Below are 56,467 nucleotides of genomic sequence, written 5' to 3' on the forward strand. Positions count from 1 at the left end.
AACCCCATCAGCAACGAGGAAACCATTGCGCCGAGCAGCAGGCGCGGCGTGGCGATCAGTCGCCGGGCAAGTCGGGTGACGAGTCCCCATTCCTTTGCCGCCCACATGAACACCGTCATGCAGGGCATCGTCAGCAGCATGCGCCAACCGAAGATTTCCACGCCAGTCAATGGCGCGAGTAGCGAAGTGTAGTAGTACATGACGGCAAACAGCGCGGAGGCTGTGACCGATAGAGCGATGCCTTTGGACACTTGGATTCTCTTGGGGCCGAGCAATCAGCACGTTGTGGCGAGGGGATTTAGCGAAACGTCGCACCGCCCCGCTGGGCTGCGAAGCAGCCCCTCGCCACAGAGGTTCAGTTCATATTGGCTTATGACGAACGCGGCACACGTCCCGACACGAAATGCCCCACATCATTGAACCCGGGTGTCGAGGCATGTCCCGGTGTGACCAGTGAATCGATAAAGGCTTCATCTTCCGCCGTGATCGTTACCGCCTGCGCCTTGGTGTACGCATCCCACTGTTCCTCGGTGCGTGGCCCGACAATGGCCGAAGTGACGGCGCGGTTGTTCAGCACCCAGGCGATGGCGAACTCGACGATGCCCACGCCGCGGTCCTGGGTGTATTGCTGGATCTGCTGGGCAATGCGCAGGGATTCGACCCGCCATTCGGTTTCCAGGATGCGCTTGTCCTGGCGACCGGCGCGGCTGTTGGCGTCCGGTGCTACATCCGGTGCGTACTTGCCGCTGAGGACGCCACGGGCGAGGGGACTGAAAGGCACCACGCCCAGCCCGTAGTTCTGCGCGGCGGTGATCTGCTCGGTTTCCGCCTGGCGGTTGACGATGTTGTACAAAGGCTGGCTGATCACCGGGCGATCGATGCCCAGGCTGTCGGCGATCCGGATCACCTCGGCGATGCGCCAGCCACGGTAGTTCGACAGGCCCCAATAACGAATCTTGCCTTGGCGAATCAGGTCGCCAATGGCCGACACGGTGACGTGCAACGGCGTGTTGTGGTCTTCGCGGTGCAGGTAATAGATGTCCAGGTAATCGGTGCCCAGGCGGGTCAGGCTGGCGTCGATGCCATTGAAGATGTGCTTGCGGCTCAGGCCGCTGCGGTTGGGCACGCCGTCCGCCGGGCCGAAGCCGACCTTGGTGGCGAGTACCCATTCCTGGCGGCGACTGGCAATCGCCTCGCCAACGATCTCTTCGGAGCGACCGTTGGTGTAGACGTCCGCGGTGTCAATGAAATTGACGCCCTGGTCCCAGGCCTTGTCGATGATCCGCAGCGAATCCTCGGTGCTGGTCTGTTCGCCGAACATCATGGTGCCCAAGGTCAGGGTCGAGACTTGCAACCCGGAGTGGCCAAGCGTGCGGTAGCTCATGACAAGATCCTTTTCATCGATGGGAAAGGCCCAATCAAACCCCAGAACCACCGCGTGGATCAAACGGATTTATCAAACGCCGCAAATCACTTTGTGGGAGCGAGCCTGCTCGCGATAGCGGTGGAGCCAATATCAAGGTCGACTGAGTCGGTGCCATCGCGAGCAGGTTCGCTCCACAGGGGCGTTGCGTCAGGTCCGCAGGGTACGGGTCATGCGTAACGCCAGCACGCTGCCGCAGACAATCACCCCTGCCAGCAAATACAACGCCGCATCGGTCGAACCGGTGGCGTCCTTCACCCAGCCCACCAGGTACGGGCTGAGGAAGCCCGCCATCTGCCCCATGGAGTTGATCAGCGCCAGTCCGCCGGCCGCCGCGCCCGCGCTGAGCAGGGCGGTGGGCACCGGCCAGAACATCGGCAGGCCGGTGAGGGCGCCCATGGTGGCGATGGACAGGCCGACAATGGCAATGGCCGGGGTGCTGGCGAAATTGACCGCGATCAGCAGCCCGGCCGCACCCATCAGCATCGGCACCACCAAGTGCCAGCGGCGCTCCTTGCGCAGGTCTGCCGAGCGACCCACCAGCAACATGAAAAGCGCCGCCAGTAGATAAGGAATCGCACTCAGCCAGCCGATCACCAGGTTATCGCTGAAGCCCAGGTTCTTGATGATTGACGGCAGCCAGAAGTTGATCGCATAGACCCCGCTCTGGATGCAGAAGTAGACCAGGCCGAACGCCCAGATCGCCGGGTTCCTGAACACGGCCAGCAAGGAGTCGCTGGTGGTTTTCGGTTTGTTCGCCAGGTCTTCGGCGTGGTCGGCGGTGAGCACGGCGCGCTCCTCGGCGGTCAGCCATTTGGCGTTGGCGAAGGTGTCGCTGAGCAGGAAGAATGCCAGTGCGCCGAGGACGACCGTCGGGATACCCTGCAGCAGGAACATCCATTGCCAGCCCGCGAGGCCACCCTGGCCGGCAGCGAAGTGGTTGAGGATCCAGCCGGAGAACGGGCTGCCCAGCAGACCGGACACCGGGATGGCTGACATGAACAACGCCATGATGCGGCCACGCCGGAACGTCGGGAACCATTGCGAGAGGTACAGCACCACGCCCGGGAAGAAGCCGGCTTCAGCCGCGCCGGTGAACAGTCGCAAGGTATAGAACTGGGTGGGCGTCGTGACGAACAACAGGCAGGTGGACAGCGTGCCCCAGGTGATCATCATCAGCGCGATCCAGCGCCGCGGGCCGAACCGGGTCAGGGCCAGGTTGCTCGGCACACCGCACAGCACGTAGCCGATGAAAAAGATGCCGGCGCCGAGGCCATATACGCTTTCGCTGAACTTCAGCGCGTCGAGCATCTGCAGCTTGGCGAAGCCGACGTTGACCCGGTCGAGGTAATTGAACAGGTAGCAGATGAAGATGAAGGGAATCAAACGCAGGGTAATGCGTTTGTAGACGATGTTCTTTTCGTCTGGAGTAGCCAGGACGGCTGCTGCGCTCTGGGACATGGCGAGTCTCTCTTTATTATGATTTTTGCGAGCCAAGGGGGTAACGTTGGCCGCCCCTTGAGTCTCGGCCAGCCCAAGGCCCCGTGTCTTTGTGCCTGAGCACAGGGTTTGAGCGTGGACCCTGTGCGCCTGACCAATCACCTTGCAAGGAACACCGTGCATGTTCGAACTCGATCACGACCTGGCGCAAGACATCGTCGACCGGGCGATGGCGATCCTGCCTTACAACGTCAATGTCATGGACAACCAGGGCCTGATCCTGGGCAGTGGCGAGCGCGAGCGGATCAATACCCGTCACGAGGGCGCGCAACTGGTATTGGCCAATGGACGGGTGGTGGAAATCGACGCCCATACGGCGAAGCATCTTAAGGGCGTACAGCCGGGAATCAACCTGCCGCTGATGCTCGACCAGCGGCTCATCGGTGTGCTGGGGATCACCGGCGAGCCGGAGCAGTTGCGCACCTACGCCGAACTGGTACGCATGACGGCCGAAATGCTGCTGGGCCAGCGCAACCAGCAGGCCGAACAGCAATGGCGCCGCCAGCGTTGTGATGACCTGTTGGCGTTGCTCCTGGGGGACAGCGGGGATTCGCCACGCTTGCTGGATGAGGCACAGCAGATGGACCTCAAGCCGCACTTGTCGCGGGTGCCTTATCTGTTCGAGTTGGGTCTCGAGCATGGGCCGGGGCAGACCGTCGAGGCGCTGAGTGCCTGGCTGATGTCCCGCTATCCCGACAGTTGGTGCCTCACCTCGTCCAAATCGTCGTTGCTCTGGTGCCGGCCGGTCAGTGCGTCGGTGGACAACGAGCGGCTGCTGGGCAAGCTGGACGGATTGGGCTGGAACATCCTGCGGGTGGCGGTGGGTGGCCAGGCCGAAGGGCTGGCGGGCCTGCGTCGCTGCTACCGGCGGGTCGGGGATTTGCTGGCCTACGGGCGGGATGTGTTGCCGCACCATCGCCTGCTTGTCCTCAACCGCTATCGCCTGCCCGTCATGCTCTGGCGCCATCGCAGCGACGATGCCCTGGACGAGTTGCTGACCCCGTTGCGCAAGGTCATCGCCAAGGACAGCAACGGCCAACTGCTCGCCACGCTGCGCTGCTGGTGCGAACACGACGGCCAGAGCCAGGCCTGCGCCGACGCTCTGGGCATTCACCGCAACAGCCTGCGCTATCGCATGGAGCGCATCGCCGAACTCAGTGGCGTGGACCCGCTGCGGCTGGATGGGATGCTGGCGTTGTACCTGGGCGTGCAGCTATTGCCCCAAGCAGAGGGATAACCCTGTGGGAGCGAGCAGGCTCGCTCCCACATTTTGGATTTGCCGTGAGCATGAATTTTTTCGCCTGCTCGCGATGAGCCCCAACCCAATCCCTGCCAAACCCATCTTTGTGAAATTGAACAATAATGCCCGGTGTCTTTTGTGCGGCGGACCGGCGTCACGGCTGCGGTCAGCTGGCAGCATGCTGGGCATCGGAACCGGAGAACACTATGAAAATAATCATCGCCCCCGACTCGTTCAAGGACAGCCTCAGCGCCCAGGGCGTGGCCGATGCCATTGCGCTCGGGCTGGCCCAGGTCTGGCCGGATGCCCAATTGGTCAAGTGTCCGATGGCCGATGGCGGGGAGGGGACGGTGGAGTCGGTGCTGGCTGCCTGCAACGGCGAGTGGCGCCGTAGCCGGGTCCGCGGTCCCTTGGGCGCTGCCGTCGAGGCGCGTTGGGGCTGGTTGGCCGACAGCCGCACCGCGATCATCGAGATGGCCGAGGCCAGTGGTTTGCAACTGGTGCCGCCGGGGCAGCGCGATGCCTGTTCCAGCAGTACCTATGGCACCGGCGAGCTGATCCGCGCGGCGCTGGATGAAGGGGCCATACGGGTCATCCTGGCGATCGGCGGCAGTGCCACCAATGATGGCGGTGCCGGTGCGATGCAAGCCCTGGGCGTGGCGTTGCTGGACGAACAAGACCAACCACTGGCCCCTGGAGGCCTGGCTTTGGCGAACCTGTCGCGCATCGACCTTGGCGGCCTGGACCCGCGCCTGGCCCGGGTCAGTTTCGAAATCGCCGCCGATGTCGATAATCCACTGTGCGGACCCCACGGCGCTTCAGCGATTTTCGGACCGCAGAAGGGTGCCTCCCCCGAGCAAGTGCATGCACTGGACCGAGCCCTGGCGCACTACGCCGGGCACTGCGCCCAAGCGTTGAAAAAAGATGTGCGCGATGAACCGGGTAGCGGCGCCGCCGGAGGCCTGGGCTTCGCGGCCAAGGCCTTCCTGGGGGCACAATTTCGCACGGGCGTGGACGTCGTTGCCCAGTTGACCGGACTGGCCGAGGCGATCGAAGGTGCCGATCTGGTAATCACCGGCGAAGGCCGTTTCGACGCCCAGACCCTGCGTGGCAAGACCCCGTTTGGCGTGGCGCGTATCGCCCGCCGGCACGGCGTACCGGTGGTGGTCATCGCCGGTACGCTGGGAGAGGGATACCCGGCGTTGTACGAGCATGGCATCGATGCAGCCTTTGCGCTGGTCAACGGGCCGATGACGCTGCAAGAGGCCTGCGCCGACGCGTCGCGTCTGCTGGGCGAGCGTGCCCGGGATATCGCACGGCTCTGGCGAGTAGCCGCGCAATAACGACCTTGCTGTCACAGTGACCAGGGATCTTCTACGGAAATTTTTTTGCGCTCCCCTGTAAAGAGACTCAACCCCGGCCGATAACGGATTAAGCGCATTTACAAAACCTGCTAACCAATGCGTTTTCCGGCATGGACGCTCGACCCAACCCCGAGGTCTTCCCATGTCCTTACGTCGCCTGAATATCGCGCCCCGTGCTTTCCTCGGCTTTGCTTTCATTGCATTGCTGGTGGTGTGCCTCGGCGTATTCGCCGCCAGTCGCATGTCCGTGATCCGCCAGGCCTCGCTGGACATGGAGCAGACCCAAGTTCCCAGCGTCGCCCACCTCGCCAGTGTGCTGGAAAGCGCCCTGCGCATGCGCATCCTCTCGTTTCGAATTCTGGTGAACCGGGACCCGGCCAGCCTGGCAGAAGCCGAGACCCGCATTGGCGTGCTGGTGGATAAACTGCACAAGGCTAACAACAGCTACGCCGCGTTGCCGGCCACGCCGGAGGAAACCGAGCTGTACAAGACCTTTTCCGCGACGCTGGAAAAGTACCTGCAAGCGCAGAAAGAGATGCTCGACCTCTCGCGGCAAAACAAAATGGATGAGCTGCGCGCCCACATCAACACGCGGATCAAGGAAGGCACCGATCTGATGGGCGAACAACTCAACAAACTCATCGCGATCAACGTGGCGGGCGCCAGCGAGGCGTCGGCCAGGGCCGGCGAGCACTATGACAGCGCCCTGATGGGCATCATCGTGGTCTCTATCGTTGCGGCGCTGGCGACCGTGGTGCTGGCGCTGTTGTTGACCCGCAGCATCGTCGCGCCGATCAACCGTGCACTGGAAGCCGCCCGGACCATTGCCGGCGGGAATCTGGTGCAGGTCATCTCGGACGATGGCAAGGATGAACCCGCCCGGTTGCTCAAGGCCCTGGCGGACATGCAGAGCAGCTTGCGCAAGACGATCGAGCAGATCGCCGGCTCAGCCACCCAACTGGGGACGGCGGCCGAAGAGCTGAGCGCGGTGACCCAGGAGTCTTCCCGTGGCCTGCAACGCCAGCACAACGAAATCGAACAAGCCGCCACGGCGGTCAACGAAATGACCGCCGCCGTGGAGGAGGTTGCCCGCAACGCCGTGTCCACCTCCGAGGCCTCGAACCAGTCGACCCAGGCCGCCCAGGAAGGACGCAGCCGGGTGGTGGAAACGGTCGAGGCAATCCAGACCATGACCCACGACGTGCAAGCCACCGCCTCGATGATCGAAGGCCTGGCGGTCCAGGGCCGTGACATCGGCAAGGTACTGGACGTGATCCGCGCCATTGCCGAGCAGACCAACCTGCTGGCCCTCAACGCCGCCATCGAAGCCGCCCGCGCCGGGGAAGCCGGACGCGGTTTCGCGGTGGTGGCCGATGAAGTCCGGGCCCTGGCCCATCGCACCGCGCAATCGACCCAGGAAATCGAAAAAATGGTTGCCGGCATCCAGAACGGTACCGGCGAGGCCGTGCACTCGATGCAACAGAGCAATCAACGTACCCAAAGCACCCTGGAAATGGCCCGCGCCGCCGGCGTCGCCCTGGAGCAGATCACCCAGTCGATCCACCAGATCAACGAGCGCAACCTGGTGATCGCCAGCGCTTCGGAAGAACAGGCCCAGGTGTCCCGTGAAGTGGATCGCAACCTGGTGAACATCCGCGACCTTGCCACCCAATCGGCATCGGGCGCGCAGCAGACCAGCGACGCCACCCATGAACTGTCGCGCCTGGCGGTGGCGTTGAATGCGATGGTGGCGCGGTTTGTGATTTGAGATAGGGTTGAGGTTGGACACCGCGCAATCAGGAGACATGCATGCGCTATTCAGCCTTGACCCAACGCATCACCGGCGACGGTGCCGCTGCCTGGGGAATACACGACCGGGCGCTAGCCATGCGAGAGCAGGGCAAGGAGGTGTTGCTGTTGTCGGTGGGCGATCCGGACTTCGACACGCCGCGCACTATTGTCGACGCCGCCGTGGATAGCCTGCGGGCCGGAGACACGCATTATTCCGACATTCGCGGGCTGCATGGGCTGCGCCAGAGCATTGCCCGGCGCCATCGCCAGCGTAGCGGTCAAGCCGTGGAGGCCGCCCACGTCACGGTGCTACCGGGGGCGCAGTGCGGCGTGTATGCGGTCGCGCAATGCTTGCTCGATCCCGGTGACGAGGTGATCGTCGCAGAGCCGATGTACGTCACCTACGAAGCGGTATTCGGCGCTTGTGGGGCGAAGGTCGTGCCCGTGCCGGTGCGTCCGGAAAACGGCTTTCGGGTCGATCCGGCCGATGTGGCCCGGCGGGTCAATTCTCGGACCCGCGCGCTGCTGCTCAACAGTCCCAACAACCCTTCCGGCGTCAGCTTGCCGCTGCGCATTTGGCAAGAACTGACGCAGTTGTGCATCGCGCATGATCTGTGGCTGATCAGCGATGAGGTCTACAGCGACCTGTTGTACGAAGGCACGCACATCAGCCCGGCCAGCCTGCCGGGCATGGCCGAACGCACCGCGACCATCAACAGCCTGTCCAAGTCCCACGCCATGACCGGCTGGCGCATCGGTTGGGTTATCGGGCCCGAACTTCTCGCAGAACACTTGGCGAATCTGTCGTTGTGCATGCTGTTCGGTCTGCCGGATTTCGTGCAGCGCGCCGCCCAGGTCGCGCTGGAGGCGGATCTGCCTGAAGTGACGCAGATGCGCGAAGAGTATCGTCGGCGCAGGGATCTGGTGTGCGCCATGCTCGATGACTGTCCAGGCCTCAGGCCGGTGCGGCCCGACGGCGGCATGTTCGTGATGGTCGACGTGCGCCAGACGGGGCTCGACGCCCAGGCTTTTGCCGAGCGCCTGCTGGACGGCTATGGGGTGTCGGTGTTGGCCGGTGAGGCGTTCGGGCCCAGCGTGGCGGGGCATATTCGGATCGGGTTGGTGATCGATCGACTGAAGCTGACAGATGCTTGCCAACGGATCGTCTTGTGCGCGAAGGGCGTGTTGCGGCAGCGTCTAGCCTGAGGGGACGGTGCCTGACTTGAAGGTCTCATCGCGAGCAGGCTCGCTCCCACAATGATTTGGGTGATTTCAATGTCTGCGTTTCACCGTAGGCATTCTATGGGGGCGAGCCTGCTTCGGCGGAAATCCGATGATTGCGGTGTGTCAGTGCGCGTCTCGCTGGCTGGTCCTGCCCACAAGCCTCATCACTCCGACGAAAAACACCGGCACAAATATGACCGCCAATGTCGCCGTGATCATCCCCCCGATCACCCCCGTCCCGATGGCCTGCTGGCTCGCCGAGCTGGCGCCGCTGGCGATGGCCAATGGCACCACGCCAAGGATGAACGCCAGAGAGGTCATGATGATTGGCCGCAGGCGCAGGCGCGCGGCCTGAAGCGTGGCGTCGACCAGGTCATGACCTTCGTCGTACAGGCTCTTGGCGAACTCGATGATCAGGATGGCGTTCTTGGCCGAAAGGCCGATGATGGTGACCAGCCCGACCTTGAAGAAGACGTCGTTGGGCATGCCGCGCAACGACACCGCCAGAACCGCGCCGAGTACGCCCAATGGCACCACCAGCAACACCGAAGTGGGGATCGACCAGCTCTCGTACAGGGCCGCCAGGCACAGAAACACCACCAGCAGCGACAGGCCCAGCAGAATTGGCGCCTGGCTGCCGGACAGGCGCTCCTGCAACGACAGCCCGGTCCATTCCTGGCCCAGTCCTGCCGGGCCTTGGGCCACCAGGCGTTCGATTTCCGCCATGGCCTCGCCGGTGCTGTGGCCGGGCGCGGGTTCGCCGGAAATGCTGATGGCCGGGTAGCCGTTGTAGCGGGTCAGTTGGGTTGGGCCCTGGGTCCACTTGGCCTGGACGAAGGCCGACAGCGGCACCATCTTTCCAGCGTCGTTGCGCACATGGATCTTCAGCAGGTCGGCCACCTGGCTGCGTTGATCGCCTTCGGCCTGGACCACCACCCGCTGCATCCGTCCCTGGTTGGGGAAATCGTTGATGTAACTAGAGCCCACCGCCGTGGCGAGCACACTGCCGACATCGGCGAATGAAACGCCCAGGGCATTGGCCTGCTTGCGGTCGACTTCCAATTGCACTTGCGGCGCTTCGGCCAAGGCACTTTCACGGACGTTCATCAGCACTGGGCTTTTTTCGGCGGCGGCGAGCAGTTCGTCGCGTGCCAGCATCAATGTGGCGTGGCCGAGGCCACCACGGTCCTGCAAGCGGAATTCGAACCCGCTGGACGTGCCGAGGCCATCCACTGGTGGAGGTAGCACGGCAAAGGCCATGGCGTCCTTGATCTGGCCTAGGGCCAGGTTGGCGCGGTCGGCAATGGCGCTGGCTGAGTCGTCGCTACCACGCTCTGACCAGTCCTTGAGGGTGGTGAACGCCAGCGCGGCGTTCTGCCCGCTGCCGGAAAAGCTGAAGCCCAGGATCACCGTGCTGTCGCCCACCCCCGGCTCGCCGGCGTTGTGCGCTTCGATCTGCTCGACCACCTGCACCGTGCGGTTCTTGCTCGCGCCGGGCGGCAGTTGGATATCGGTGATGGTATAGCCCTGGTCTTCCACCGGCAGGAACGAGGAGGGCAGGCGACTGAACAACAGGCCCATGCCCACCAGCAGCACACCGTAGATAAACAGGAAGCGCCCGCTGCGTTTCAAGGCATAGCCGACCCAGCCCTGGTAGCGGTCGCCCAGCTGATCGAAACGCCGATTGAACCAGCCGAAGAACCCGCCCTTGGCGTGGAGCTCGCCCTGGCGGATCGGCTTCAGCAAAGTGCTGCACAGAGCCGGTGTCAGAGACAAGGCGAGGAACGCCGAGAACAGGATCGACGTCGCCATGGACAGCGAGAACTGTCGGTAGATGACCCCCACCGAACCCTGCATGAACGCCATCGGGATGAACACCGCCACCAGCACCAGGGTAATGCCGACGATGGCGCCGGTGATCTGCCGCATCGCCTTGCGTGTTGCTTCCTTGGGCGACAAGCCTTCGCTGGCCATGATCCGCTCGACGTTCTCCACCACGACGATGGCGTCGTCCACCAGGATGCCGATGGCGAGCACCATGCCGAACATGGTCAGCACATTGATGGAGAAACCCAGGGCAAGCATGATGGCGAACGTGCCCATCAGTGCCACCGGCACCACCAGCGTCGGGATCAAGGTGTAGCGGATGTTCTGCAGGAACAGGAACATCACGGCAAACACCAGCAGCATGGCTTCGCCGAGGGTGTAGACCACTTTCGTGATGGAGACCTTGACGAAGGGCGAGGTGTCGTAGGGGATCTTGTATTCCACGCCGGCCGGGAAGTAGCGCGCCAGTTCGTCCATTTTTTCCCGTATCAGGGTGGCCGTGTTCAAGGCATTGGCGCCCGGTGACAGCTGTACCCCGACGGCGGTGGAGGGCTTGCCGTTCAAACGTGTGGAAAATTGATACTCCTGGCTGCCGACCTCGACTCGGGCCACATCGGCGATGCGCACAGTGGAGCCGTCGGAGTTGGCCTTGAGGACGATGTCTGCGAATTCTTCGGGCGTCGACAGTTGCCCTTTCACCAACACCGTCGCGGTGATTTCCTGGGTGGTACGGGTCGGTAAGTCACCGATGCTGCCCGCCGACACCTGAGCGTTCTGTGCCACGATGGCGGCGTTGACGTCGGCCGGGGTCAGGTTGAAGCTCAGCAGTTTCTGCGGGTCGATCCAGATCCGCATTGCCCGTTCGGCGCCGTACAGCTGCGCCTTGCCGACACCGTCCAGGCGCTTGATCTCGTTCATCACGTTGCGCGCCAGGTAGTCGCTGAGGGCGACGTCGTCGAGCTTGCCGTCATTGGAGGTGAGGGTGATCAGCAACAGGAAACCGGCCGAGACCTTTTCCACCTGCAAGCCTTGCTGGATGACCGACTGGGGCAGTCGCGATTCCACCGCCTTGAGGCGGTTCTGTACGTCGACCTGGGCCAGCTCGGGGTTCGTGCCGGGCTTGAAGGTCGCGGTGAGGGTGGCACTACCGAGGCTGCTCTGGGAGCCGAAATACAGCAGGTTATCGGTGCCGTTAAGCTCTTCCTCGATCAGGCTGACCACACTTTCGTCCACGGCCTGCGCCGAAGCACCCGGATACGTGATGGAGATTTCGATTTGCGGCGGCGCCACATCCGGGTATTGCGCCACCGGCAACTGAGGAATGGCGAGGGCGCCTGCCAGAAGAATGAACAAGGCGACCACCCAGGCGAACACCGGACGATCGATAAAGAACTGCGGCATGAGCGATGTCCTGCTTACGGGTGCTGGGCAATTGGAGAGTCTTCGACCCGGACTTTTTCGCCGGGACGTGCATGTTGCAGGCCTTGCACCACGATTCGGTCACCGGGTTTCAGACCATGGGTGACGATCCAGCGGTCGTCCCGCACGCCACCCAACTCCACCGGTTGCAGGCTGACTTGCTGCTCGGCGTCGACCAGCAATACCTGGGCGACGCCAGCGCTGTCCCGCTGGATGGCCCGTTGCGGCACGCTGATGCCCTGGCGGTCGAAGGCCTGCTCCAGGCGCACGCGCACGAAGCTGCCCGGCAACAGATCGAGGTCGGGGTTGGGAAACTCGCTGCGCAGGGTGATCTGGCCGGTGCCCGGGTCGACGGTGATGTCGGTGAACAGCAATTTGCCCGGCAGCGGATAGAGGCTGCCGTCATCCTGGATCAGCGTGGCCTTGGCCTGGTCCTGGCCAACCTGCTGTATCTGGCCAACACGCAGGGCCCGGCGCAGTTCGTTGAGTTCGCGGGTCGATTGCGTGAGGTCGGCGTGGATCGGGTTTAGTTGCTGGATAAGGGCCAACGGCGTGGTTTCGTTCTGGCCCACCAGCGCGCCTTCGGTCACCAGCGCCCGGCCGATGCGTCCGGCAATCGGCGCGGTGACGGTGGCATAGCCGAGGTTCAACCTGGCCCGTTCCACGGCGGCCTTGTTGGCGCAGACGTCGGCGGCGGTTTGGCGCACGGCGGCGCGGGCGTTGTCGTAATCCTGGGCGCTGATGGCGTTGTCTTCGATCAACCGGGCGTAACGCTGTTCCTGCAAGCGGGCCTGGAAGGCGTTGGCCTCGGCCTTGCGTAGCGCGGCTTCGGCGCTGTCCAGGTCGGCCTTGAACGGTGCCGGGTCGATGCGGAACAGCACATCACCTTTCTTCACGTCAGTGCCTTCGCGGTAGACCCGTTGCAACACCACCCCCGGCACCCGGGCGCGGACCTCGGCGGTTCGGGGCGCGGCGATGCGCCCACTCAGTTCTGCGCTTATGGAAAGGGGCCTGGCTTCGATGGTTTCGATGGTAACCGTCACCAAAGGGGCTTCATCCGTGGGGGGCGATGACGTGTCACAGGCGCTCAGTAGCGATACCCCGAGTATCAGGCCGAGCGTGGCGAAGGCGTTTTTTGACATGGTGCTTCCCCAATAGTGAACGGGGCAATGCTACGGGGGACAACCGGCGGCAGCGGTAAAGCTTTGTAGGCGGTGTGTGAAATTGTGTAACGGGCAGGTTGCCCTGGCCGAGTCGCGCAGGCACTTTTCAGACAGAGCCTGATAGCAATGTCGCGATGAAAGCCGACAAGCGGTAGTCAGACCTGTTAGATCTGACAGTAGTTCATAAGGTAGATACGGTGCTTAATTTGCTTCGACTTGATGCTTCAGTGAAAGGTCGAGGTAACCCATCATGCCGCCTGTTGAAGTTCAGGAATACGATTCGCCAACTGTCGTTGGCGTGGACGAAAACGACCCGGACGGCTATATCCCGCTCGATCTGTTACAGACGGGTATCGAAGTCAGAATACCTGTCTGGCCTTTACAATCTCCTCCTGGTAACACCGATACACTCATTGTTGAGATAAAACGTAATGGTATCGTGGAGTTCAGCTCGACGACTCATTATCCAACGCCGATCAGCGAAACGGAATTTTTCATTTCTGTCGGTCCGCAGTATCTCATTACGGATGGTGTGGTTGAGGTTTCCTATACGACCAGAAATTATCTCGGAAATCCGCATCCATCGTTTCCTCGAACACTGACGATCGATCATACGCCGATTCCGTTGGATCTCACTGAGGTTGAGTTTCCTGCGGCAAATTTATTTGGTTATCTCAATTGCGCCACGCAACCGCCTATCTGGCAGGGCGTGGAAGTCAAGGTTCCTCCGCTCCCTGGTTTTTGCCGACCTGGTGACACTTGTGCCGTGGAATGGATTGGATATCAAAGTCTGAACGGCAGTGGCCCTCCCATTGCGGCTACTTACAAAAGAGTCGATACGCTGTTAACGGCTTTGGAAATAACTCACGGGTTCTCGGTAACGATAGAACCCTTCCGGCCGCATCTGGAACCGATGATAGACAAAGCGTCCGCCTTGGCGAATTACACCCTCTACCGTGGTAGCAGGAGGATAGGCGCTTCAGTCAAGAGGGCAGTGAAAATTGATCGAATGATTCCGGGAGAGTCGCAACCTTGCGGCCCTTGAGGCTTATTGATGTCAACCAACGCATTGTCAAATGCGCGCCACGTTCAGAGCATTAATTATCCGGCGCCGTTGTGTATAAAAATGGAGTTTATTTCATGAATGCTAAAGTTGGACGTATCGGTGCAGGCAAGCAAATTTCCCTGTCAAGTGGCGGTGGCATACTGCTTGATCCAGCTACCTTCCCTGAACAAACATTACCGGGTAATGATTTGCGTATTCCAGTGGCAGCTCTGAACGCTGCGCTGGAATATCGTATCCCCCAACCCGTCACTCAACATGACCGGGACACGCTGACCGTTTTCTTGCGAGTCAAAGGCGATACAGCAACAACGCCCCTCGAAACACGCTTGCCATTGGGGGCGATCGCTGATCGTATTTGGCCGAAAGAGTTGAATATCCCTCTCGCCCATCTTGTCGAGTTGCCGACGCCGGAAGCACCTACCCAGTACGAGCTGGTTTATATAATGTATGCCGCCGGCGTCAATCCAACTCCGCCGACTGTTGCTGAGTTCCATATCGACAAGACGAAGCCTTATCAGGTCAAAACACCACCTTCTGATTTTTCCCCTGATGGCGTCACATTTCCCGCGGATCTACCGCAGACCCAAGAAATCGATGACGAATACATCAGCAATCACCCCAACGGAATTGAAATCACGCTGACATTAGCGCCATTCAACGCAGAGGCGACGGACAAAGTTGATATTTATTGGGGAGATGTATCTGATCCGGCCTATTTTTCCACACCCATTATGAGCGATGTTTCTGTGCCGCCCGATGGCAAGATCACAATGACCATCGATATCTTTGAAAACTCGCAGGAAGGTGTGAATACCTTGCGCTTTATAATGACGGACCTGGCCGGTAACGTCAGCCGTCCGTCCAAGGCGGTACAGCGTACTGTCCGGCGTTTGCCGCCGCCCGTGTCCGTTCCGCCTGTCGTACCGCTGGCGGACGGCACGGATGGCGACACATTGATTAATCTGGCGGATTGCAATCAGGGGGTGACGGTAGAGATCGAAGTACCCCAGCCAAGTGTATACAACGATATGATCCAGGCTACTTGGCAGGGCAGGGATCTTCCTCTTGTGCGGGTGGAAAACAACACCCTGTTGGTTCTTCCTGTGGACTACGCGACGATCATTAAACCCGCTTATGGGGCGACTGATGGTGAGGTCGATACCACGGTCAGCTATGTCATGTTACGGGGGTCGGGCGATGTCGTTGCACAAAATCAGACAACGATTCAAGTCGATATTTCGTACCCTGGCCCTGTAAATCCAGGCGATCCAGATGAAGTGAATCCGGCTCTGAATTTACCTCGTCTGGTTTCGTCTCAGAACGTTGATAACGTACTGGACGATAATGACTATGGTGAACCTGCCGATATTTATATTCAATTGTGGGCTGCTCCAGCCACCGAGTCCGGGCAAAGTATAACGGTCTGGTACGATGACGTGCCGCTCACCCCTGCTTATTTCCTGGCACCGGGCGAAGAAGGTACGGAAATTCCGGCTGCGACGGTTCCGTGGGATGTGATTGCAAGAAAGCCGAATCAGGTCATTAAAATAAAATATCAACTGTCGGTGGTGTTGGGTAATAACCCGGTCTGGTCATTAGATGAGGATGTCGACGTCGACATTACCAAAATCGACTTGCCCCCGCCGGAAGTACAGGGACTCGAGCATGATGCCATCGCTTGCCCAACCTTGAACTTTGTACCTCCAAATGATGGAACGTCTCGTCGCAATTTAAAAGTCGTGATTCCGTTCAGCCCATCGCTTATCGATACACGAGTCGTGACGTTAAAATGGGGAGGGTTCAGCGATGAGAACGCGACGATCCCTATCGCCGGAACCGAGGTCACCGCCACCCATACGATTGTCGGTACCGTACCTGCGGAAGGAATAGAGATGGAGATTGGCGATTACTTCGTTAACTTCAAGCCGGTGACAGACGGCTTTGGAAAGCTCACCTATACCGTCACCGATGTCGTACCGGAGTCTGATCCGGCTATCCACTTTGTATTTTTGAAGGATAATAACGACGATTTTTGTGAGATTGCCAATCCAATACCGTAAGACATATTAACGATCCGGCGCTGGGCATGAGCTTGTTGTGCTCATGCCTGTGTGGGTTGAGGGTTTGGATGTTTTGCAATGAATATTTGCAGGATTTTTCTGATGATACATATAGATAAGTCCTACATAACAATTCGCCATTACTCGATAGCCTTGCGGACCTTGAAAAATGTGGTCGCGGATCTCTATGCGACCGGCCCCGGACTTAATCCATTTTCTCGAAGCAGGTATCCAGTATGCATTCCAAATCCATAGCGTCTCCGCCGCCGCCCTTTTTGAAGGCCATACTGTGCCTTCCCGTATTTTTACTTTCTGCTGGTGCTGAGGCTGGGTCGCTTATTGGTGGGAGTGCGACTGTAGATAATGGCGATGTGGCTGAAAGCTGGTTTTTGAGTCAAAACGCAACGTTGGATGTCAATAATGCCCAAACGCTTGGCATCGACGCGGATGCTTCAACGGTCAATGTCAACGCGGGCAGCAGTACCCAGGCGATTACGGGAAGCAACGGTTCGACTGTCAACGTGAACGGGGCCAACGTTTCGGGTTCCGGCTTTGCGGGTATTCAATTGGTTTCCAGCCAGGGCAATATCAACAACAGCAACATCAACGGTGATGTTTTCGGGATATCGGCGGTGCGGTTTTCCACCGGCCTGGATGGCTCTGTCGTCAATGTAACGGGTAACAGCACTGTTACAGGAGAGGACGCCGGTGCATTTGCCTCGTCCCACAGCGTGCTCAACATTTCCGACTCGACGCTTGAAGGTACCGCCTCCACCGGCTATGGCTTGTGGCTTCAGAGCGCCACTGCGGTTGCCAACAACAGTACGATTGTCGGCGGGCAAAATGGCGTGTTCATCGAGCTCGATGTGACGGGCATTGCACCGGCTACTCTGAATCTGGAGAACACCACCGTTCAGGGCAGGGACGGCTCAGCGATCGTGGTCGACTTCAATAATGAGGGGGCCGCAACTGCCACGTTGAACGTGACTAACTCCAATCTGTTAGCCGGCAATGGCACGCTGCTTGAAGTCAAGGGTGGGGCCACCACGGCGATGACGGTAAACGGCAGCTCATTGACGGGGGATATCGTGACGGAGTCCGGCAGCACGACCCATCTGACCTTGCAGAACAATTCCGTACTGACCGGGCGATTGGAAAATGTGGCCAGTGCGACTATCAATGGAAGCTCCGAGTGGGTGCTGGTGGACAATAGCCAGGTTGAAAGCCTGGTACTCAATGGCGGTTCAGTCCGTTTCGGCGCTGACAGTGCGTTCTATCAGCTGGATGTGGCGAGTTTGTCGGGCCAGGGGCGATTCATCATGGGCACTGATTTCGCCACGGGTCGCACGGATGTTTTGAATGTCACCGGTACTGCTAGCGGTACGCATGAACTGCTGATCGCCAGTAGCGGGTCCGAGCCGGCCGCCGGTCAGCCGATCACGGTCGTGACCACCGGCGGGGGCGACGCGCAGTTCACGCTGTTCAATGACGTGGTAGATCAAGGTGCCTATTCGTATAGTCTGGCGAAGAGCGGCAATGACTGGATTCTGGACCCGGATACTCGTGTCATCAGCCCGGGTACCCGCTCGGTGATGGCGCTTTTCAACACGCCATTGCCCACCTGGTATGGCGAGTTGACGTCGTTGCGCACCCGTATGGGTGAGTTGCGAATGAACCCTGGCCAGTCTGGAGCGTGGGGACGGACTTACGGCAATAAATACGAAATTGCCAACGGCTCCGGCCTGGCGTATCGGCAAAGCCAGCAGGGATTTACCCTTGGTGCTGACGCCGCACTGGAGCTGGGGGATGGTCAATGGCTGGTGGGTGTAATGGGAGGCCATAGTACCTCCGACCTGAATCTGGACGCGGGCAGCTCGGGTGATGTCGACAGTTACTACCTGGGTACTTATGCCACCTGGCTCGATGCGAGCAGCGGGTATTACGCCGATGCTGTCTTGAAAGTTAACCAGTTTCGTAACAAAGCCAAGGCAAGCCTGAGTGATGGTAGCCGGGCCAAGGGTGATTATGACAACAGCGGCGTCGGTGGATCTGTCGAGTTCGGTCGGCATATCAAGCTCGACGATGGCTATTTCATCGAGCCGTTTACCAAATGGTCTGCGGTGGTCATTCAGGGTAAAAGTTTCTCCCTGGACAACGGCCTGCACGCTGAAGGTGACCGTGCGCGATCCCTGCTGGGCGAGGTTGGCCTGACTGCCGGGCGAAACTTTAAAGTGAACAATGAGGTTGAATTGCAACCCTATGTTCGTGTGTCCGGTGCTTATGAATTCGCAAAAAATAATGAAGTACAAGTCAATGATCATGTGTTCAATAATGACCTGTCCGGCTCACGCACGGGGCTGGGAGCGGGGATTGCTGCATCCATGTCAGAGAAACTGCAATTGCACGCGGATTATGAATACAGCGATGGGAAAAACTTTCGGCAGCCGGTTGGGTTGACGTTGGGTTTGCGTTACGCATTTTAATAAATAGAACCTGTCGAATTAAAAAGGAGGCTTCGGCCTCCTTTTTATGCATTGGACTGGCCTGAGTCCGGTAAGGGCTGGTCAGCAGTTTCTCGCCCGGGATGAAGGGCGACGCAGGTTTCTTCGGACGCGTACAGGGGTATGGGCATTAAAAATGACTCTGAGGCTCAACGGGGTGATCGTCCCATCATCGCGATTTTCGAGATCCACACTGATTTCACCTGAGAGTGACGCGCTTGTGGGATTGTATTCAATCCTTGCGATGCCATTGTGTTGTCTATAAATCACAGGCGCATTGGGAACTGAGCGATCAATGAATGTAACCCCTACGGGAAAGGTCGTTTCACCCACCGGATATGTGCCGCCATTCAAGTCCTTGGTAAAGGAAACCTGCAGTTCCTTGGTGGTGTAGTCCGGCCTTGGCGCCAGCTGCGTTGCCAGCATGACGCGGGCTTTGTCATGGGGGGAGGGGTGGTTGGGATAGTCAATCTCGGACAGCTCCACCAAGTTGGCGTTAAATGGCACTGATCCGATCTCTCCCTGGCAAAATCCAAGTACGACCGGTTGTGTGATTTCTCTCATTAGTGCGCTCATCGATATCAATCTCCATTGTCGTGACAAAGGGTGCCCCACCAATGAGGTACAGGTGAGATCGACTTCATGTAATGCCTTATCCGAGGGGTTGTAAACTGTAAGAGTTGACAGTATACCGCTCGATACGCTTGTGCTTTTACTCACCGCTCAAAGACTGCTAATGGCGACAGCGGTAAAGCTTTGTAGGCGGTATGTGAAATTGTGTAAGGGGTTTGCTCGGGGGTGGGTGAGGGCGTATATCCTTGGCGGCTTGAGATTCCCTGCGCCTGACAAGACCTCATCGCGAGCAGGCTCGCTCCCACATTGGCCTGCGTACAACCTGTGGGAGCGAGCCTGCTCGCGATAGCGGCATGACAGGCGCCACAGCACGTTCTGGATAAACCTGATGCCCAACATCCTCTTGGTCGAAGACGACCCCGCCCTCTGCGAACTGATCGCCAGTTACCTGGAACGCAACGGTTATCAGGTCAGCGTGCTCAGCCGCGGCGATCATGTGCGTGAGCGGGCGCGGGTCGATCCGCCGGACCTGGTGATTCTTGACCTCATGCTGCCCGGGCTGGACGGCTTGCAGGTCTGTCGCTTGTTGCGAGCGGATTCGGCGACGTTGCCGATCCTGATGCTCACCGCCCGGGACGACAGTCATGACCAGGTGCTGGGCCTGGAGATGGGCGCCGACGACTACGTCACCAAACCGTGCGAGCCCCGGGTTTTACTGGCGCGGGTCCGTACTTTGCTGCGGCGCAGCAGCCTCACCGAGCCTCAGACGGTCAATGACCGTATCCTGATGGGCAACCTGTGCATCGACTTGTCCGAGCGCACCGTGACCTGGCGCGGCCAGCCGGTGGAGCTGTCCAGTGGCGAGTACAACCTGCTGGTGGTGCTGGCCCGGCATTCGGGTGAAGTACTGAGCCGCGACCAGATCCTGCAACGCCTGCGGGGCATCGAGTTCAACGGCACCGACCGTTCGGTGGACGTGGCGATTTCCAAGCTGCGGCGCAAGTTCGACGACAACGCCGGCGAGGCGCGCAAGATCAAGACCGTATGGGGCAAGGGCTACCTGTTCAGCCGTTCCGAGTGGGAATGCTGAGCCCATGTGGAAGCTGCTGATCCGTCTTTACCTTGTCACCATTGTGTCCTACAGCGCGGCGATCTACCTGATGCCGGAACTGGTGATCCGCCTGTTCCACGAGCGCTTCCTGACCTACAACCTCGACTATTCCCGTGGCCTGCAAACCCTGATGGTCAAGCAGTTCCATGCGGCGCCCGGAGCGCAGTGGCCGGCGCTGGCGGCGCAGATGGACAAGGAATTCGACCCGTTGCGCATCGAACTGGTGCCCATCGACGACAATGGCTTCAGCAGCGACGAGCAGGCGCGCCTCAAACGCGGTGAGAACGTGGTACGCCTCGGCGAATGGGGGTGGCGGACCCTGGCGGTGTCGCCGTTGGATGGGCGATTGGCGGTCAAGATGGTTGTCCCGCCGGACCCGGCCGATGTCAGTTGGTTGTACTGGAGCATCAACGTGCTGATCGGCGCGACACTGCTCGCCTGCCTGTTGCTCTGGCTGCGTCCCCACTGGCGCGATCTGGAGCGCCTCAGGCGCACCGCCGAACGCTTTGGCAAGGGGCACTTGAGCGAACGAACCCACATCGCCTCCAGCTCGAACATCGGCAGCCTGGCCCATGTTTTCGATACCATGGCTGGCGATATCGAGAAGCTGCTCAACCAGCAGCGCGATTTGCTCAACGCTGTCTCCCACGAACTGCGCACCCCCTTGACCCGGCTCGATTTCGGCCTGGCCCTGGCGCTGTCTGACGACCTGCCGCCCGCCAGCCGCGAACGCCTGCAGGGGTTGGTGGCACACATTCGCGAGTTGGATGAGTTGGTGCTGGAGTTGCTGTCCTATAGCCGTTTGCAGAATCCGGAGCGGCTGCCCGAGCGGGTCGAAGTGCCGCTGGACGAGTTCATCGACAGCATCCTGGGCAGCGTCGATGAGGACCTGGCGGCGCCGGACGTGGTGATCGATGTGCTGCTGCACGGCACCCTGGAGCGTTTCGTGCTGGACCCGCGCCTGACCGCTCGGGCGTTGCAGAACCTGTTGCGCAATGCCATGCGTTATTGCGAGAAACGGATCCAGGTCGGGGTGCTGGTCAGCGATCAAGGTTGCGAGATCTGGGTGGACGACGACGGTATCGGCATTCCCGACGACGAGCGTGAGCGGGTGTTCGAGCCGTTCTACCGTCTGGACCGTAGCCGCGACCGCGCCACGGGCGGCTTCGGCCTGGGCCTGGCTATCAGTCGTCGGGCACTGGAGGCCCAGTGCGGCACATTGACGGTCGAGGCATCGCCGCTGGGCGGGGCGCGGTTCAGGTTGTGGCTGCCGGCGCCCCAGTCCTAACCTGGCAGTTCCCTGTGGCGAAGGGATTTATCCCCGCTGGACCGCGAAGCGGTCCCTGTCACCCGAACAACCCCGCCGCGATATTGATCGAGAACCCCAGGATCGCCGTGTTGAACACAAACCCGATCAACGATTGCGCCAGTACGATCTTGCGCAACTGCCGGGTGGCGACACCCACGTCCGATGTCTGCACCGCCACCCCGATGGTGAACGAGAAATACAGGAAGTCCCAATAGTTGGGGGTGGTCAAGCCCTCGGCGAAGCGCAGGGCCGGCTCCTTGCCGTCCCAGGTATAAAACAGCCGGGCATAATGCAGGCTGAAGATCACGCCGATCAGCAGCCACGACCCTATGACCGTGAGCGCGGTAAAACCGTAATGCAGCAACTTGCCGGCGGTCTGCAACTCACGGCTGCCGGCCAGCTCGAAGGTGATCGTCGCCAGGCTGGCCAATGCCGCAATGCAGACCATCAGCAACACCAGCCCCGCGTTTTCGTCTTCGATCTCGGCGATGCGCCTGACATCGGGCGCCTTGGCTTGCACCGTCAGCCAGAACATCAGCGCCAGATAGGACCAGACTCCAACGTTCCAGCCGGCCAGAATCTTGCCGATGACCGAGTCCACGGGCAGCAGGAAACCCGCGATCAAACCAAGGGCCGTGGCCGCGGACAGGCGTGGGTGGGTGCGAGCGAGAAAAGACATGGGCGCTAGCCCGCCAGGGCGCTGGACTGTATCAATGCCACGTTAGCCTCCTGCATCCGCCGGATCGCCGTGATCATCGAACCGTCGATATCAATGCCACGGCAGGCGTCGACCACCACGAACGCGTTGAACCCGGCGGCCCGGGCATCCAGGGCCGAGAACATGACGCAGAAATCCAGCGCCAAGCCCACCAGGTAGACGGTGTCGATGCCGCGCTCCTTGAGGTAGCCCGCCAACCCGGTGGGGGTTCGACGGTCGGCTTCCATAAAGGCCGAGTAGCTGTCGATGGCCGGATTGCAGCCCTTGCGAATGATCAGTTGCGCGTGGGGCAGGTCCAGTGCCGGGTGCAGCGCGGCGCCTTGGGTGCCTTGTATGCAGTGGTCGGGCCAGAGCTTCTGCTCGCCATACGGCAATTCGATGAGGTCGAAAGGCTGCTTGCCGGGATGACTGGAGGCAAACGAGGCGTGTCCGGCCGGATGCCAGTCCTGTGCGAGGACGACCTGTGCGAAGGAGCGGCCCAGGCGGTTGATCAATGGCACAATCTCGTCGCCCCCCGGGACGGCCAGTTGGCCACCGGGGATGAAATCGTTCTGGACATCGATCACCAGCAGCGCGGTGGTCGTGGCCCTGGTGTCTGGAAGGGACATGAATGGCTTCTCCTGAAGTGGCTTTTCCCAGCTTAGCCAACCCGCATTGCAAGGAAGCTGTTTTTTATGAAGGCGTCTGCGCGCCGGTCCCGATGTTGCCCTTACCCTGCGTTCCCACAAAATGGGAAAGCTGTATTTCGTCGTAAATAATGGCTTTTTGATATTTGGTCCGTGCGCCCGCGATACGGTTGTGTACAATCGCTTTCCTAAACCGGGCATGGAGGCAGTTCGGCTTTCCAGTTACGAGAAAACTCCATGCTCATCGGCAGCTATTCCCCCGCCCTTGTTTTGATTTCCCTGTTGGTTGCAGTGCTGGCGTCCTACACCGCGCTGGATTTGGCCGGACGTATTGCCACCACCCAAGGGCGCGCGGCGTATTTGTGGATGGCCGGTGGCTCGCTGGCGATGGGGGTGGGCGTATGGTCCATGCACTTCATCGGCATGTTGGCGTTTACCTTGCCGGTGGAGCTGGGCTACGACGTATCCATCACCGCGCTGTCGTTGCTCATCGCCATCCTTTCCTGCGGTTTCGCCCTGTGGCTGGTCAGCCAGCCCCGGTTACCTGCGTGGCAGTTGGCATTCGGGGCACTGATCATGGGCGCCGGCATCAGCGCCATGCATTACACCGGCATGGCGGCGTTGCAGATGCAACCCGGCATCGACTATGACCCGACGCTGTTCAGTGCCTCGCTGCTGATCGCGGTGGGCGCCTCTGCGGCGGCCCTGTGGATTGCCTTTCGCCTGCGCCAGAACACCCCATATGTGCGCCTGGCGCGGGCCGGTGCTGCGGTGATCATGGGGGGCGCCATTGTCGGCATGCACTACACCGGCATGGCCGGGGCCCAGTTTCGCGAAGGCAGTTTTTGCGGCGCCCTGGATGGTCTCAGCGGCAAGGGGTTGGACAACATCGTGTTGATCACCACCCTGGCGGTGCTGGCCATTGCCTTGCTGACGTCGATTCTCGATGCGCGCCTGGAAGCCCGTACCGCGGAGCTGGCTCAGTCGTTGACCCTGGCCAACCGTGAGCTGACCCAACTGGCCCTGCATGACCCGCTCACCGGGTTGCCCAACCGTGTGCTGCTGGCCGACCGCATCGGCCAGGCCATGCACCGGGTGCAGGAGCAGGGGGGCTGCTTCGCCTTGATGTTTATCGACCTGGACGGCTTCAAACCGGTCAACGACGCCTTTGGTCACCACATGGGTGACTTGTTGTTGCGCGATGTGGCCCTGCGCCTGCGCGAAGACCTGCGCAGCCAGGACACCCTGGCGCGAATTGGCGGCGATGAGTTCGTGCTGCTGGTGCAACTGGCCGAGCCGGACGATGCCTTGCGGCTGGCGGCACGCCAGGTCGGGTTGATTGGTCGTACGTTCCGGGTCGCCGAACATGATCTGCAGATCTCCGCCAGCGTCGGCATCGCGCTGTACCCCGGAAATGGCCAGAACGCCGAAGAGTTGCTGATGAATGCCGATGCGGCGATGTACCACGCCAAGGGTTCCGGCAAGAACGGCTACAGCTTCTTCGATGCCTCCATGAACAGCAACGCTCGTAAGCAACTGCAATTGCTCCAGGATTTGCGTATCGCAGTTGAACAGCGGCAATTCAGCCTGCATTACCAGCCCAAGTTCGACGCTGCCAACGGCCGTCCGGTGGGCGCGGAGGCGTTGTTGCGCTGGAACCATCCGACCCAGGGCCTGTTGATGCCCGACACCTTCATCGACCTGGCGGAAAAGACCGGCCTGATCATCGCCATCGGTGAATGGGTGCTGAACGAGGCCTGCCGCCAGATGCGCGAATGGTACGTGCTCGGCTACACCGACTGGCGGATCGCGGTGAACCTGTCGGCCTTGCAGTTCTGCCATACGGGGCTGGTGCAAAGCGTGGCCAAGGCGCTGGAGACGCATTGCCTGCCGGCCAACAGCCTGACCCTGGAAATAACCGAAACCACCGCCATGAGCGACGCGGACGCGAGCATGACGGTGTTGCAACAGTTGGCGGACATGGGCGTTGACCTGTCCATCGATGATTTCGGTACTGGCTATTCGAGTCTGATGTACCTCAAGCGCCTGCCGGCCAACGAGCTGAAGATCGATCGCGGCTTCGTGCGCGATCTGGAGCATGACAGCGACGACGCCGCCATCGTGTCAGCCATCGTCGCCCTCGGCCAGGCGTTGGGGCTGCGGATCGTTGCCGAAGGGGTGGAGACGGACGTGCAGCAAGACTTCCTGACTCAGCTGGGGTGCGATTCGTTGCAGGGTTACCTGCTGGGCCATCCGATGCCGGCCGAGCGCTTCCTGCAGAATATCCGCCAGGTGCCACGGATGGTGGCGGTCTGATGGGGCGTCACGCAAGGATGTCGAACGCCGTGCTTCCCAGTCGCTCGCCATTGACCAGCAGGTGCACCGCGTGCCGGCCCGCGTAGTGCCGGCGAGTGGTCAGCTCGCGGATGGATTGGGAGCGACTCAGGGCGACGCAGCCGTGGGCCGGCAGATCGAAGGTCTTTAGCTTGAAGACTTTGGCCGAGGTGCCGCCCGAGGCTTTCACATAATCGATTGCATAGTCGATCACCAGGCGCTGGGGTTCTTCCAGGGTGGACTGCACCTTGAAGGACAGCGTGATTTGCTCGCCGAGGCGAATCACTGCAGGTGTCACCTTCAATTCCGAAACCTGGACCTGGGCCTTGCCGCCGACCCCGATGACGGCCAGAGCCCTGGGATCGCCATGCTTGATGAGGCTGCGCAGCGCATGCCGGGCGATCCAGGCGGTATGACGGTCTTGCAGTGGCCAGCCTTCGATGCGGTCGAGCACCCAGTCGGGATGCTGCTTGGTCACATCGTTGAGGTGATTGGCCACGGACTTGCGCACATAGAGGCTGCTGTCGGCCTTGAGGGTCTCCAGGATCGCGGCGGTGAGTTCGGGGTTGGCCTGGATCGGCTCCAGGTGAAACGACCACGGCAGCCGCGGACGGCTGCCCTCGCTGGCCAGGCGTCGTACGTGCTCGTTGGGATCCAGCGCCCAAGTGTGCATGACCTTGAGGCTGCGTTCCAGATCGTCGCGCAGGAAGTACCGCACCGCGAATTCCGAAGAGCCGAACCGGGTGAAATACTTGAGTGCGTCCAGGGACAGGTCGAAGGCGTGCCGGCCATGGCAGGCGACGTAGTGAGGCAGGAACATGCTGACGAACATGCTGTTCAGGCGCGGGGCCAGATCCCGCAGCACGTCCAGCGAGGCTTCGTAGCTCAGGGGCAGCACGGCATGCAGGCACTCGCTGACCCGAGCCATGCGTTGCATCACCGACAACTCGGCCAGCCCGTCGTTGGCCATGCGCAGGAAGGCCTTGGCGTCGAATGCCGGGTACACCGCGCTCATTTCGCTGGCAATGTGTTCCAGGCGTGCGGCGTTGAAGATTTCCTTGAGGGCAGGGGAGGCAGTGGTCGGGGTCGTCATGGTGGGGTCCGTCGTGCAGGGGGGATCACTATATCCCGTGGCGAGGGAGCAAGCTCCTGTCGTCATGGCCACAGTCAACGGAATGATTCGCCGCCCGTGAAGTCCCAGCTTCAGTCCCTCGGAAAACTGGAGTTTTTTCTATGCGTAAACCAACCCTGACCGCCAGCCTGCTCCTGATCGTCGGCCTTGCCGCCCTTGGGCCTGCTGCGCAGGCAGTCGAGAAGACCGGCGATGCCTTGGAGCATTCGCCGAGCAATGGTCGCAGGCTGGTAGAGAACGACCGCGTACCGGCGGACTACCAGCGCGCCGACAGGGCCGTGAAGGACTGGAAGCAGAAGCAACTCGAGCAGCCGACAAGCGATCAGCAATGGGTGCAAATCGACGACAAATACCTGCTGATCGAAACCGTGTCGGGCGCCATCGTCAAGATCGTGCCGGCCACGCGTTAGGCTTTGTACGCAAAGTGCCTGGGCGACTTCTCGTACAAAGCCCAGGCTCTCAGATTACTTCACCTTTGTCCCACAGATGAACCAGCTCGCCAGGTGCCCGGTCCTCGGGCACTTGCAGCACCATTTCGTCGTCCTGGTCATTGGCGCGATAGCGTACTTCGATACGGAAAAACCGCTGGTCGCCACGGCCCGATTCCGCCGAGGCCAGCGGCACGCAGCCCTCCAGCACCGAGCAGATGCGCGTTCGCTGGTCAATGTCGCATTGGGCGAACTCGATCTCCCGGGGCCGGGTCAGGGCATGGATGGCCGCCACGCCGCCCTGGCGGGACAGGCGTACCACGGCGTTATCGTCGAGGTCTGGAAGGTGCTTCATCAACTCTCCTCGGTCAGGTTGACGCCGACCTGAGCCCAGCCGTCCTGCACCGCTCGAACCTCTCGTTCGCCAAAGCGCCGACGGGCGTGCTCGACGGTCAAGTGGGCGAAGGCGCTGAAGGTGGCGTCGTTGGCCAGATTTCTATCGCATAAGGTGTCATACCAGATCCGGCCGGCTTTTTCCCAGGCAAATCCGCCCAGCGCGGTGGCGACCAGATAAAAGGCGCGGTTGGGAATGCCTGAGTTGATGTGCACGCCGCCGTTGTCTTCGCGGGTAATGACGAACTGGCGCATATGCGCCGGTTGCGGGTCCTTGCCCAATAGCGGGTCGTCGTAGGCCGTGCCCGGGTTGGACATGCTGCGCAGGCCGTCGCCGTTGATCTTGTCGGTGAGCAGGTCGGCGCCGATCAGCCAGTCTGCCTGATCGGCGGTCTGCTCCAGGACGAACTGTTTGACCAGCACACCGAACACATCGGAGATGGACTCGTTCAACGCGCCGGACTGGTTGGCATAAATCAAACCCGCTTCGCTTTCGGTGACGCCATGGGCAAGCTCGTGGGCCACCACGTCCAGGGAACGGGTGAAGCGCTGGAAAATTTCCCCATCGCCGTCGCCGAACACCATTTGCGCGCCGTTCCAGAAGGCGTTTTCGTAGCCTTGGCCATAATGCACGCTGCCTACCAGGGCGAAGCCCTTGTTGTCGATGGAGTCGCGGCCCAGGACGTTCCAGAAAAAATCGTAAGTGGCGCCCAGGGCATCGTAGGCTTCGTCGACCGCCGGGTCGCCGCTGGCCGGCTGACCTTCGAGGCGCACCGGTTGGCCGGGCAGATCCATGGTGTTCTGTGCGTCATGCACGCTGCGCTGAGGGCGGCCGGCCTTGCCAGGCTTGGGCAGCGCGGCTGCGGCGGGCGGATGGTTGGGTGGGCCAGGATTGTGCCGCAGGTTGCGCACGTGGGTCAGTGTGCCCAGGGCGCTGGAACGTTGTTGTTCGGAGCCGTGGGCGATGATGCGATTGAGAATATAGGGTGGAATGAAACCGTGGAGTGGGCGAGAGTCGATCATCAGAACATCCTTATCTGAAATGCAGGGTCGATACCCATGTGAACCGAGGCGGCCATCGCGGTTCCCTCCCACTGGAAGACCGCTTGCCACAAAAGTTTGCCAGGCGCACCGATTTCTGCGAAAAACCGCGCCTTGAAATCACGGATATGACCCATGAACGAAGAACTGCAGATTATCGACCTGGAGCAGGGCGACGGTAAAAGCGTAGTCAAAGGGGCGCTGATCACCACCCAATATCGCGGCACGCTCGAAGACGGCACCGAATTCGATTCGTCCTACAGTCGTGGCAAACCCTTTCAATGCGTGATCGGCACCGGTCGTGTCATCAAGGGTTGGGACATCGGCCTGATGGGTATGAAGGTCGGCGGCAAGCGCAAACTGCTGGTGCCGGCTCACCTGGCCTACGGTGAGCGCTCCATGGGGGCGCACATCAAGCCCAACAGCAACCTCGTCTTTGAAATCGAGCTGCTGGAAGTCCTGACCCGCGACGATTGAACCCGTTTTGGCAGGGCCTTTCAGGGCCGGTCGCTGAACACCGGGATGCGACCGTTGACCGAAGGGCGGTAGCGCCAGTCCAGTCGCTCCAGCGGCGGCTCTCGCTCGAGGAGGGTCGCCAGCGTGGCACGGGCGATACTCAGTGCCAGAGCCTGTCCCGGACACTCGTGGCGTCCTGCACCGAAGCTGAAGCTGCGACGGTTTGGGCGATCCATCAGCAAGAGGTCCGGATGCGGGTTGAGAGCCGGATCGCGGTTGGCCGAGGCGAGCAATACCAGGATGGCGTCCCCGGGTTCCAGCGAAACGCCGAGGATCTCGCTGGGGGCGACAACGAAGCGGCGGGTGTTCTGCACACCAGGATCGTAGCGCTGGATTTCAGCCAGCAACGGGCCGATGTGCGTCGGATCTTCCCTGAGCCTGAGCAGCAGCGCCGGATCGTGCCGCAATGCCAGCAGCGCATTGCCGATCAGGCCCGCCGTGGCGTCATGAGTCTGCGAAAGCAGACCGATCAGGTTGGCAATCAGGCTGTCCGGGTTGGCGCCCTCGAAGCGTTGGCAGATGCCGGTGAGCAAGGCGCTGGCATGATCATCTGCCTCGATCCGCTCGCGGAACAGGGCCTTGAGTTGTTCGGTGGCGCGATGCGCCGCCTGCAGTTGTGTCGCATTGCTCAGGGGGGACAGGCAGGCGACGAAATTCCCCGTCAACTGGCTGACCAGGCGGCTGTCCGCCGGGCTGAAACCCAGCAGGGCTGCCACAACGGCAGCCGGTCCGATGAATTGAGCGTGATGCAGGCCTTCGGCGCCGTCCTTGAAAAAGCGGGCCCTGACCAGGGCCTCGATCTGTTGTTGAGGGACATCTTGCAAACCCGGCGCAATCGCCGACCTCGGACAACGCTGGCGTTCGCCTTCGTTCATGCGCATCAGCAGCCCGAAGACCTGGCCGGCGGGACCGTCGGCGATGGCTTGCGGCACCGGTTCGTGGGGCGGACGCACATGACAGTCGGCATGACGGAGCACGGCGCACACCGCTTCGGCGCTGCTGGCAATCCATAGCTTCAGGTGCGTGTCGAAGGTCATTCCGCCAGCCGCTCGAAGGCTCGCATAGTAAGGATAGGGATCAAAGTGGGTCGCGGCGGTGATCGGGTCCATGGAGCGCTGCCTTGTTCATGATCGGGAAAGTGCTGCTACTATCCTCGGCGGCGTCATGGCTTGATTCGTCCGGGAGCGAAATATGAATGCAGAGCAGCATGATCTTGGCGTTTCCCACGTGGCGGCGGCGATTGCCGAACCGGCGCGCACCCGCATGCTCTGTTCGTTGATGGACGGCCATGCGCGTACCAGCACCGAACTGGCGAGCATCGCCGACGTCAGCCCCTCCACCGCCAGCGCGCATCTGGCGAAACTCAAGGAACTGGCCCTGGTGCGCCTGCATGTACAGGGCCGTCATCGCTATTACAGCCTGGCGGACAAGCGCGTGGCCCAGGCCCTGGAGGCGCTGATGGTGATCGGCCGGAACGCGGCGTCGACGTTTACGTCACGTACCCCGGATCGCCTGCAATTTGCCCGTACCTGCTACGACCACATGGCTGGAACGCTGGCGGTGCGGTTGCATGACCGTATGATCGAAGCCGGATGGCTAGAGGATGTGGAAGGGCGAGGTTATCGCTTGAGCGAGTTGGGCGAGGGGGTGTTCACCGGGTTGGGCATCGATGTCCAGGCGCTTGCCGCGCAGCGACGCCGGTTCGCCTGTCCATGCCTGGACTGGAGCATGCGTCGTCCGCATCTGGGAGGCGCGTTGGGAGCGGCGTTGTTGCAGATGGCGATCAAGCGCAAGTGGGTGGTCCAGGACCTGGATAGCCGGGCGCTGGGGGTGACGGCCCTTGGACACAAGGAGATAGTGGGGCGGTTCGGGGTCAGTGCCGAGAATGAGGTGGAGCCTACGGGCGCCATCGCGAGCCGCTCCCACAGTGGATCTGCGGTGAACTCAGGATTCGGGAGCAACCGATGACCTTGTGGGAGCGAGCCTGCTCGCGATGAGTGCACCTCGGTTCACCAGGGACCGAGGCGCCCGTATCGCGAGCCAACTTGCCTACAGCCGAATCAGACCTTGACGATCCAACCCGCTGGCGCTTCGATGTCGCCGGTCTGCACACCCGTCAGTTCCTTGTAGAGCTTCTGGGTGATCGGGCCGACTTCGGTTTCGCTGTGGAAGACGTGCAGCTTGTCTTTGTAGTTGATCCCACCGATCGGCGTGATCACCGCAGCGGTGCCACAGGCGCCGGCTTCCTTGAAGTCCGACAGTTTGTCGATGAACACGTCGCCTTCGACCACTTCCAGGCCCAGGCGCGATTTCGCCAGCTCGATCAGCGACAGGCGGGTGATGCCCGGCAGGACCGAAGGGGAGTTGGGGGTGACGAATTTGTTGTCGTGGGTGATGCCGAAGAAGTTCGCCGAGCCGACTTCTTCGATTTTCGAATGGGTCAGCGGGTCGAGGTAGATGCAGTCGGCGAAGCTCGCCTTCTTGGCCTGGGAGCCCGGCATCAGGCTGGCGGCGTAGTTGCCGCCGACCTTGGCCGCACCGGTGCCTTGCGGAGCTGCGCGGTCGAAGCTGGAAATCAGGAAGTTGTGCGGGGTCAGGCCGCCCTTGAAGTATGCGCCGACCGGGATGCAGAAGATCGAGAAGATAAACTCGGGTGCGGTGCGCACGCCGATGTTGTCACCCACGCCGATCACGAATGGGCGCAGGTACAGCGCGCCGCCGGTGCCGTAAGGCGGGATGAAGCGCTCGTTGGCGCGGACCACTTGCTTGCAGGCTTCGACGAACTGTTCGGTTTCCACGTGCGGCATCAGCAGACGGGCGCAGCTGCGCTGCATGCGGGCGGCGTTCTGGTCCGGGCGGAACAGGTTGATCGAGCCGTCCTTGCAGCGATAGGCCTTCAGGCCTTCGAAACATTGCTGGCCGTAGTGCAGCGCCGTGGAGCCTTCGCTGATGTGCAGCACATTGTCGTCGGTCAGGGTGCCGGCGTCCCAGGCGCCATCGCGCCAGTGCGACAGGTAGCGTTTGTCGGTCTTGATGTAGTCAAAGCCCAGTTTGTCCCAATTGATGCTCTCGTTACCCATGACACCCTCTATCTCTTAACAACCGTCGAAACGGTTCAAGGCTTCTGACGTTTTTTGGATGGGGACAACAATACTTCATTCCAGGGGTGTTTCGCAGCCTGTTACATGGCTCCTGCAGCTGAAAATAGCCCTGCGGTCGTTGTGAGGGATTGTGGGAGCAAGGCTTGCCCGCGATACAGGCGACTCGGTTTATGAAGGATCGCATCGCCTGCATCGCGGGCAAGCCTTGCTCCCACAAGTTATTCACCCACAACTGTCACACATGCAACGCATGCCCCAACGCCCGCAACGCCGCTTCCTGCACCGCCTCACCCAAGGTCGGGTGGGCGTGGATGGTGCCGGCGATGTCTTCCAGCCGCGCGCCCATCTCCAGGGACTGGCCGAACGCCGTGGACAACTCCGAGACACCCACGCCAACCGCCTGCCAACCCACGATCAAGTGATTGTCCCGACGCGCCACGACCCGCACGAAACCGCTTTTCGACTCCAGGGTCATCGCCCGGCCATTGGCCGCAAACGGGAAACTGGCGACGATGCAGTCCAGCCCGGCCGCCTTGGCTTCGTCCGGCGTCTTGCCGACCACTACCAGTTCCGGATCGGTGAAGCACACCGCCGCAATGGCCGCCGGGTTGAACTCGCGATGCTGGCCGGCGATCAGCTCGGCGACCATTTCGCCTTGGGCCATCGCCCGGTGGGCCAGCATTGGTTCACCACTCAAGTCGCCGATGGCCCAGACGTTGCGCATGCTGGTCTGGCAGCGGTTGTCGATTTTCACCGCCGAACCGGTCATCGTCAGGTTCAACACTTCGAGGCCCCAGCCTTGGGTGTTGGGCTTGCGCCCGACGGCCACCAGCACCCGGTCAGTGTCCAGGTTGAGCGTGTCACCATTCGGGTCGCGCACTTGCAAGGTGCTGGCCTGGGCATCGAAATCTTCGACACTGTGCTTGAGGTAGAGCTTCACGCCCAATTGCTTGAGCGCCTCGTGCACCGGCTGGGTCAGCTCGCCGTCATAGGCCGGCAGAATCCGCTCCTGGGCTTCGACCACGCTGACCTCTGCGCCAAGCTTGCGATAGGCAATGCCCAGTTCCAGGCCGATGTAGCCGCCACCGACCACTACCAGATGCTTGGGCACCGAGGTCGGGGCGAGGGCTTCGGTGGAGGAAATGATCGGCCCGCCAATCGGCAACATCGGCAGGTCGACGCTTTTCGAACCGGTGGCCAGCAACAGGTGTTCGCACTGGATGCGAGTGTCGCCGACTTCCACGGTCTTGCCGTCGACCACCTTGGCCCAGCCATGAATGACCTGGACCTTGTGCTTCTTAAGTAGCGTGGCGACGCCAGTGGTCAGGCGGTCGACGATGCCGTCCTTCCACTCCACGCTCTTGCCGATGTCCAGGCTCGGCGCCGATACCGTGATGCCCAGGGCCGAGCCCTGGCTGTGGTGGCGTGTCTGGTGGAACTGCTCGGCCACATGGATCAATGCCTTGGACGGAATGCAGCCGATGTTCAGGCAGGTCCCGCCCAGCGCCTGGCCTTCCACCAGGATGGTCGGAATGCCCAACTGACCGGCGCGGATCGCTGCCACATAACCGCCAGGGCCGCCGCCGATGATCAGCAACGTAGTGTTCAGAGTCTGTTGCATTCCTTACTCCACAAACAGCGTAGCGGGTTGTTCGAGCAGGCCGCGCACGGCCTGGATGAATTGCGCCGCGTCCATGCCGTCGACCACCCGGTGATCGAAGGAGCTGGAGAGATTCATCATCTTGCGCACGACGATCTGGCCTTTGATCACCACAGGTCGTTCGACGATCTTGTTGACGCCGACGATGGCCACTTCCGGCAGGTTCAACACCGGCGTGCTGACGATGCCGCCGAGGGCGCCGAGGCTGGTCAGGGTGATGGTCGAGCCGGACAGTTCATCGCGACTGGCCTTACCGTTGCGGGCAGCGGTTGCCAGGCGCGAGATTTCCGCCGCGCTGTCCCACAGGCTGCGGGCTTCGGCGTGACGCATCACCGGCACCATCAGGCCGACATCGCTTTGCGTGGCGACGCCCACATGCACCGCCCCCGAGCGGTGGATGACCTGGGCTTCGTCGTCGTAGCGGGCGTTCATCTGCGGGAAGTCCCGCAGCGCCACGACCAGCGCCCGCACCAGGAACGGCAGCAAGGTCAGCTTGCCGCGGGTGGCGCCGTGTTTTTCATTCAGATGGACCCGCAACTCTTCCAACGCGGTGACATCGATTTCCTCGACGTAGCTGAAATGGGCGGCGCGCTGGGTCGCTTCCTGCATGCGTTGGGCGATCTTGCGACGCATGCCGATCACCGGGATTTGCTGTTCGTCGTGGCGTTCGGCGTAGTTGGAGCCGCCCTTGGCCTGGGCCGACGGGCCCTGGGTCAGATAGGCTTCCAGATCTTCGTGCAGGATCCGCCCGGCAGGGCCGCTGCCCTGGACCAGACGCAATTGGATACCGAGGTCCAGGGCGTGCTTGCGCACAGCCGGCGAGGCCAGCGGACGCTCATCGGGCGCACGGGCTACCGGTGCTTGGGCTGCTGGCGCCGCACGCGGCGCGGCGGCTTTCTCGACGACCGGCTCGGGAGCCGAGACGGGTTCAGGCTTCGGCGCCTGGACCGGAGCAGCCGGTTGTGCAGCCGACTCTTTCAAGTTGCCCGCACCCTCCACCTCGATGCGGATCAGTTCGCTGCCCACCGCCATGACTTCACCCGGTTCACCGCCCAGGGCGATGACCCGGCCATGCACCGGCGACGGAATATCCACCATGGCTTTGTCGGTCATGACATCGGCCAGTACCTGGTCCTCGACCACCATGTCGCCGACCTTGACGTGCCACACCGACAACTCGACTTCCGCGATGCCTTCGCCGATGTCCGGCATCTTGATAACGTGCGTGCCCATTCAGACCTCCATGACCCGTTTCAACGCCGCGCCCACACGGGACGGCCCAGGGAAATACGCCCACTCCTGCGCGTGCGGGTAGGGAGTGTCCCAACCGGTGACGCGCTCGATGGGCGCTTCCAGGTGGTGGAAGCAGTGCTCTTGCACCAGCGACACCAGCTCGGCGCCGAAGCCGCAGGTGCGCGTGGCTTCGTGGACGATCACGCAGCGCCCGGTTTTCTTCACCGATTTGGTGATGGTTTCCAGGTCCAGCGGCCACAGGCTGCGCAGGTCGATGACCTCGGCATCGATACCGGTTTCCTCGGCGGCGGCCTGGGACACATACACGGTGGTGCCGTAGGTGAGGATGGTCACGTCCTTGCCCGGACGAGTGATCGCGGCGACGTCCAGCGGTACGGTGTAATAGCCGTCCGGCACCTGCGCCGAGGGGTGTTTCGACCACGGGGTTACCGGGCGGTCATGGTGGCCGTCGAACGGGCCGTTATACAGGCGCTTGGGTTCGAGGAAGATCACCGGGTCATCGTTCTCGATGGAGGCGATCAACAGTCCCTTGGCATCGTAGGGGTTCGATGGCATCACCGTGCGCAGGCCGCAGACCTGGGTGAACATCGCCTCGATGCTCTGGCTGTGGGTCTGGCCGCCATAAATGCCGCCGCCGCAAGGCATGCGCAGGGTCATCGGTGCGGTGAATTCGCCGGCCGAGCGATAGCGCAGGCGTGCCGCTTCGGAAATGATCTGGTCCGAAGCCGGGTAGACGTAGTCGGCGAACTGGATCTCGGCCACCGGACGCAAGCCATAGGCGCCCATGCCCACCGCCACGCCGACGATGCCGCTTTCGGAAATCGGTGCGTCGAACACCCGCGAGGTGCCGTATTTGCTCTGCAGGCCTTCGGTGCAGCGGAACACGCCGCCGAAGTAGCCCACGTCCTGGCCGAAGACCACGACGTCGTCGTCGCGTTCGAGCATCACGTCCATGGCCGAGCGCAGGGCCTGGATCATGGTCATGGTGGTAGTGGTCATGGCGGTGTCCAACGCAATATTGTTGTTGTGATCGTTCATGTCAGATCCCCAACTGCTGACGCTGGCGCTTCAAGTGCTCCGGCATCTCTTTGTAGACGTCTTCGAACATGGTCGCGGCGCTTGGAATCTGCCCGCCGGCGAGGGTGCCGTACTGCTCGGCTTCCTTCTGCGCGGCGATCACCTCGGCTTCGAGCTCGGCGGTGACGGCGGCGTGCTCTTCCTCCGACCACTGGCCGATACGAATCATGTGCTGCTTGAGGCGGGCAATCGGGTCGCCCAGCGGGAAGTGGCTCCAGTCATCGGCGGGGCGGTACTTGGACGGATCGTCGGAGGTGGAGTGCGGGCCGGCGCGGTAGGTGACCCATTCGATCAGTGCCGGGCCGCAGTTGCGCCGGGCGCGTTCGGCGGCCCAGCGCGAGGCGGCATAGACGGCCATGAAGTCGTTGCCGTCGACCCGCAGCGAGGCGATGCCGCAACCGACGCCGCGTCCGGCGAAGGTCGTGGCTTCACCCCCGGCGATGGCCTGGAAGGTGGAAATCGCCCACTGGTTGTTGACCACGTTGAGGATCACCGGCGCCCGGTAGACATGGGCGAAGGTGAGGGCGGTGTGGAAGTCCGACTCGGCGGTGGCGCCGTCGCCGATCCAGGCCGAGGCAATCTTGGTGTCGCCCTTGATCGCCGACGCCATGCCCCAGCCCACGCCCTGGATGAATTGGGTGGCGAGGTTGCCGGAGATGGTGAAGAAACCAGCGTCCTTGACCGAGTACATGATCGGCAATTGCCGGCCCTTGAGCGGATCGCGCTCGTTGGACAGCAACTGGCAGATCATGCCCACCAGCGGTACCTCACGGGCCATCAGGATGCTTTGCTGGCGGTAGGTGGGGAAACACATGTCATCGATGTTCAGCGCCAGGGCCTGGCCGCTGCCGATGGCCTCTTCGCCGAGGCTCTGCATGTAGAAGGACATTTTTTTCTGACGCTGCGCAACCACCATGCGGTTGTCGTAGATCCGCGTCTTGAGCATGGCACGCATGCCCTTGCGCAGGATCTCCAGCGGCACGTCTTCAGCCCATGGTCCATGGGCATTGCCCTGGTCGTCGAGCACTCGGATGAGGCTGCGGGCCAGGTCGGCGGTGTCGGAAGGTTCTACGTCGATGGACGGTTTGCGCACCGTGCCGGCATCGCTCAGATGCAGGTAGGAGAAGTCGGTCTTGCAGCCGGGACGGCCCGAGGGTTCCGGGACGTGCAGGCGTAGCGGTTCATACGCTGGGTTCATGGCTTTCTACGCTCGATCTTGTGAATTTCTTGTAGTGGGCGCGCTAGCTGACAATTTCCCTGGGTAAGGAAAATTGTCCTACAACAATCATAGGCTCGACGCAGAAGAATATTTTTCTCTGTTGGGTTGCTGTTCAGGTTATTTGCAGATAAAAAATCTGCACAACGATAAAAATCAGGAATATCTGTCTCATGCGTAAATTGGATCGCACCGACATCGGCATTCTGAACAGCCTCCAGGAAAATGCCCGCATCACCAACGCCGACCTCGCTCGTTCGGTCAACCTCTCGCCGACGCCGTGTTTCAACCGGGTCCGGGCGATGGAGGAACTCGGCGTCATCCGCGAGCAGGTCACGCTGCTGGACGCCGATCTGCTGGGTTTGCACGTCAACGTGTTCATCCATGTCAGCCTGGAGAAGCAGGTGGAGGAGGCGTTGCAGCACTTTGAAGAGGCGATCTCCGACCGGCCCGAGGTGATGGAGTGCTACCTGATGGCGGGGGATCCGGACTACCTCATCCGTGTGCTGGTGCCGACGATCCAGTCCCTGGAGCGGTTCATGATGGATTTTTTAACCAAGGTCCCGGGCGTGGCGAATATCCGTTCGAGCTTTGCGCTCAAGCAAGTGCGCTACAAGACGGCATTGCCGCTACCGGCCAATGGATTGACCTTGGGCACCTGAAGCACGCCACCACACTGGCCCAATGTGGGAGCGGGCTTGCTCGCGAAGGGGGCGTGTCAGGCGCCATTGACGTCGACTGGTACACCGCTTTCGCGAGCAAGCCCGCTCCCACAGGGATCGTGTGGATTCCAACGGCCTCAGGTTCTTGAATTTTCTTTAGAGCTGATTGATCGGAATCTTCAAGTACGTCACGCCATTATCCTCGGCCGGCGGCAGATTCCCCGCCCGCACATTCACCTGAATCGCCGGCAGCAACAGCGTCGGCATGCCCAGCGTCGAATCCCGTTGAGTACGCATGGCGACAAATGTGGCTTCGTCGATGCCGTCGTGAACGTGGATGTTGTGCTGGCGTTGCTCGCCCACGGTGCTCATGCACTGAGGGTCGCGATGATCGGGGGGGTAGTCGTGGCACACATAGAGCCGCACCCCGGCGGGGAAGGCCAGCAATTTGCGGATCGAGGCAAAGAGATGATGGGCGTTGCCACCGGGAAAGTCGCAACGGGCCGTGCCCACGTCCGGCATGAACAGGGTATCGCCCACCAGGATCACGTCGCCATCGATCAGGTAGGCCATGTCCGCGGGCGTATGGCCGGGCACGTGCAGCGCAGTGGCTTTGAGGTTGCCGATGGAAAACGATTCGTCAGGCGCAAACAGGTGATCGAACTGGGAACCATCCACCGCGAACTGCGGCTCAAGGTTGAACAGTGTCTTGAAGACGCCCTGGACCTGGCCGATGGATTGGCCAATGGCGATCTTGCCCCCCAGCTCCCGTCGCAAGTAGGGCGCGGCGGACAGGTGATCGGCATGGGCATGGGTTTCCAGTAGCCATTGCACCGTCAACCGATGTTCACGCACGAAGGCGATCACCCGATTGGCCTGGGCGGTGCCGCTGCGTCCCGAGGCCGGGTCGTAGTCGAGCACCGGATCGACCACCGCGCATTGCCCGCCGTCGTGTTCATAGACGACATAGGTATAGGTCTTGGAGGCGGGGTCGAGAAAGCTTTGAATCTGCGCGGGCATGACAACGAACCTGTGCGGGAAGAACCGGTTGCAACGCTTGAGGGTTACAACATATGGTCCGCAGCTTAGTGAGGGCCAAGGCGTCCTGCAAATGCGATCGCACCTGCCAACAGGTGTGCGCGGCTTGAGAGAGCTCTATGTTACTGGCAAGTCTTTTTGGCGTGATCATGGGCCTGGTGCTGGGTTTGACCGGGGCCGGCGGCGGCATCCTGGCCGTGCCGGCGTTGGTATTGGGGTTGGGATGGAGCATGACCCAGGCGGTTCCCGTGGCGTTGTTCGCGGTGGGCAGCGCGGCGGCGGTGGGGGCTATCGACGGGTTGCGCCACGGCCTGGTGCGTTACCGCGCGGCGATGTTGATCGCGCTGTTGGGTGCAGTGTTTTCGCCGGTGGGCATCTACGTTGCCCATCGATTGCCTGAGAAAATCCTGATGATTCTGTTCAGCCTGCTGATGGTGCTGGTAGCGGCGCGCATGTTGCGCGGGGAGCGCCCGCAGCCGGGGCCCAGCGACCATGGCGCCGCCAGTTGGGGACAGAAAAACTGCATGCTCGACCACAAGACCGGGCGCCTGGCCTGGACCGCTCGCTGCACCGCCACGCTGTCGGCGCTGGGCGCAGTGACGGGGCTGGTGTCGGGTCTGCTGGGCGTGGGCGGCGGGTTTCTGATCGTGCCGGCCTTCAAGCAACTGACCGATGTGCAGATGCGCGGGATCGTCGCGACGTCCTTGATGGTCATCAGCCTGATTTCATTGATCGGTGTGGTGGGGGCGTTTCATGCCGGGGTGAGCATCGACCGGGTCGGGGCGACGTTCATCGCAGCGAGCATTGCGGGGATGGTGTTGGGCCGGCGATTATCCGCCAAGGTCCCGGCCCGGGCGTTGCAGGTGGGATTTGCCGGGGTGTGCCTGGGGGTGGCGGTGTTCATGGTGGTGCGGGCGTAACTGGCTAAACCTCACCCTGTTTGAGAGCCACAGGGTGAGCAGTTTTATAGCCTTCTGCACTGCATCGAAAACCCCAATGCCACCGACTGACCTTGCTCCAGCAGGCGCAAGCCTGGGCGCCCTGGCAGGTGGTGCGCATTGACCGGATGGCTGACCGGTTCGATGCAGAAAAAATCCAGGCCCACCGGGCAGTACAGTAAAAAGTAATCGCTGCCACTGGCCTGGCATTGCAGCTCATAACCCAGGTCCGGTTGCTGGATCAGGCACTGTCCGTCCCAACCGCCGAAACCATTATCGACCAGGGTATCCGGCAGCAGTCGGGCTTGTTGGAAATCCCACGGCGGCGGAACCTCCACCCGTTCGGTCGGCAGCTTCGTGGCATCGCACATCCACACTTCACGGGCACGGGTTTGCAGGCGCGTTCCGGTAGTGCGAGGGAAGTACGGATGCAGACCGAGCCCGTGCCACGCCGCCTGTTCGGCCATGTGGGTGACGTGCATCGCGATTTGCAACTGGCCGCCGCTCAAGCGGATCCGCAGGCTGGCGCGGTAGGCGAAGGGTTGTTGGCTGTCGAGTTGCAGCAGGACGTCCTGCGCACCGTGCTCGATGACTTGCCACGGCTGCTGCCAGGCGCTGCCATGGATCGGAAACGGGTCGTTGGGGCTGTTGGCTTCCAATGCGAGCCAGCCGGCCGGGCAGTCGAAACCGCCGTTGGCGATCCGGTTCGACCAGGGAATCAGGGGGAATCCTCCAAGCTTGCCGGGCAGGCCGTTCTCCACGGCCTGTGGGGCCGGCGGGCGAAGCAGCGGCGCGCCGTTGCTGCGCAGGGTCCACTCGACGAGGCTGGCGCCCAGGTGGGGGGCGAGGGTGAGGTGGGTCAGTTCGTCTTCGAGGTGCAGAAGAGGTGGGGTCATGGTGCCTTGTCTGCCGGAGTTAATCAGTTGGAGCGGTCTTGTGTGAATGCTTTTGTGGCGAGGGAGCGAGCGCCCTCGCCACAAAAGCCAGCAAGCCATATGAGGGCTTGCTGGTTACTGAAGAGTTACAACACCAGATGCGGCAACCACAGCGAAATGGCAGGGATATAAGTCACGGCCATCAGGAACAGGAACAGCACGCCGTAGAACGGCAGCAGCGCCTTGACTGTGTGTTCGATACTGACCTTGCCAATGGCTGAACCGACGAACAACACCGCGCCCACCGGTGGCGTGATCAGGCCGATGCCCAGGTTCACCAGCATGATCATGCCGAACTGCACCGGGTCCACGCCGATGCCCACGATCACCGGCATCAGGATCGGGGTCAGGATCAGGATCAGCGGCGCCATGTCCATCACGGTGCCAAGGGCCAGTAGCATCACGTTGATGCACATCAGGATCACATAGCGGTTGTCCGACAGGGTCAGGAGCGCGGTGGTGATCTTCGCCGGGATTTCCATCAGCGTCATGATGTAGCCGAAGCTGGCGGCGAAGCCGATCAGGATCATGACGATGGAGATGGTGCGCACCGTGCGGTGCATCAGTTTCGGCAATTCGCTCCACTTGTAGTCGCGATAGATGCACATGGTCACGAAGAACGCCCACACCACGGCGATGGCGGCCGATTCAGTGGCGGTGAAGACACCCGAGAGAATACCGCCCAGGATGATGAACAGGGTCATCATGCCCCACATGGCTTCCTTGCAAATCTTCAGTGCTTCCTTGAGGGGAATCACTTCACCCTTGGGGTAATTACGCTTTTTCGCAAAGAGCAGGCACAACACCATCAGGCAAACGTTCATCATGATGCCGGGGACGATGCCGGCCACGAACAGCGAACCGATCGAGACGGTCCCGCCAGCGGCGAGCGAGTACAGCACCGCGTTATGGCTTGGCGGCGTCAGCAGCGCCTGTACCGATCCGCTGACGGTGACAGCGGTGGCGAAATCACGCGGGTAGCCACGGCGCTCCATTTCCGGGATCAGCACGGAGCCGACGGAGGCGGTGTCGGCCACCGATGAACCGGAGATCGCGCCAAAGAAACTCGAGGCCATGAGGTTGACCAGGGACAGGCCACCGCGCACGAACCCGACCAACACACTGGCGAACGCCACCAGCCGGCGGGACATGCCACCCTCGGCCATGATTGCGCCGGCCAGCACGAAGAACGGAATGGCCAGCAACGAGAACTTGTTCACCCCGCCCACGACCTGGATCATCATGGCCTGGAACGGGATATCGATCCACCACGCCCCGATCAGGGCGGCGGCGCCCAACGCATAGGCGACCGGCATACCGATCAGGATCAACAGCAAAAAACTGCCCAGCAGAATCAGAGCGTCCATTAAACGGCACCTTCGCTTTCTTCAACGAGGTCGAACTGCACGACCCGACGCTGGCTTTGATCGCCCAGCAGGAGTTTTTCCAGGACAAAAATCAGGGTCAGGAAGCCACCCACCGGAATCGGCATGTACGTGATGCCGACGCGCAGGGTAGGGATGGCGCTCATGAATTGATTCCAGGTGGTCATGCACAACTTGGTGCCCCAGATGGTCATGAAAATGCACACCGCAGCCATCAGCAGCTGGGTGAAAACCGACGCTGCTTTTCGCCAGTGCGATGGCAAGCGGCTGGTGACCATATCCACGGCCATGTGCGAGCCGGAGCGGTAACTGGCGGCGGCGCCGATGAAGGTGAATACGATCATCAGCAAGATGGCGGTGGGTTCCGGCCAGCTGGCGCCGGAGCCCAGCACGTAGCGGGCAAACACCCCCCAGGGAATCATCAGCGCAACGGCGAGGACAGAGAGGCCGGCCACCCAGATGCAAGTCATGTAAATCGTGTCGTTGATACGCAGCAGCAAATTCTTCATCGGGTTCCACCGTAACCGGGCGCGCCATCAACCACAGGCGCGCCGGGCCTTTTCATGAGAAGAGATCGAAAAGTGTTACTGGACAGCTTCGATACGCTTGATCAGGTCCGCATACGGCGCGCCGTATTTGGCCCGGATTGGTGCGGTGGCGTCATAGAACGGTTTTTTGTCCACGGTGATGAACTCGACGCCGGCAGCCTTGAGTTTTTCTTCACTGGCGGCGGACTTCTTGTCCCACAGTTCGCGTTCTTCAGCCTGGGCGGCCTTGGCGGCTTTTTTCACCATGTCCTGCTGCTGCGGCGTGAGCTTGTTCCAGGTGATCTTCGACATCACGATCGGCTCGGGCAGGATCAGGTGACCGGTCAGGCTGTAGAACTTGGCGTTCTGGTAGTGGTTGTGCTCAAGCATGGTCGGTGGGTTGTTTTCCGCGCCGTCGATCACGCCGGTCTGCAAGGCGCTGAAGATCTCGCCGGTGTCCATGGCGATGCCGTTGGCGCCCATGGCGTTGAAGGTCTCGATGAACATCGGGTTGCCCTGGACGCGGATCTTCATACCCTTGAGGTCTTCGAGCTTGCGCACCGGTTTCTTGGTGTAGAGGTTGCGCGTGCCGCCGTCCATCCAGGCCAAGGCCACCAGGCCGAACTCGGAATTGGTGATCCGGTCGAGGATCGCGTCGCCGACTTCCCCGTCGATGACGGCGCGCATGTGAGCCTGGTCGCGGAAGATGAATGGCATGTTGAAGACGTTAACGTCCGGCACCACGGGACCGACGATGCCCAGGCTGACGCGGGACATCTGGATTGCGCCGGCTTGCATCTGCTCGATGACTTCCTTCTCGGAGCCCAGTACGCCGCCCGGGAAGTACTTGAACTTCAGCTCGCCGTTGCTCTCTTTTTCCAGGGTTTTGCCCATGGATTCCTCGGCGACCACCGTCGGGTAGCCCTTTGGGTGGATGTCGGCGATCTTGAGTTCAAGGGCATGCGCCGCCTGGGCCAGGAAGGCCAGGGGCAGGGCTGCGATCAGAAGTGTGCGTTTGAAGTTCATGGTCAATCTCCAGTCTTGTTGTTTTTATGGTTCTTCCAGTAAAGCGGTGAAGCGGATCAGTCTGCGGAGTGTTTCACTCCTCCGAATGCAGGTTCTGCAAGGCCCGTAACGCCGGGGTTGAGCGCGAATACGCCCCCGGCCAGAGAGTCGTCATCGGTGTCGTCGCCGGGGCGGATCGAGGTGACGAACAGGGTGTCCAGGCGGCTGCCGCCAAAGGCGCACATCGTCGGTTTCTTCACGGGCACCGGCAGCGAGCGATCCAGCCGGCCATCCGGGGTGAAACGGTGAATGAGGCCGGCGTCGTTGGCGCAGATCCAGTAGCAGCCGTCGGCGTCTACCGCTGCGCCGTCCGGGCGTCCTGCCAGGGGCATCATGTCGACAAACAGCCGCCGGTTGGACGGGGTGCCGCTGTCGATGTCGTACTCGAAGGCCCAGATCTGCTGCACCAACGGATGCGAGTCGGAGAGGTACATCGTCCGTCCGTCCGGGCTGAAGCCCAGGCCGTTGGGCACGATGAAGCCGCTCAGTTGCGCCTCGACCGGGCTGCGTTGCCCGGCCTGATAACGGTACATCCGACCTTCGACGGCGTTGGCGCCCATGTTCAGCACCATGCTACCGGCCCAGAAGCGACCCTGGCGGTCGCAACGGCCATCGTTGAGGCGCATGTCGACGCGGCTGTGCTCGACGCTGACGCACAATTCACTGTCCAGCGTGCCATCGTCGTTGGCGTGCAGGCGGAAGAAACCGCTCTCCATGCCGGCCACCCAACCGCCGTCCTGATGACGGGCGATACAGGCGAGCATTTCCGGAGCATTCCAACCCTTCAGTTGCCCGGTTCCAGCATTCCAGCACTGCAGGCCGCCGCTGGGGATGTCCACCCAGTACAAGGCGTTATCTTCGGGGACCCAGACCGGGCTTTCCCCGACGGCGTTGCGTGCATCGACAATCAATTCGGCTTGCATGGTGATTCCCTTATGGCGTTGTAACCCATGGAAAAACAGGCGAATCAGTCGTCGAACGGGCCGGTGGCGACAAAGGCACCGCCCTGGTAGACCCTGGCCGGATCGTCGGCAGCCGGCATCGGCTGTGCCTCGACCTTGGCGCGGAAGATTTCGGAGGTGTCCTTGGGCTGGTAGCCCAAGTGCGCGGCCTGGCTGTTGTTCCACCAGACGTCGCGGTTGGCGGACATGCCGTACACCACGGTGTGCCCCACGTTCGGGGTGTAGAGCGAGCACTCGATCAGTTGGGTGAGGTCGTCGTAGCTTAGCCAGGTGCTCATCATCCGGCGGTTTTGTGGCTCGGGAAACGATGAGCCAATACGGATGCTCACGGTTTCGATGCCGTAGCGATCGAAATAGAAGCTGGCGACGTCTTCGCCATAGGACTTGGACAGGCCGTAGTAGCCGTCCGGGCGACGAGGCGAGAGGGCATCGAGGTGCTCGTCCTGCTTGTAGAAACCGATGACATGGTTGGAGCTGGCGAAGATAACGCGTTTGACGCCATGTTTGCGGGCCGCTTCATAAATGTGGAAGACGCCGCTGATGTTGGGGCCGAGGATTTCTTCGAATGGGCGCTCCACCGATACGCCACCGAAATGCAGGATGGCGTCGACGCCTTCGACCAGTTGATGCACCGCCTGCTTGTCGGCCAGGTCGCACAGCACCACTTCTTCGCTTTCGTCGATGGCCGGGGTCATGCTGGCGATGTCCGACAGCCGGATGCACCGGGCGTAAGGTTTGAGGCGTTCGCGCAGCACTTTGCCCAGGCCGCCGGCGGCGCCGGTCAACAGCAGGCGATTGAAGGGGTGGCGAATGGTTGTCGTAGTCATGGAGGTACCTGAGCAAGCAGTGAAAGGTATCAGTTGTTATAGGTTGTCGTACGACTGAGCTGAATATCCTTATCCTTCCGCTACCTTGTCAACGTTTGATCGACGAATCGCTCTGAACCGGCGTCCTTGCCATTCGTTACACCACGCTCATGACCTGCGCATGGCAGGTCATGGCAGCGGATCCTTTGTTCAGAGAAGCGAAATCGGATAGCTGATAAAGATGCGGTTCTCATCGAACTCGTTCGTACTGAAGTCACGACGCAGCGACGAGTTGCGCCATTTCACGTTGAGGTTCTTCAGCGCACCGCTCTGGACGGTATAGGCCAGTTCACTTTCACGTCCCCATTCCTTGCCATCGTCGACCGTGGCGGTGTGTACGTTTTCGCCGCTGATGTAGCGGTTCATCAGGGTCAGGCCCGGCACGCCGACGGCGGCAAAGTTGAAGTCGTGGCGCACTTGCCAGGATTTTTCCTTGGCGTTGTCGTAGCTGGAGTTGTAGCTGTCGTTGGCCAGGGTGCCGCCGCTGGTGCCGTTGACGCGCATCCAGGCGTCGTCGCCGCCGACTTTTTGCAGGCCGACATAGAAGGTGTTGCCGCCGTATTTGGCCGAGAGCATGGCGAAGGCGGTTTTGTTGTCCAGGTCGCCGGCCAGCGCGCTGCCGTTTTCCTTGCCGATGAAGTAGCCAAGGTTGGCGCCCAGGGTCCAGTCGCCGATGGGCTGGCTGTGGGTCAGGTTGAAATACTGCTGCTGATAGATGTCAGACAGTTCCGCGTACCAGACGCTGACCTGGGTGCGTTTCTCGTTGAAGGCGTATTCGCCGCCGCCGAAGTTGAAGCGGTCGGACGTGGCGGCCGGACGGCCGTTCATGAACATGTCTTCCATGCTCGCGTCATTGCGCGGGCTGTTGCCGCGGAACTGTCCGCCATACAGGCTCAGGCCGCTGATTTCGGTGGAAGTGATCTGACCACCGCGGAAGGTCTGTGGCAGGGAGCGACCATCGTCGGAACGCAGAATCGGCAGCACCGGCATCCATTCGCCGACCTTCAGTTCGGTCTTCGACACCTTGGCCTTCAGGGCGACGCCCAAACGGCCGAAGTCGTCGGCCGGGCGGCCGTCGTCGTGCACTGGCAACAACTGAGTGCCGGCCGTGCCTTTACCGCCGTCGAGCTTGACCGAGTACAGGCCCAGCACGTCCACACCAAAACCTACTGTGCCCTGGGTGAAGCCGGACTTGGCGTCGAGGATGAAACTCTGGGTCCATTCCTCGGCTTTGCCCTGGGCGTTGTTGGGGTTGATGAAGTTGCGGTTGAAGTAGGCGTTGCGCAGGTTCAGCGTGGCCTTGGCATCATCGATGAAGCCTTCGGCCTGCGCGGTCAGGGGCAGCAATGCTGCCAGACTGCTGCAACCGAGAAGGGTCAGCGCGGGGGTGGATTTGAAAAAAGTACGGCGGTGTGGACGGTTGATGGGCGAAAAACGGACACGTGTACTCACTATGGCGCTCCCTTACTTTTTTGTTGTTTTTATTTGTCATACGTCGTCGTACAACATGGGCGAGATTATTTGTGGCTGGACGCTCGTTGTCAACTGGCCATTATTTGATTTCCTGGCGAAAAACCCGTCCCATCGCGGGCGACTGTCCCGAACGTTGGGAAGGGAGGGGGCCCGGTAAAGCCGCTGCGCCTGGGCCATCCGGTACGGTGGAAAAAAGATCAATGGTTTTTGGTGTGCGATGGCCGGTCTAAGACATTAGTCGAAGGTCAACTTCGGATTGCCGCGTCCGATGCTCTCCACAGGGAACGCGTCGCTGGCAGGTAGGGTCGTAACCACCATGCGTTGCTGATCACATGGAGACCCAATGAACCAAGAAGTCCCCAACGCCGATACCAATCGTCGTCAGTTGTTGCAGATTATCGCCGGGCTGTCGGACGGAGTGATGCTGATCGGCGTCGACCAGACGATTGCCTGGGCCAATGAGGCCGCTTTGACCATGCACGGAGTCAAGGAACTCGACGAACTGGGTGGCAATGCCAAGGAGTACGCCCGACGCTTCGCCTTGCGCTACCGCAATAACCACCCGCTTCCCGAGGACAACTATCCCATCGCCCGCGTGGCGCGTGGCGATGAGTTCAGCGACGTGCTGGTTGAAGTCACGCCCGAGGCCGAGCCGGATCGCACCTGGGTCCACCGCATCCGCAGCATGGTCCTGAATGACCGTGACGGCGAGCCGGAGTATCTGGTGCTGATCCTCAGTGATGCCACCGAGTGGGCCAGCGCCGAACAACGTTTCGAAAAAACCTTCGCTGCCAACCCGGCGCCGGCGGTGATCTGCCGCCTCAGCGACCTGCGCTATATCAAGGTCAACCAGGGCTTCCTGGAGATGACCGGCTACAGTCGCGACCAGGTGATCGGCCGCTCCGTGTACGAATTGGACGTGCTCGAAGCCGCGGAAAAACGTGACCTGGCCATCGAGCGCCTGGGGCAGGGCGCGACCATCCCGCAAATGCAGGCTGAACTGAGGCTGCCCGACGGTGGCTGCAAGCAGGTGATCGTCGCCGGCCAGCCATTGGACTTGCAGGACGAGAACTGCATGTTGTTTTCCTTCATGGATATGGAGCCGCGTCGCAAGGCCGAGACTGCGTTACGCCAGAGCGAGGAGCGCTTCGCCAAATCATTCCGTCTGTCCCCGGTGCCTACCCTGGTATGCAGCGCTGAACAACAGTTGCTGGAAGTCAACGAGGCATTTCTACGGACCACCGGTTACGCCAGCGAGGAGCTGCTGGGCAAGACCGTGGAGGAAATCGGCTTTATCGACAACGACGCCAGCGCCACGCTGTTTGCCAGGCTGGAAGACGCTGCTGCCGTGTCGAGGCTCGATGTCAAGGTGCAGAAGAAGGGCGGTGAACTCATCGACTGTGAAGTGGCCGCCGATACGGTGCAGATCCAGGGCAAGCCCTGCTACCTGCTGGTGCTGATGAACATTACCGAACGCAAGCGCTCGGAGTTGGAACTGGTGTCAGCCATCGAAGAGGTCATGAAGGACGCCTCCTGGTTCAGTCGGACCCTGATTGAAAAACTGGCGAATGTGAAAAGCATCAACGCACCGGTACCCAGCGTATCGTTCACCGAGCTGACGGCTCGTGAGCGTGACGTGCTGGGGCTGATCTGCCAGGGCCTGGCCGACAAGGAAATCGCCTCGCGCTTGAAATTAGCGCCCAATACCGTACGCAATCATGTGGCGACGCTGTATTCGAAGCTGGACGTTCATAGCCGCAGCGAGGCGATCGTCTGGGCGCGGGAGCGTGGTCTGTTTGCCAATGAATGGCGGATGAAGGCGCCGTGATAGCAGTGCAAATGCACCGGTCATGCTGGTGCAAATATGGGTTTTACCGGTGCGTAGGGTTCCTTAGGCTGTTCTGTGTGCGACGTCGCAGGAGACGTCGCGTCCCCACGAAACAGTCAAGGAATACGCACATGTGCAACAAGCCAATCAAATGCGGGATCGACAAGATGTCCGAGGGAGGCGGGAGGTCGGTGCTGCTTACCGTTCTTTCGCACGTCAAGGCCTGAAGGGTGCAGCGCATGACTCATCTGGCTCCCTTACGCCTGCGCCTTGAAGAGAACTTTTCACCACTGGCTTGTGAATGCAGCCTCAATGGCGACGGCACGCTCACTGTACGCCTTTACCACCGGGAAAGCGGTGAAGTCGACCTGGTGGTGAGCGGCATGAGTGTCGATAGCGTCCGATCGGAAGAAAGCATCGCCAGGCTCATCGACGAATTGCGTTACGAGTTGGAAAACACCCCGCTGCATCGCGGCGATCCCGCCTGATCGTTACAGCAGCGTAGCCCGGCAATCGAGTGCCAACCGCGCTCCGCCCTGTTCGCTGCTGTTCACCTCCAGCGTAAACCCGTGCAAATTGACAATCGCCGCGACGATGGACAGGCCCAGGCCGAACCCACCGTGCTGGCTGCTGCCTTCGGCACGGTAGAAACGACGGAACACCGCCTGGCGTTCCGCCTCCGGGATGCCAGGGCCGGAGTCGAGTACCTCGATGAGGGTACTGTCGCCCTGGTCGACACCGCGCAGGATCACCACGCCTCCCGGCGGTGTAAACTTGATGGAGTTGCTCAGCAGGTTCGATACGGCTTCGAACAGCAACGCCCGGTCGCCATTGAGCAGGGGCAGGCTGTCGGGCACCTCGAGACTGAAGGCCAGCTCTCGCTCTTCGGCCACGGGCAAGTAGAAATCGTGCAGTTCCTGCAATAGTTGCAAGGGGTCGAGGCGCACGAATCCCGAGCGGCGCTGCTGGTCTTCCAGTTCGGAGATGCGCAGCAGCCCGCGAAACCGAGCCATCAGGGTATCGGTCTCGGCAATCACCTGATCCATCTGCATGGCTTCGGGTGAGCCTTCCTCGGCTTCTTGCTGTATGCGATAAAGCTGGGCGCGCAGTCGAGTGAGCGGCGTGCGCAGATCATGGGCGATGTTGTCGCATACACCCTTGACCTCATTCATCAGGCGCTCGATGCGATCGAGCATGGCATTGACGATCGCCGCCAGCATGTCCAGTTCATCGCGTCGGCTCGACAGCGGAAGACGGTGGGTGAGGTCGCCCGCCACGATGGCCTCGGCACTGGCTTGCAGCTTGCGGATACGCTGCAGCGGTCGACGACGCAACAGATGCCAGCCGGCGAGGCCTGGCAGGATGGTCAGCGAGACGCCCCATAGCAGCGCACGCAGAATGATGTGCGTGACCGCGAAGAGCGAACCGTTGTCCCGCGCCAACACCAGCCAGCGCCCGTCCTGGGTCCGGGTCGCCACTGCGTCGCAACTGTCGGAAGGCACGTCCGGGGCATCGTAGTCGACACAGCTGCCCAGCATGTGGATCTTGCCATCGAGGGGCAGGTCGACGGGAATCCGCTGGATCGGCCCGCTCAGATGCCGCAGTTGCGGGTCGAACAGGCCATAGGCGTCGACCCCGCGCTCGTCCAGGGTCAAGCTGGCCATGAGTGCATCTTCCAACTGATCGGCGCGGATATGGGCGAACAGATGCTGACGCTGCATCATGGAATGTCTGGCCAGGCTGTCGAGGTAGCCGAACACTTCGTAGTACATCACCCCCATCAGCAAGACGCTCCAGATCACGAACAGCGCACTGTACAGCGCCAGCAGGCGACTGCTGGAGGAGCGCCAGCCCTTAGCGGGGTTCAGCAATGACATAGCCGGAACCTCGCACCGTGCGAATCAGGGGTTCCAGGCCCGGTGGGTCGATTTTCTTGCGCAGACGGCCGATGTGGACATCGATCAGATTGGTGCCGGGGTCGAAGTGATAACCCCAGACTTCTTCGAAAATCATCATGCGCGACAGGATCTGCCCGCTGTTGCGCATCAGGAATTCCAGCAGCTTGTATTCGGTGGGCAACAGGCTGAGCAACTGCCCGTTGCGGCTGGCTTCGCGGCTGATCAGGTTCAGTTCCAGATCGGCCACTCGCAACGTGGTTTCTGTCTCTTGGGCGCTATTGCTGCGGCGCAGCAACACTTCGACACGGGCGGCCATCTCGTCGGTGGCGAAGGGTTTGGTCAGGTAATCGTCGCCGCCGGCCCGCAGGCCGCGTACCCGCTCATCCACATCGGACAAGGCACTGATCATGAGGATGGGCGTCGCTACGCCCATGTCGCGCAACGTAGTGACGATCACCAGGCCATCGAGCTCGGGCAGCATGCGGTCGAGGGTAATCAGGTCGTAGTCGCCGCTTACCGCGCGCTCCAGACCCTCTCGGCCGTTGTCGACCCAATCGACACTCAGGCCATTGCGGGTCAGCTCGGCGACGATTTCACGGGCGGTCACGGCGTCGTCTTCGATGGTCAGGATGCGGTTCATGGGCGATACCAGGTTGGAAATTGATGCCATTGCGCAGCATTCTGCCAAAGATTACCTGTCGGCTTTCTGAAAAAAAGTTCATCGAGGCGGCAAGCGGTTTCACTGGCCTGGGTCAACACTTGGTCACAAATAATCCATAACATGATTTTCGCCCGCACTATCATGTTGCATCGGTTGCCCCGCTTTGGCGCGTTGATCCAGGCACCGACGCACACCGGTGATGGTGTGCGGCAAGGAGCGGAGACCTCACTGGTCCTTCAATAAGAACATCAAGGAAGAGCAGCATCATGCAGCCTCAAGACCCTCTACGTCGAAAATTCGATATCCAGCCGTTGGCAAGGGCCGACATGACGGTGTGCCTGGACGGGCGAACCGTCGACGCCGCCCATGGCGAAACCGTTCTCACGGTCATCCAGTCACTGGGCCAGCGCCAGGTGGCTCGCAACGATCATCATCAGATCAGTGGCGCCTATTGCGGCATGGGTGTGTGCCAATGCTGCCTGGTCAAGATCGACGGGCGTCACAAGCGCCGCGCTTGCCAGACCCGGGTGCGTCCCGGCATGCAGATCGAAACCCGGACCAACCGCATTGCCGAAACGGAGGCGCCATGAGTCTCGATCCCGTGATCGTAGGTGGTGGCCCGGCGGGTATGGCCGCGGCCATCGAGCTGGCCGCCCATGGGGTGCGCTGTACCTTGCTCGAAGAGGCGCCGCGCCTGGGTGGCGTGGTGTACCGTGGGCCGTTGCGCGACGGCGTGAGCCTTGACTACCTGGGGCCACGCTATAGTGAAGCCCTGGGCAAACTCCATGGCGAGTTCCATCGGTATGCCGGTCTGATCGATGTCCGGCTGGAGAGCCGGGTCATCGGTGCCGAAGGGTTTCGGGCACTGATGTTGCTGGATGCCGAAGAGCGCGCACGGGAGATCACCTATTCTCACCTGGTACTGGCGGCCGGTTGCCATGAGCGCAGTGTGCCGTTTCCCGGCTGGACGCTCCCTGGGGTGATGTTGCTGGGGGGGCTGCAGTTGCAGATCAAGAGCGGCGTAGTCAAGCCGCCAAGCCCGGTGGTGATCGCGGGCACTGGCCCGTTGCTGCCACTGGTGGCCTGTCAGCTGCATGCGGCGGGCGTGGCGGTGGCCGGTGTCTACGAGGCATGTGCATTTGGCAGGATCGCCAGGGAAAGTCTGGCCTTGTTGAACAAGCCGCAGCTGTTTCTCGACGGCCTGAGCATGCTGGGATACCTCAAGCTGCACCGTATTGCCGTGCATTACGGCTGGGGCGTGGTGCGGGCCGATGGCGAAGGTGAATTGAGCTGCGTCACCGTCGCTCCCTATTCCAGCGACTGGGAGCCCGACCTGGCCCGTGCCGAGCAGGTACCGGCCCAGACACTGGCGGTCGGCTACGGCTTCATTCCGCGCACCCAGTTGAGCCAGCAGATGGGCCTGGAGCATGGTTTCAGCGACGACGGCTACCTGCGGGCGGTGTCCGACGCCTGGCAACAGAGCAGCGAGGCCCATATCCACCTGGCCGGCGACATGGGCGGGATCCGTGGCGGTGAAGCCGCCATGCTGAGCGGGCGCATCGCCGCCCTGTCGATCCTGATGCAGGGCAACGTGATCGATTCCCGCGTCGCCCTCGAACGCCGCGAGCGATACCAGGCGCAGTTGGACCGTATCGTTCGTTTCCGCGCCGCCGTGGATCGTTATACCCGCCGCGGTGCCGGGCAGACCGCATTGCCCAGCGCCGATACGGTGATCTGCCGTTGCGAGCATGCGACCCGTGCCGATATCGATCGGGCGCTGGAGCAGGGCGTGCAAGACATGGCCAGCCTGAAAATGCGCACCCGCGTGAGCATGGGCGACTGCCAGGGGCGGATGTGCGTCGGTTATTGCAGCGACCGGCTGCGCGAAGCCACCGGCCGCACGGATGTCGGTTGGCTGCGCCCGCGCTTTCCCATCGATCCTGTCCCTTTTTCCGCATTCGTCAATGTAGGCCAGGAGGGCGTACAGCATGATTGAGCATCAGTACCTCAAGGAATATGACGTCGTCATCGCCGGTGGCGGTGTAATCGGGGCTTCTTGCGCCTATCAGCTGTCCAAGCGCAAAGCGCTGAAAATCGCCCTGATCGATGCCAAGCGTCCGGGCAATGCCACCCGCGCTTCCGCCGGAGGCCTGTGGGCCATCGGCGAATCCGTGGGGCTTGGCTGCGGGGTGATTTTCTTTCGCATGATGTCCGCCAATCGCAAGCGTCAGGCCCAGGGGGCAGCCGTGGCGGTGGACGCCAGTACGCCGCACATCCTGCCCCAGTCGTTTTTCGACTTCGCCTTGCAGTCCAACGCGATGTACCCCCAGTTGCACAGAGAACTGATCGACAACCACGGCATGGATTTCAAGTTCGAGCAGACCGGGCTCAAATTCGTGATCTATGACGACGAGGACCGCTTGTACGCCGAACATATCGTCGCCTGCATTCCCCATCTGGCCGATCAAGTGCGCTGGCTGGACCAGGCCGCCCTGCGCGAGGCCGAACCGAGTGTCAGTCATGAGGCGAGGGGAGCGCTGGAGTTCCTGTGCGACCATCAAGTCAGTCCGTTCCGCCTGGCGGACGCCTATACCGAAGGCGCCCGGCAGAACGGCGTCGACCTGTTCTTCAATACCAATGTCACTGAGGTCCTGCGCGAGGGTGCGCGGGTCACGGGGGTGAAGACCGCCGAGGCGGGCATTTTCAGCTGCCGGACGCTGATCAACGCCGCCGGCGCCTGGGCGGCAGACCTGAGCGAGCAGGCGACTGGCGTGCGGATTCCGGTCAAACCGGTCAAGGGCCAGATCCTGCTGACCGAACGCATGCCGAAGATTCTCAACGGCTGCCTGACCACCAGCGATTGCTACGTGGCACAGAAAGACAACGGCGAGATCCTGATCGGCAGCACCACCGAGGACAAAGGCTTCGACGTGACCACCACCTACCCGGAGATCGAAGGGCTGGTGCAGGGGGCCGTGCGCTGCATCCCGCAACTGGCCGACATCAATCTCAAGCGGACCTGGGCCGGCTTGCGTCCTGGCTCTCCCGATGAGTTGCCGATCCTGGGGCCGATGCGAGGCGTGGAGGGATACCTCAATGCCTGCGGACATTTCCGCACCGGCATCCTGACCTCGGCGATCACCGGGGTGCTGCTGGACAAGCTGGTGAACAACGAGCCATTACCGCTGGACATCACCCCGTTCCTGGCGGATCGGTTCGAGGTGGTGCCGGCTGCCGAGCCGAAGGAAATGGAACTGGCCTGAGCGGTCCCTGGGATCTGAGATGAATACACGGATCCGGGGATACTCCAAAATCTATGTGGGAGCGAGCCTGCTCGCTCCCACAAGAGTGCTGTGGTGAATGCAAGTCTGCAGTCACCTGACCACAAACGCTACTCCATCGGCGTACTGACAAACGCTTCCAGCCCCTCGGCATATGCCGTGAACGCACTGATCAACGTAAAGGGCTTGCCCTGCACCTGGTCAGGGACCACAAGATTTGTGAAGCTCCAGGCCACCGCTACGGTAATGCCGGCTTGATCGATCGAGCCATCGCAGGCCAGGGGTTGTTTCTGTAGTTCCTGCTCCAGTGCGGTATAGGCCGCCAATAGCTGGCCTTGAACCCGTTCGAGCCACGGCGCGTGTTGAATGTCCGCCGGCCGCAGAGTGCGTTCGTAGTAGATCTGTACCGATTTTTCGCACGCCGCGAGTGCCAGTCCGATCAGGCGAAGTGAGTGTGCCCGTTGCCCGAGGTCGTTCGGCACCAGGCTTTTGCCCGGTACGGCCAGCGCCTCCAGATAGTCGATGATCAACGTCGAATCCATCAGGACCGTGCCATCGTCGAGCACCATGGTGGGCGCCTTGACCACCGGGTTGATGCTGCGGAACTGCTCGAAATGCCTGAACACCGAAACCGACTCGTGTTCGAGGGGAATACCCAGGCATTTGGCGGAAATGGCGACGCGTCGCACATAAGGCGAGTCCAGCATACCGATCAGTTTCATGGCTTTTCCTTCAGCAATTAATGAAGCGCAGATTAATCCTCGAATCCTGCTTGCTCATGGATCTCATCGACCTTGAGCTCCAGTCGGTAGGCCACGGCGATGAACAACGCCTGGCACAGGCAAAGGGTGGCGCTCAGCGAACGGAAGGCGAACGAGCTGCCTTCGTTTACCAGCAACACCGTATTGGCCCGTTTGGCCAGGGGTGACAGGTTGCTGTCGGTGATGATCAGCGTCTTGGCCTGATGATGCTGGGCGATACGCAGGCAGTGCTGGGTTTCCTTGCCATAGGGGGTGAAGCTGATGGCGATCACCAGGTCGTTGGCCCGTACGCTGCGCATTTGCTCACGATAACTGCCCCCCAGCCCGGATACCAGGTGAATGCGTTTGTTGGTGTGTTGCAGGTTGTAGACCAGGTAATCGGCCACCGCGAAAGACCGCCGTACGCCCACAACATAAATGTTGTCGGCATTGACCACCAGGTCCACGGCCTTGTCGAACGCCTGGTCATCCAGTTCAAGCCCCAGTCGCTCGATGCCCGATAGCGTGGCGCTGATGCATTCACGTGCCAGGTCGCCGCCGCTGGCTTTTTGCGACTTGTTGGCGATCATGCTGCGGATGCGCTGTTGGTAGTTCTGTACCGGCGTGGCCTTGTGAGTGTAGGCCTCGCGGAACAGCGCCTGCATTTCACTGAAACCGCTGAACCCGAAGCGTTGGGAAAAGCGCACGATGGCCGAAGGGTGTACTTCGCACTCGCGGGCAATGTCACTGATGCGGTCGACCATGATCCGGTCGCTCTGCTGGCTCATGTAGCTGGCGATGCGTTTGAGCTGGCGCGGCAGGCTTTCGTATTCTTCGGTGATCAGTTGCAACAGACGCTCGGCGTTGATCGGTGGGCTTGAGAGGGCGGACGCGCGCTCGGACGGCTCCGTCAGATCGGGGCGGGTCATAGAAAATCCTTCTGGCTTGTTCTTGTAGGGCGGTCCGGTAACAGGCCGGCCCTCGACAACGGGTTGGCTGGTTGCAGTCTACAGCGTAGGCGCAAGGAAAATAATGAGCGCGGCGAGTCACGTTACGTGCTGAAACGATGCACTGCGCCCGACCCGGTTCGTCGCGCAGTGTATTGGAAAAAATATTCCACATAAAAAATTTATGGAATATT

The 56,467-nt window shown here is 61.2% G+C and carries 49 protein-coding genes and 1 pseudogene (1 of these 50 running past the window's edge); 21 read left to right on the forward strand and 29 right to left on the reverse strand.

The features are described 5' to 3' along the window. The 3 genes from rarD to EGM97_RS17580 all read right to left on the reverse strand — a co-directional run. A protein-coding gene (gene rarD / locus EGM97_RS17570; RefSeq protein WP_238961823.1) for an EamA family transporter RarD crosses the window boundary here: on the reverse strand, nucleotides 1-251 show its 5' portion. 634 nt of this gene lie to the left of the window's left edge; 251 of the gene's 885 nt are visible here — the first part of the coding sequence; the start codon lies at nucleotides 249-251; its stop codon lies beyond the left edge, outside the window. Between the two features lie 119 nt (nucleotides 252-370). Then, nucleotides 371-1,384, reverse strand: coding sequence for an aldo/keto reductase (locus EGM97_RS17575; protein ID WP_238961824.1), 1,014 nt, complete (start codon nucleotides 1,382-1,384; stop codon nucleotides 371-373). A 189-nt stretch (nucleotides 1,385-1,573) separates the two neighbouring features. Beyond that, nucleotides 1,574-2,884: an MFS transporter gene (locus EGM97_RS17580; RefSeq protein ID WP_238961825.1), complete on the reverse strand. Its 1,311-nt coding sequence runs from the start codon at nucleotides 2,882-2,884 to the stop codon at nucleotides 1,574-1,576. Between the two features lie 160 nt (nucleotides 2,885-3,044). On the opposite strand from EGM97_RS17580, the gene EGM97_RS17585 reads away from it, so the two are divergent. The 5 genes and pseudogenes from EGM97_RS17585 (at nucleotide 3,045) to EGM97_RS17605 (ending at nucleotide 8,524) form a co-directional block, all read left to right on the forward strand. Next, a complete protein-coding gene (locus tag EGM97_RS17585) occupies nucleotides 3,045-4,160 on the forward strand; it encodes a sugar diacid recognition domain-containing protein (protein ID WP_238961826.1) in 1,116 nt (371 codons plus the stop codon). A gap of 209 nt (nucleotides 4,161-4,369) precedes the next feature. Further along, the gene (locus tag EGM97_RS17590; RefSeq protein WP_238961827.1) at nucleotides 4,370-5,506 is read left to right on the forward strand and encodes a glycerate kinase; all 1,137 of its coding nucleotides are present in this window, start codon (nucleotides 4,370-4,372) and stop codon (nucleotides 5,504-5,506) included. 163 nt (nucleotides 5,507-5,669) lie between these two features. Beyond that, nucleotides 5,670-6,437, forward strand: a pseudogene (locus tag EGM97_RS17595) (MCP four helix bundle domain-containing protein); the annotation flags it as partial. After that, nucleotides 6,432-7,295 (forward strand): methyl-accepting chemotaxis protein, encoded by an 864-nt coding sequence (locus tag EGM97_RS17600; protein WP_477788827.1) that lies wholly within the window; start codon nucleotides 6,432-6,434, stop codon nucleotides 7,293-7,295. The pseudogene EGM97_RS17595 and the gene EGM97_RS17600, both read left to right, overlap by 6 nt. Before the next feature lie 41 nt (nucleotides 7,296-7,336). Next, a complete protein-coding gene (locus tag EGM97_RS17605) occupies nucleotides 7,337-8,524 on the forward strand; it encodes a pyridoxal phosphate-dependent aminotransferase (protein ID WP_238961829.1) in 1,188 nt (395 codons plus the stop codon). A 141-nt stretch (nucleotides 8,525-8,665) separates the two neighbouring features. Here EGM97_RS17605 and EGM97_RS17610 read toward each other — a convergent pair whose 3' ends face one another. Further along, nucleotides 8,666-11,770, reverse strand: coding sequence for an efflux RND transporter permease subunit (locus EGM97_RS17610; protein ID WP_238961830.1), 3,105 nt, complete (start codon nucleotides 11,768-11,770; stop codon nucleotides 8,666-8,668). A 14-nt stretch (nucleotides 11,771-11,784) separates the two neighbouring features. Further along, the gene (locus EGM97_RS17615; RefSeq protein WP_238961831.1) at nucleotides 11,785-12,930 is read right to left on the reverse strand and encodes an efflux RND transporter periplasmic adaptor subunit; all 1,146 of its coding nucleotides are present in this window, start codon (nucleotides 12,928-12,930) and stop codon (nucleotides 11,785-11,787) included. 271 nt (nucleotides 12,931-13,201) lie between these two features. On the opposite strand from EGM97_RS17615, the gene EGM97_RS17620 reads away from it, so the two are divergent. The 3 genes from EGM97_RS17620 (at nucleotide 13,202) to EGM97_RS17630 (ending at nucleotide 18,560) form a co-directional block, all read left to right on the forward strand. Further along, nucleotides 13,202-13,996, forward strand: a complete 795-nt coding sequence (locus EGM97_RS17620; protein ID WP_238961832.1) for a hypothetical protein — start codon at nucleotides 13,202-13,204, stop codon at nucleotides 13,994-13,996. 95 nt (nucleotides 13,997-14,091) lie between these two features. Then, nucleotides 14,092-16,077: a hypothetical protein gene (locus tag EGM97_RS17625; RefSeq protein ID WP_238961833.1), complete on the forward strand. Its 1,986-nt coding sequence runs from the start codon at nucleotides 14,092-14,094 to the stop codon at nucleotides 16,075-16,077. Nucleotides 16,078-16,313: 236 nt separating this feature from the next. After that, a complete protein-coding gene (locus tag EGM97_RS17630) occupies nucleotides 16,314-18,560 on the forward strand; it encodes an autotransporter outer membrane beta-barrel domain-containing protein (protein ID WP_238961834.1) in 2,247 nt (748 codons plus the stop codon). Between the two features lie 81 nt (nucleotides 18,561-18,641). Here the strand turns inward: EGM97_RS17630 and EGM97_RS17635 are convergent, their stop codons facing one another. Continuing rightward, entirely contained in the window at nucleotides 18,642-19,154 is a 513-nt protein-coding gene (locus EGM97_RS17635; RefSeq protein WP_238961835.1) for a hypothetical protein, read from the reverse strand. A 385-nt stretch (nucleotides 19,155-19,539) separates the two neighbouring features. On the opposite strand from EGM97_RS17635, the gene EGM97_RS17640 reads away from it, so the two are divergent. Both EGM97_RS17640 and EGM97_RS17645 read left to right on the forward strand, forming a co-directional pair. After that, complete coding sequence (locus EGM97_RS17640) at nucleotides 19,540-20,241, forward strand: response regulator (protein ID WP_238961836.1); 702 nt, start codon at nucleotides 19,540-19,542, stop codon at nucleotides 20,239-20,241. A gap of 4 nt (nucleotides 20,242-20,245) precedes the next feature. Further along, on the forward strand, nucleotides 20,246-21,550 hold the full coding sequence (locus tag EGM97_RS17645; protein WP_238961837.1) for an ATP-binding protein: 1,305 nt from the start codon (nucleotides 20,246-20,248) through the stop codon (nucleotides 21,548-21,550). A gap of 58 nt (nucleotides 21,551-21,608) precedes the next feature. On the opposite strand, the gene EGM97_RS17650 is transcribed toward EGM97_RS17645, so the two are convergent. Both EGM97_RS17650 and pncA read right to left on the reverse strand, forming a co-directional pair. Next, nucleotides 21,609-22,250 carry a DUF1345 domain-containing protein gene (locus tag EGM97_RS17650; RefSeq protein ID WP_238961838.1) on the reverse strand — a complete coding sequence of 214 codons (642 nt, stop codon included), beginning with the start codon at nucleotides 22,248-22,250 and terminating at the stop codon, nucleotides 21,609-21,611. A gap of 5 nt (nucleotides 22,251-22,255) precedes the next feature. Then, complete coding sequence (pncA, locus tag EGM97_RS17655) at nucleotides 22,256-22,897, reverse strand: bifunctional nicotinamidase/pyrazinamidase (RefSeq protein ID WP_238961839.1); 642 nt, start codon at nucleotides 22,895-22,897, stop codon at nucleotides 22,256-22,258. A 255-nt stretch (nucleotides 22,898-23,152) separates the two neighbouring features. Between pncA and EGM97_RS17660 the strand changes: the two genes are divergently transcribed. Beyond that, complete coding sequence (locus EGM97_RS17660) at nucleotides 23,153-25,231, forward strand: putative bifunctional diguanylate cyclase/phosphodiesterase (RefSeq protein ID WP_238961840.1); 2,079 nt, start codon at nucleotides 23,153-23,155, stop codon at nucleotides 25,229-25,231. 7 nt (nucleotides 25,232-25,238) lie between these two features. Here EGM97_RS17660 and EGM97_RS17665 read toward each other — a convergent pair whose 3' ends face one another. Beyond that, complete coding sequence (locus EGM97_RS17665) at nucleotides 25,239-26,342, reverse strand: DNA alkylation repair protein (protein ID WP_238961841.1); 1,104 nt, start codon at nucleotides 26,340-26,342, stop codon at nucleotides 25,239-25,241. A 140-nt stretch (nucleotides 26,343-26,482) separates the two neighbouring features. Between EGM97_RS17665 and EGM97_RS17670 the strand changes: the two genes are divergently transcribed. Further along, nucleotides 26,483-26,791, forward strand: a complete 309-nt coding sequence (locus EGM97_RS17670; RefSeq protein WP_238961842.1) for an RcnB family protein — start codon at nucleotides 26,483-26,485, stop codon at nucleotides 26,789-26,791. 49 nt (nucleotides 26,792-26,840) lie between these two features. Here EGM97_RS17670 and EGM97_RS17675 read toward each other — a convergent pair whose 3' ends face one another. Next, on the reverse strand, nucleotides 26,841-27,164 hold the full coding sequence (locus EGM97_RS17675) for a protealysin inhibitor emfourin (RefSeq protein WP_053157396.1): 324 nt from the start codon (nucleotides 27,162-27,164) through the stop codon (nucleotides 26,841-26,843). Further along, nucleotides 27,164-28,225 carry a M4 family metallopeptidase gene (locus EGM97_RS17680; protein ID WP_238961843.1) on the reverse strand — a complete coding sequence of 354 codons (1,062 nt, stop codon included), beginning with the start codon at nucleotides 28,223-28,225 and terminating at the stop codon, nucleotides 27,164-27,166. Before EGM97_RS17680 ends, EGM97_RS17675 begins: the two co-directional genes overlap by 1 nt. 153 nt (nucleotides 28,226-28,378) lie before the next feature. Between EGM97_RS17680 and EGM97_RS17685 the strand changes: the two genes are divergently transcribed. Next, nucleotides 28,379-28,720, forward strand: coding sequence for an FKBP-type peptidyl-prolyl cis-trans isomerase (locus tag EGM97_RS17685; protein WP_238961844.1), 342 nt, complete (start codon nucleotides 28,379-28,381; stop codon nucleotides 28,718-28,720). 20 nt (nucleotides 28,721-28,740) lie between these two features. Here EGM97_RS17685 and EGM97_RS17690 read toward each other — a convergent pair whose 3' ends face one another. Next, nucleotides 28,741-29,868, reverse strand: coding sequence for a cytochrome P450 (locus tag EGM97_RS17690; protein WP_238961845.1), 1,128 nt, complete (start codon nucleotides 29,866-29,868; stop codon nucleotides 28,741-28,743). Between the two features lie 82 nt (nucleotides 29,869-29,950). Between EGM97_RS17690 and EGM97_RS17695 the strand changes: the two genes are divergently transcribed. After that, complete coding sequence (locus EGM97_RS17695) at nucleotides 29,951-30,727, forward strand: ArsR/SmtB family transcription factor (RefSeq protein ID WP_238961846.1); 777 nt, start codon at nucleotides 29,951-29,953, stop codon at nucleotides 30,725-30,727. A gap of 92 nt (nucleotides 30,728-30,819) precedes the next feature. Here EGM97_RS17695 and EGM97_RS17700 read toward each other — a convergent pair whose 3' ends face one another. The 5 genes from EGM97_RS17700 to EGM97_RS17720 form a co-directional block, all read right to left on the reverse strand. Continuing rightward, nucleotides 30,820-31,839, reverse strand: a complete 1,020-nt coding sequence (locus tag EGM97_RS17700) for a branched-chain amino acid aminotransferase (protein ID WP_238961847.1) — start codon at nucleotides 31,837-31,839, stop codon at nucleotides 30,820-30,822. Nucleotides 31,840-32,095: 256 nt separating this feature from the next. Then, a complete protein-coding gene (gene lpdA / locus EGM97_RS17705; protein WP_238961848.1) occupies nucleotides 32,096-33,481 on the reverse strand; it encodes a dihydrolipoyl dehydrogenase in 1,386 nt (461 codons plus the stop codon). A 3-nt stretch (nucleotides 33,482-33,484) separates the two neighbouring features. Next, nucleotides 33,485-34,753 (reverse strand): dihydrolipoamide acetyltransferase family protein, encoded by a 1,269-nt coding sequence (locus EGM97_RS17710; protein ID WP_238961849.1) that lies wholly within the window; start codon nucleotides 34,751-34,753, stop codon nucleotides 33,485-33,487. Beyond that, entirely contained in the window at nucleotides 34,754-35,812 is a 1,059-nt protein-coding gene (locus EGM97_RS17715; protein WP_238961850.1) for an alpha-ketoacid dehydrogenase subunit beta, read from the reverse strand. It lies immediately after the preceding gene. Between the two features lies 1 nt (nucleotide 35,813). Next, the gene (locus tag EGM97_RS17720; RefSeq protein ID WP_053157370.1) at nucleotides 35,814-37,049 is read right to left on the reverse strand and encodes a 3-methyl-2-oxobutanoate dehydrogenase (2-methylpropanoyl-transferring) subunit alpha; all 1,236 of its coding nucleotides are present in this window, start codon (nucleotides 37,047-37,049) and stop codon (nucleotides 35,814-35,816) included. 191 nt (nucleotides 37,050-37,240) lie between these two features. On the opposite strand from EGM97_RS17720, the gene bkdR reads away from it, so the two are divergent. After that, a complete protein-coding gene (gene bkdR / locus EGM97_RS17725) occupies nucleotides 37,241-37,729 on the forward strand; it encodes a Bkd operon transcriptional regulator BkdR (RefSeq protein ID WP_003202929.1) in 489 nt (162 codons plus the stop codon). Nucleotides 37,730-37,885: 156 nt separating this feature from the next. Here the strand turns inward: bkdR and EGM97_RS17730 are convergent, their stop codons facing one another. Further along, a complete protein-coding gene (locus EGM97_RS17730) occupies nucleotides 37,886-38,749 on the reverse strand; it encodes an MBL fold metallo-hydrolase (protein ID WP_238961851.1) in 864 nt (287 codons plus the stop codon). 137 nt (nucleotides 38,750-38,886) lie between these two features. On the opposite strand from EGM97_RS17730, the gene EGM97_RS17735 reads away from it, so the two are divergent. Then, nucleotides 38,887-39,687: a sulfite exporter TauE/SafE family protein gene (locus EGM97_RS17735; RefSeq protein ID WP_238961852.1), complete on the forward strand. Its 801-nt coding sequence runs from the start codon at nucleotides 38,887-38,889 to the stop codon at nucleotides 39,685-39,687. Nucleotides 39,688-39,731: 44 nt separating this feature from the next. On the opposite strand, the gene EGM97_RS17740 is transcribed toward EGM97_RS17735, so the two are convergent. From EGM97_RS17740 to EGM97_RS17770, 7 genes are all read right to left on the reverse strand, one after another. Then, the gene (locus tag EGM97_RS17740) at nucleotides 39,732-40,601 is read right to left on the reverse strand and encodes an aldose 1-epimerase (protein ID WP_238961853.1); all 870 of its coding nucleotides are present in this window, start codon (nucleotides 40,599-40,601) and stop codon (nucleotides 39,732-39,734) included. Nucleotides 40,602-40,726: 125 nt separating this feature from the next. Next, complete coding sequence (locus EGM97_RS17745; protein ID WP_238961854.1) at nucleotides 40,727-42,007, reverse strand: TRAP transporter large permease; 1,281 nt, start codon at nucleotides 42,005-42,007, stop codon at nucleotides 40,727-40,729. Then, entirely contained in the window at nucleotides 42,007-42,534 is a 528-nt protein-coding gene (locus EGM97_RS17750; RefSeq protein ID WP_238961855.1) for a TRAP transporter small permease, read from the reverse strand. The genes EGM97_RS17745 and EGM97_RS17750 overlap by 1 nt, the downstream gene beginning before the upstream one ends. 75 nt (nucleotides 42,535-42,609) lie before the next feature. Then, the gene (locus EGM97_RS17755) at nucleotides 42,610-43,578 is read right to left on the reverse strand and encodes a TRAP transporter substrate-binding protein (protein WP_238961856.1); all 969 of its coding nucleotides are present in this window, start codon (nucleotides 43,576-43,578) and stop codon (nucleotides 42,610-42,612) included. Nucleotides 43,579-43,634: 56 nt separating this feature from the next. Continuing rightward, a complete protein-coding gene (locus EGM97_RS17760; protein WP_238961857.1) occupies nucleotides 43,635-44,540 on the reverse strand; it encodes an SMP-30/gluconolactonase/LRE family protein in 906 nt (301 codons plus the stop codon). A 44-nt stretch (nucleotides 44,541-44,584) separates the two neighbouring features. Further along, nucleotides 44,585-45,406, reverse strand: coding sequence for an NAD-dependent epimerase/dehydratase family protein (locus tag EGM97_RS17765; RefSeq protein WP_238961858.1), 822 nt, complete (start codon nucleotides 45,404-45,406; stop codon nucleotides 44,585-44,587). Between the two features lie 189 nt (nucleotides 45,407-45,595). After that, nucleotides 45,596-46,825 (reverse strand): OprD family porin, encoded by a 1,230-nt coding sequence (locus EGM97_RS17770; protein WP_477788828.1) that lies wholly within the window; start codon nucleotides 46,823-46,825, stop codon nucleotides 45,596-45,598. Nucleotides 46,826-47,261: 436 nt separating this feature from the next. Between EGM97_RS17770 and EGM97_RS17775 the strand changes: the two genes are divergently transcribed. Together EGM97_RS17775 and EGM97_RS17780 are read left to right on the forward strand one after the other, a co-directional pair. Beyond that, nucleotides 47,262-48,746, forward strand: a complete 1,485-nt coding sequence (locus EGM97_RS17775; RefSeq protein WP_238965299.1) for a helix-turn-helix transcriptional regulator — start codon at nucleotides 47,262-47,264, stop codon at nucleotides 48,744-48,746. Between the two features lie 239 nt (nucleotides 48,747-48,985). Continuing rightward, nucleotides 48,986-49,234 (forward strand): DUF1652 domain-containing protein, encoded by a 249-nt coding sequence (locus tag EGM97_RS17780; RefSeq protein WP_238965298.1) that lies wholly within the window; start codon nucleotides 48,986-48,988, stop codon nucleotides 49,232-49,234. Nucleotides 49,235-49,237: 3 nt separating this feature from the next. Here EGM97_RS17780 and EGM97_RS17785 read toward each other — a convergent pair whose 3' ends face one another. Further along, a complete protein-coding gene (locus tag EGM97_RS17785) occupies nucleotides 49,238-50,623 on the reverse strand; it encodes a sensor histidine kinase (RefSeq protein ID WP_238965297.1) in 1,386 nt (461 codons plus the stop codon). Further along, entirely contained in the window at nucleotides 50,601-51,284 is a 684-nt protein-coding gene (locus EGM97_RS17790) for a response regulator transcription factor (protein ID WP_238965300.1), read from the reverse strand. The genes EGM97_RS17785 and EGM97_RS17790 overlap by 23 nt, the downstream gene beginning before the upstream one ends. A gap of 287 nt (nucleotides 51,285-51,571) precedes the next feature. On the opposite strand from EGM97_RS17790, the gene hcnA reads away from it, so the two are divergent. The 3 genes from hcnA to hcnC are packed head-to-tail and all read left to right on the forward strand — an operon-like array spanning nucleotide 51,572 to nucleotide 54,568. After that, entirely contained in the window at nucleotides 51,572-51,895 is a 324-nt protein-coding gene (gene hcnA / locus EGM97_RS17795; RefSeq protein ID WP_053157323.1) for a cyanide-forming glycine dehydrogenase subunit HcnA, read from the forward strand. After that, nucleotides 51,892-53,301, forward strand: a complete 1,410-nt coding sequence (hcnB, locus tag EGM97_RS17800) for a cyanide-forming glycine dehydrogenase subunit HcnB (protein WP_238965296.1) — start codon at nucleotides 51,892-51,894, stop codon at nucleotides 53,299-53,301. Before hcnA ends, hcnB begins: the two co-directional genes overlap by 4 nt. Further along, nucleotides 53,294-54,568 (forward strand): cyanide-forming glycine dehydrogenase subunit HcnC, encoded by a 1,275-nt coding sequence (gene hcnC, locus EGM97_RS17805; protein ID WP_238965295.1) that lies wholly within the window; start codon nucleotides 53,294-53,296, stop codon nucleotides 54,566-54,568. Before hcnB ends, hcnC begins: the two co-directional genes overlap by 8 nt. Nucleotides 54,569-54,696: 128 nt before the next feature. Here hcnC and EGM97_RS17810 read toward each other — a convergent pair whose 3' ends face one another. Both EGM97_RS17810 and EGM97_RS17815 read right to left on the reverse strand, forming a co-directional pair. Beyond that, on the reverse strand, nucleotides 54,697-55,308 hold the full coding sequence (locus EGM97_RS17810; RefSeq protein ID WP_238965294.1) for a glutathione S-transferase family protein: 612 nt from the start codon (nucleotides 55,306-55,308) through the stop codon (nucleotides 54,697-54,699). A gap of 32 nt (nucleotides 55,309-55,340) precedes the next feature. Further along, nucleotides 55,341-56,255 (reverse strand): MurR/RpiR family transcriptional regulator, encoded by a 915-nt coding sequence (locus EGM97_RS17815; protein WP_238965293.1) that lies wholly within the window; start codon nucleotides 56,253-56,255, stop codon nucleotides 55,341-55,343. Nucleotides 56,256-56,467: the final 212 nt, after the last annotated feature.

It is taken from the genome of Pseudomonas sp. AF32 (assembly GCF_022342325.2).
In the GTDB taxonomy this organism is placed as follows: Bacteria; Pseudomonadota; Gammaproteobacteria; order Pseudomonadales; family Pseudomonadaceae; genus Aquipseudomonas; species Aquipseudomonas uvaldensis.

Excerpts from the sequence above, each read along its gene's own strand:
- EGM97_RS17750 (WP_238961855.1), bottom strand. The coding sequence starts at position 42,534 with ATGAAGAATTTGCTGCTGCGTATCAACGACACGATTTACATGACTTGC.
- EGM97_RS17695 (WP_238961846.1), top strand. The coding sequence starts at position 29,951 with ATGAATGCAGAGCAGCATGATCTTGGCGTTTCCCACGTGGCGGCGGCG.
- EGM97_RS17735 (WP_238961852.1), top strand. The coding sequence starts at position 38,887 with ATGTTACTGGCAAGTCTTTTTGGCGTGATCATGGGCCTGGTGCTGGGT.
- EGM97_RS17645 (WP_238961837.1), top strand. The coding sequence starts at position 20,246 with ATGTGGAAGCTGCTGATCCGTCTTTACCTTGTCACCATTGTGTCCTAC.
- EGM97_RS17730 (WP_238961851.1), bottom strand. The coding sequence starts at position 38,749 with ATGCCCGCGCAGATTCAAAGCTTTCTCGACCCCGCCTCCAAGACCTAT.
- hcnB (WP_238965296.1), top strand. The coding sequence starts at position 51,892 with ATGAGTCTCGATCCCGTGATCGTAGGTGGTGGCCCGGCGGGTATGGCC.
- EGM97_RS17690 (WP_238961845.1), bottom strand. The coding sequence starts at position 29,868 with ATGGACCCGATCACCGCCGCGACCCACTTTGATCCCTATCCTTACTAT.
- EGM97_RS17630 (WP_238961834.1), top strand. The coding sequence starts at position 16,314 with ATGCATTCCAAATCCATAGCGTCTCCGCCGCCGCCCTTTTTGAAGGCC.
- EGM97_RS17610 (WP_238961830.1), bottom strand. The coding sequence starts at position 11,770 with ATGCCGCAGTTCTTTATCGATCGTCCGGTGTTCGCCTGGGTGGTCGCC.
- EGM97_RS17575 (WP_238961824.1), bottom strand. The coding sequence starts at position 1,384 with ATGAGCTACCGCACGCTTGGCCACTCCGGGTTGCAAGTCTCGACCCTG.
- pncA (WP_238961839.1), bottom strand. The coding sequence starts at position 22,897 with ATGTCCCTTCCAGACACCAGGGCCACGACCACCGCGCTGCTGGTGATC.
- EGM97_RS17745 (WP_238961854.1), bottom strand. The coding sequence starts at position 42,007 with ATGGACGCTCTGATTCTGCTGGGCAGTTTTTTGCTGTTGATCCTGATC.
- EGM97_RS17815 (WP_238965293.1), bottom strand. The coding sequence starts at position 56,255 with ATGACCCGCCCCGATCTGACGGAGCCGTCCGAGCGCGCGTCCGCCCTC.
- EGM97_RS17675 (WP_053157396.1), bottom strand. The coding sequence starts at position 27,164 with ATGAAGCACCTTCCAGACCTCGACGATAACGCCGTGGTACGCCTGTCC.
- EGM97_RS17590 (WP_238961827.1), top strand. The coding sequence starts at position 4,370 with ATGAAAATAATCATCGCCCCCGACTCGTTCAAGGACAGCCTCAGCGCC.
- EGM97_RS17605 (WP_238961829.1), top strand. The coding sequence starts at position 7,337 with ATGCGCTATTCAGCCTTGACCCAACGCATCACCGGCGACGGTGCCGCT.
- EGM97_RS17615 (WP_238961831.1), bottom strand. The coding sequence starts at position 12,930 with ATGTCAAAAAACGCCTTCGCCACGCTCGGCCTGATACTCGGGGTATCG.
- EGM97_RS17760 (WP_238961857.1), bottom strand. The coding sequence starts at position 44,540 with ATGCAAGCCGAATTGATTGTCGATGCACGCAACGCCGTCGGGGAAAGC.
- EGM97_RS17720 (WP_053157370.1), bottom strand. The coding sequence starts at position 37,049 with ATGAACCCAGCGTATGAACCGCTACGCCTGCACGTCCCGGAACCCTCG.
- EGM97_RS17670 (WP_238961842.1), top strand. The coding sequence starts at position 26,483 with ATGCGTAAACCAACCCTGACCGCCAGCCTGCTCCTGATCGTCGGCCTT.
- bkdR (WP_003202929.1), top strand. The coding sequence starts at position 37,241 with ATGCGTAAATTGGATCGCACCGACATCGGCATTCTGAACAGCCTCCAG.
- EGM97_RS17635 (WP_238961835.1), bottom strand. The coding sequence starts at position 19,154 with ATGAGCGCACTAATGAGAGAAATCACACAACCGGTCGTACTTGGATTT.
- lpdA (WP_238961848.1), bottom strand. The coding sequence starts at position 33,481 with ATGCAACAGACTCTGAACACTACGTTGCTGATCATCGGCGGCGGCCCT.
- EGM97_RS17710 (WP_238961849.1), bottom strand. The coding sequence starts at position 34,753 with ATGGGCACGCACGTTATCAAGATGCCGGACATCGGCGAAGGCATCGCG.
- EGM97_RS17715 (WP_238961850.1), bottom strand. The coding sequence starts at position 35,812 with ATGAACGATCACAACAACAATATTGCGTTGGACACCGCCATGACCACT.
- EGM97_RS17755 (WP_238961856.1), bottom strand. The coding sequence starts at position 43,578 with ATGAACTTCAAACGCACACTTCTGATCGCAGCCCTGCCCCTGGCCTTC.
- EGM97_RS17620 (WP_238961832.1), top strand. The coding sequence starts at position 13,202 with ATGCCGCCTGTTGAAGTTCAGGAATACGATTCGCCAACTGTCGTTGGC.
- hcnC (WP_238965295.1), top strand. The coding sequence starts at position 53,294 with ATGATTGAGCATCAGTACCTCAAGGAATATGACGTCGTCATCGCCGGT.
- EGM97_RS17775 (WP_238965299.1), top strand. The coding sequence starts at position 47,262 with ATGAACCAAGAAGTCCCCAACGCCGATACCAATCGTCGTCAGTTGTTG.
- EGM97_RS17765 (WP_238961858.1), bottom strand. The coding sequence starts at position 45,406 with ATGACTACGACAACCATTCGCCACCCCTTCAATCGCCTGCTGTTGACC.
- EGM97_RS17700 (WP_238961847.1), bottom strand. The coding sequence starts at position 31,839 with ATGGGTAACGAGAGCATCAATTGGGACAAACTGGGCTTTGACTACATC.
- EGM97_RS17665 (WP_238961841.1), bottom strand. The coding sequence starts at position 26,342 with ATGACGACCCCGACCACTGCCTCCCCTGCCCTCAAGGAAATCTTCAAC.
- EGM97_RS17585 (WP_238961826.1), top strand. The coding sequence starts at position 3,045 with ATGTTCGAACTCGATCACGACCTGGCGCAAGACATCGTCGACCGGGCG.
- EGM97_RS17600 (WP_477788827.1), top strand. The coding sequence starts at position 6,432 with ATGCAGAGCAGCTTGCGCAAGACGATCGAGCAGATCGCCGGCTCAGCC.
- EGM97_RS17680 (WP_238961843.1), bottom strand. The coding sequence starts at position 28,225 with ATGATCGACTCTCGCCCACTCCACGGTTTCATTCCACCCTATATTCTC.
- EGM97_RS17685 (WP_238961844.1), top strand. The coding sequence starts at position 28,379 with ATGAACGAAGAACTGCAGATTATCGACCTGGAGCAGGGCGACGGTAAA.
- EGM97_RS17810 (WP_238965294.1), bottom strand. The coding sequence starts at position 55,308 with ATGAAACTGATCGGTATGCTGGACTCGCCTTATGTGCGACGCGTCGCC.
- EGM97_RS17780 (WP_238965298.1), top strand. The coding sequence starts at position 48,986 with ATGACTCATCTGGCTCCCTTACGCCTGCGCCTTGAAGAGAACTTTTCA.
- EGM97_RS17640 (WP_238961836.1), top strand. The coding sequence starts at position 19,540 with ATGCCCAACATCCTCTTGGTCGAAGACGACCCCGCCCTCTGCGAACTG.
- EGM97_RS17740 (WP_238961853.1), bottom strand. The coding sequence starts at position 40,601 with ATGACCCCACCTCTTCTGCACCTCGAAGACGAACTGACCCACCTCACC.
- EGM97_RS17650 (WP_238961838.1), bottom strand. The coding sequence starts at position 22,250 with ATGTCTTTTCTCGCTCGCACCCACCCACGCCTGTCCGCGGCCACGGCC.
- EGM97_RS17790 (WP_238965300.1), bottom strand. The coding sequence starts at position 51,284 with ATGAACCGCATCCTGACCATCGAAGACGACGCCGTGACCGCCCGTGAA.
- EGM97_RS17660 (WP_238961840.1), top strand. The coding sequence starts at position 23,153 with ATGCTCATCGGCAGCTATTCCCCCGCCCTTGTTTTGATTTCCCTGTTG.
- EGM97_RS17625 (WP_238961833.1), top strand. The coding sequence starts at position 14,092 with ATGAATGCTAAAGTTGGACGTATCGGTGCAGGCAAGCAAATTTCCCTG.
- EGM97_RS17580 (WP_238961825.1), bottom strand. The coding sequence starts at position 2,884 with ATGTCCCAGAGCGCAGCAGCCGTCCTGGCTACTCCAGACGAAAAGAAC.
- EGM97_RS17785 (WP_238965297.1), bottom strand. The coding sequence starts at position 50,623 with ATGTCATTGCTGAACCCCGCTAAGGGCTGGCGCTCCTCCAGCAGTCGC.
- hcnA (WP_053157323.1), top strand. The coding sequence starts at position 51,572 with ATGCAGCCTCAAGACCCTCTACGTCGAAAATTCGATATCCAGCCGTTG.